A 55,140-nucleotide genomic window follows, 5' to 3' on the forward strand; every position below is an offset into this window, starting at 1 on the left:
CCACCCGCTTCGACAAACTCGCCGTCCGCTACGAAGCCACCGTTCACATCGCCGCGATCAACGAGTGGCTGTAACCGACTTCGACACAGGCCCTAAGGGTGGGCGCCCAAAGGGAGCTCACAGACGGTGCGCCACGGGCTGACGTCCGGCGTTCCGGCGATCAGAAGGACCCTGTCGACGGCCGCGTTGATCGGCAGGTACGCGGCGACGGTCTCCGCCGCGTGGGTCAGCACGGGCTTGTCGGCGTCATGACCGATGGTCAGGTGTGGCACCACATCGCTGTGCGCCCCGGCGTACGGGGGTGCCTCGGGAAACCGTTGCCACACCGCCGAAGTGAGCTCCCGGAACGGGCGAGCTGGCTGCGGAGCAAGCCAGACGACCGCGTCACCGAACCAGCCGACGTGCGTCAGTGCGACGTCGAACCGCGGTATCCCGGCAACGGTCTCGCGCAGCGCCGCCAGGACCTGCTCATCGATCTGCTGCGGGGGCAGGAACGGGTAGAGGACGGTCACGTGCGCTGGCACCCCCCACCCGGCGGCTCGGTCGAGCGATGCCCGGAACGGGCCCACCGCCCCCTCGGCCTCGGGTATCGGCACGATGAGCGCAGTCTGTGTCGGTTCCATGGCTTCCTAGCGGTAGTCGGCGAAGATGCGGCGTTCCACGCCATCGACGGTGACCTGACCGCCGTGCGGAAGAATCCATTGTGGTTTGGTGTGGCCGAATGGGACCCCGACGCAGACGACCGCCTCGGGGTTGTAGCGGGTCACCACGTCGACGACCGTGTCGCGCTGCTGCTCACGTAGCCGTGCCCGATCCGCGGCCGGGGGTCGGCGGGTGTGGTCGGAGACCGGCGGACGGGCGACCAGGACGGCGTCGACGGCGCTGAGGAGACCGCGTTCACCCAGTGACCGGACGATCCAGCCGACCTCGCGGGCGGGGAGAAGCTCCTCCGAGGTTTCGATGAGCAGCACCCCACCCTGCAAAACCTCCGGAGGAAACGGGAAGCGTCCCGCCGTCAGGATCCACTGGATGACCTCCAGGCAGCCACCCCAGGTGCGGCCGGTGACCGCTCGGGCCGGCCCGTACCAGCTCCAAGGCTCCGTCGGTTCGCGCTCTCCGAACGACTTCAACGCCTGCGGATCTGCCCAGTCGACGCCGATGTCCTCGGACTCACCCGGGTCGGTGATCTCCAGCCGTTCCCCGGTGAGCAACGCCGCTCGCAGCGACCGGACATGGACGTCGTCGACGGCAGGCCCGGGGCCAAGGTGCACCTGGGAGGACCCGCCGTAGAAGCTGGCGATGCCGAGGCCCCAGAGCCAGTGGTGCAGGTTGGTGTTGTCGCTGGTGCCGAGGAACGGCTTCGGGTCGGCACGGGCCAGGTCGGCGTCCAGGTGGGGGATGACAGTGATCTGGTCGTCGCCGCCGATGACGGCGAGAATGCCGCGTACCTGGGGGTCTGCGAAGGCGGCGTTGATGTCCGCCGCCCGCGCTGCCGCGCTCGCGCCCACCTGGCGGGTGGTGGGATATTCGACCGGAAGGAGGCCGGTCAGGTCGGCAAGCCGTCGCATGGCCTGCTCGTGGATCTCCGGGAAGGCACCGGCCGCGGCGAAGGACGGTGAGAGGACCGCGAGGTGGTCCCCGGGACGGGCCTTGCGGGGACGAACAAGCTCATGCTCCATGTCGAGATCCAACAGGTGCCCGAGCCGGTGCGCATCTCATTTAGGGATCGACAGCGGTGGTTCCGGATGGACGTTGGCACCGGCTAGTGTCCGGCGTGGAGGTGGTCCGTGTTCACCGAAGCTTTTCCGATCGTGACGACACCTGACCTGCCACGACTGATCGCGTTCTACCAGGACGTGGTCGGCTTCGAGCTGACCTACCGGTTCCCGGACGAGGGCGCCCCGGAGTTCGTCGCGCTGCGACTTGGCAGCAGCGAGCTCGGCCTGGCCGCCAACCCGGAGGCTGGCGAGCCGGCCGACTCGCACCGCTGGGAGTTGTGTGTCTACGCCGATGACTGCGACGCAGCCGTGGGCGCGCTGCGCACGGGTGGAGCGACAGTCACCGAGGAACCGGTCGACCAGCCCTGGGGTGAGCGGTCCGCCCGGGTCACGGACCCCGACGGCAACCGGCTGCTGGTGCTGACCCGCCTCTGAGAACGCGCAGATCTTGGACAGTTTCCGTTCAGGCGTAACGGAAACTGTCCAAGATCTCGGTGGCGGGGTCGTTCAGAGCGCGCGTCATCGTCTCCAGAACAGGAGATGGGTTATTCCGCTGGGGCTGGGCACCGACTCGAGGTGGAAGCGGTCGAGCAGTTCGTCAGGGCTGTCCCACAACCGCTCGCCCCGGTCGAGGTCGACGGGCGCCACGGCGATGTGCATCGTGTCGACCAGATCGGCCTCGAGGAACTCGCGGATGGTGGCGACCCCACCACCGAGGCGTACGTCCCGACCGTCGGCCGCCTGCTTCGCCTCGGTCAGTGCCTCGGCCGGGCTGACGTCGCGGAAGTGGAACGTGGTGTCGGACAGGCTGAACGACGGGCGCACATGGTGGGTGAGCACGAAGACCGGCGTGTGGAACGGGGGGTTGTCCCCCCACCAGCCCTGCCAGTCATGGTTCTCCCAGGGGCCACGCTGGGGGCCGAACTTGTTGCGACCCATGATCTCCGCGCCGATGTTGCACTCGGCGTCGCGGGTCAGGTAGTCGTCCAGGCCACGGGTGCCGCCCGGCTCGGTGCGATACACGAAGCTGGCGGTGGCGGCACGCCAGGAGAACAGTGGGGTGGGGTCCGCGTGACCGAAGGGCCGTTCCAGGCTCTGCCCCTCTCCGGTCCCGAACCCGTCGCGCGAAACGTTGAAGCACTGGACCCGCAGTAGTTGTGGCATGGCATCTCCTCTCAGGTCTACCGGGCGGATTCAGTTCGTGGTCACGGTCGGGCCACCGCCGCGGCCCCGGTCGTCGAGCACGAGCGGGGCGCGACCGCGCACCGCGTACCGGATGTGGGTCACCTGTGGGGTGGCAAGGACGCGGGTGGGCGTCAGCTCGATCCCCTCCCGGTCGCCCAGGTCGAGGTCCGCGTCGAAGAGCCGCAGGCCGGTGCCGAGCACGACCGGTACGACGTGCAGCTCCAACTCGTCGAGCAGGCCGGCCTTGAGCACCTGCCGGACCAGGCTGCCGCCTCCGGCCACTGCGACATCCTTGCCGCCGGCCACGGCGCGCGCCTGCTCTACGGCGCTGGCCACGCCGTCGGTGACGTAGGTGAAGCTGGTGCCCCCTCCCCGCAGCAGCCGCTGGCGGGGGCGGTGGGTGACGACGAAGACCGGCGCGCGAAACGGCGGCTCCTCACCCCAGGGAATCTCACCCCCGTCGGCCATCCGGCGCCCCATCACGTACGCGCCGGCAGCGCCGAACGACTCGGCGATCACCTCGGAGTTGGTGTCCTGTTCCCCGCCGGCGAAGCCCTGCCGTTCGCGCCAGGCCGCCGCTTCGGTCGCCCACCGGGTGACCCGGAAGAATTTCGCGCTCTCCTCCGAGTCCATCCAGTTGCCGCTTCCGTCGAACTGTGGGCCGGCGTAGAAGCCGTCCACCGACACCGACAGTTGTGCGGTCACCTTCGTCATCGCGCTCTGGTCCTCTCCTCGGGCGACACCCCGCCTGGGTGCCGCTCCCCGAGGGGTCGGAGCCGAACGGGATGTCCCTACGGGGAAGAAGTGTGACGCGTGCCACTTTGAGGCTCGGTCAGGTACCACGTCCCGGCGTGTTCCGGGTCGCGTGACCAGCGCATCCGGGCCTTTTCCTCCGGGCGGGGGCTCCAGTCCCGGTAGGGCGCGAGGGCCACCCGCCAGGCGATCACAGCGAAGATGTAGAGGCCCGGGCCGACCAGCCAGAGCAGGGCGTCGCGTCGCCGATAGGAGGCGTACGGCGCCAGCCACGCGGTCGCCGCCATCGGCACCGCGACCGCACTGAGGTCGGCCAGCGGCCCGCGGCCGAACCGGGACTCGATCAGCTCCCGAAGGATGAGGGACGGAACGACCACCCCGGCCAGCAACGCCCCTGTGCGGATCGTGCGGACCCGACGCGCCCGGCGATCCGGGGATACGCGGGCAGAAGCAGCTCCTTCGGTGGGCATCCCCGGAGAGTACGGGCTGGCCGCAACGGTGATCTAGGACTGCCGGTCGGCGATCGCCGCCTCGATCCGCAGACCGATACCGGTCAGGATGAGGAACGCCGCCAGGATGTGCGGCATGAACCCCTCGTAGCCGGCCGACATGCTGAGTAGCGAGATCACGAAACCCGTCACCAGTGCCATGGTGCCGAAGGTTCGTACCGTGTGGGTCCGCCGTGCCTGCATGTCCACAGCGAAACGGTAGCCAAGGTCGGCCGACGATGGCGCCCCGGACGATGGCCCTAACCGACTGCTCGCCTGGCCCACGAGGTGCCGGACGGTGCGTAGCCGTGGCGGCGGTAGAAGCGCACCGCACTCGCATTTCGGTGGTGGATGCCCGCCGACAGGTAGGAGAGCCCGTGCTCGACCGCCCACCGGTTCGCCGCGTTGAGCAGCGCGGAGCCGACGCCACGCCCCCGGGCCTCGCCGAGCACCACAGTGTGGATCTGCGCCGAAGGCTCGGGGCGAAGAATCTGGTGTGCGGGCGGTTCGGGCTGGCGCAGCACCTCGACCATCCCGACCACCTGTCCGCCCTGCTCCGCGACCAGAACCGCGTTCCGGGCGGTCGCGTCGCTGAGGACGGCGGTGAAGTGCTCGATGACCGCCGCGCGCTGTGGCAGGCGGTAGACGTCGGGATCGAGTGCTAGGTGCGCCTCGGCGTTCGCCATGCGCAACTCCACCAGCGCCGGCACGTCAGAAAGGCTCGCCGGTCGCACGGCTGGCCCGGTCCCCTGCATGGACGTGATGCTAGGGCGCGGATGTCCGGCCCGACTAGGGTGGCGATCATGCGGATTGGCATCGTGATCCTGCCGGACCAGCGGTGGGCGGAGTCGCAGCGTCGCTGGCGGCAGGTCGACGAGTGGGGTTTCGACCACGCCTGGACGTACGATCACCTGGGTTGGCGTGACCTGGTCGACGCCCCGTGGTTCGACTCGATGGCCACGCTGACCGCGGCCGCCACGGTGACGTCGCGGATTCGGCTGGGCACTCTCGTGGCGTCGCCGAACTTCCGGCACCCGGCCGCGTTCGCCCGGCAGATCACCACTGTGGACGACGTCTCCGCCGGCCGCCTGCTGCTCGGTCTGGGAGCGGGTGGCATCGGCTTCGACTCGGCGGTGCTGGGTGGTGAGACTCTGCCGCCGCGTCAGCGGGTCGACCGGTTCGCCGAGTTCACCGAGTTGTTGGACCTGATCCTGCGGGAGGACGGCACCACCTGGCGTGGCGAGTGGTTCGCCGCGGTGGATGCCCGCAACAACCCCGGCTGTGTGCAGCAGCCTCGGGTGCCGTTCGTGGTGGCCGCCAACGGGCCACGGTCGATGCGGTTGGTGGCCCGCTTCGGGCAGGGCTGGGTGACCACCGGTACCGGTGACGACAACGACCTGGCGGGCTGGTGGGCCAGTGTGGCGGCGCTGTCCGCGCGGATGGACCGGACCCTGGACGAGGCGGGCCGCGACCCGGCCAGCCTGGACCGCTACCTGTCACTGGACGCGGCACCGGTCTTCTCGCTCAGCAGCGCACAGTTCTTCGCCGATCAGGTCGGCCGGGCCGCCGAGCTGGGCTTCACCGACGTGGTGACGCACTGGCCGCGCGCCAGCAGTTGGTACGCCGGTGACGAGGCCATCCTGGTGGACGTGGCGACGCGGTTGCTGCCGCAACTACGCGGCTGAGGCCGCCACACCGAGCCGGCTGGGGCGGCCGGTCAGGTGCCGAGGTCGCCGCTGGCCACACCGCCCTCGCCGCCGGAAACCAGGCGGAAGCGCAGGCAGACGATCGGGGTGTCGCCGTCGACCGGCGTGCCGAGCCGTGCCCAGTAGGTCGAGTGCCCGGCCCGCCACTCCTCGATCGAGCGGTCACCCTCGCCCTCGGCGCGGGCGAAGTCCCAGGGCACGTCGGCGAAGCGGACCACCTCGACTCCGGTGATCTCCACGACGCCGGCCAGTGCGTTGTCGTCGTCGACCAGGGCCAGGCGTTCGCCGACGTGCTCCAACTCCTCGCCTTCTTCCGCGTACTCGGCGAGCCGGCCGGCCGTCGCGGTCTTCACACCGGCCAGCACCAGGGTGTTGAGGGTTGACCGCAAGTCGCCGGGGGTGCCGAGGGCGAGGGCGCGCAGTTCACCGATCCGAGGCCACATCCTGCCGAGGCTAGGCCAGGGCGGCCCGGGCCGCCGCCGCAATACCGTCGCCCCGCTCAGATCAGTTGGCCGGCGTAGCCGGGTGCGGTGAGGAGCCGCTCGTCGGCACTGGTCGCGTATGCGTCGAGGATCGCGTCGGCGAGCTTGACCACGTGCTCGTCGCCGTGGCGGGCCGCGCGGGCGAAGACCTCCGCCGGCGTCGCGGGGGTCACTGTCGGTGGCGCGATGCCTTTGGCCGGGGCGTACACGGAGGTCATGGCCGCCGTCGCGGCCCAGGCCGCGGCGAGGCTCGGCGCCCACAGGCCCCGGTCCAGTGCCGGCAGGGTACGCAGCACGGCGGTCGGCGCGGTCACCGCGTGCACCAGCATGACCGGCGCGGCGTGCCCGAAGCGCAGGTAGTCGAGGCCGGCCCGGTGCACCAGCGTGGTGAGCCCGCGCTCCGCCTCGGCCGGGCTCCGCACGGGGCGCAGCGTCGCGAGTGCCGGCTCCCACCGGGGTACGGCCGGCAACTGCTCCAGCCGATCCCGGACCCCTCCGGTCTGATCCTCGATCCGGGGCAGCCCGGCCAGCGCGACCTCCACGTCGATGTCGTCGGTGCCCGGCCGGTCCGTCTCGTCGGCGAGTAACTGGTCGGTGCCGGGGATCGACTGCCAGCGGGCCGCCCAGTAGCCGAGGGCCTGACCCAACTCGGCGAGCCGTCGTGGGTTTTCGTCGTCTGCTTCGAGCGCGCGTACGGCGTGCCCGACCCGGATCACACCGTGCGTGGCGCCGGCGGCGATGCCTGGCAGCAGCCGGGGCCACCAGGTGCCGAGCACCGCACGCCACGGGTGTTCGCGCAGTTGCCGGTCGAAGTAGGCCAGCCAGTCACCGGCGCGCTTCGGATCGCCAAGCGCCGACCGCCAGTCGTCGATCGGGTGCAGCCCTCGGGGCAACTCGTCGAGTCGGCCGAGGTAGTCGTCGAGCCAACGGTGCACCCGGTGCGGGTGCCCGTGTCGGACCAACGCCTCGACGGCCATCGGCCCGTGATTGGACAGCCAGCCCTGAAATTCGGGGCCGGTGCGGTGCAGTCGCTCGTACGCCTCGTCGAGAACTCCGTCGCTCATTCGCCGATCGTCGGTGTTGAACCTCGCTTCAGGTCAAGAGGGCAGATCCGCGGCGTCGATCAGGCCGGTGATCCGTAGGTCGGCCGCGACGTCGGGCGGGCAGTCCACGGCCACCACAGCGGTGCCCAGCACCTCGGCGCCCCGTGCTGCGCAGATGTCGTAGAGGGCGTGTAGCTGTGCGCCGGTACGCACCCAGTCGTCCACCACCAGCACTCGGTCGTCGGGGCCGAGGTGTCGGTCCCGTACGGCGAGGTCCACCCGTCGGCCCCGGTAGTCCGGTGGGCTCTGCGCCCAGGTGAGTGGCCCGGCCGGCAGTCGCCCGTCGCCGGGCTTGTGGGCGGCCACGAAGCCGACCCCGAGGGCGGTGGCGGCCAACGGCCCGAGCAGCAGCCCGGTGACGGCCGGCGCGAGCACCACAGTGGGCCGGGCGGCCCGGTACGGCGCCACCAGGGCTGGCCCCAGCTCGGCCAGCACCGCCGGGTCGCGCCACCAACCGGAGATGTCGCTGACCAGGTGGCTGGTGTCCGGGCCGGGGTCGATCCACTGGAACAGGGCGGCCAGGCGTTCGGTCAGATCGGCGGGCATCCGCTCATCCTGCGGCACGGGCGGCGGGCGTGGCGGCACCCGGGCCACCCGGCCCACCCCGGGTCGGATGATCGGCTACACGTATCTGGGTAAATACGGGCATACCACCATGATCACGTTGACTTCGGAAGTGCTTCTCTCGTTACGGTCCGACCCGGTTTGTTCAGACGACGAAAGGACCGAGCCGGTGGCAGGCAAGCACTCCCGTACCCGCATCTTCTCCTCCCCGGCGGGCATCGTGGCCACCGCGGCGGTCGGCGTCGCCCTCGCCGTCGGAGGCACGGTGGGCGCCGTGCAACTGGTCTCCGGCTCCGACCAGTCGGGGCAGGTGGCTCTCGACCTCACCCCGACCACCGCCGCGAGCAGCCTCACCCCCAGCTCCCCGGCCGTCACCCCGAGCGTCAGCGCCTCGCCCAGCGTGACCGCCAGCCCGTCGGCGACCCGGTCGCAGCAGGCCGCCTCCCGGGGTAAGGAGCGCACCTCGTCGCCGAAGCCGAAGCCGAAGCCGACCGTCAAGAAGACCACGGCCGCGGCGAAGGTGCTGGAGAGCGGTTCGTGCGGCGCCTCGTTCTACTCCGACGGGCAGCTCACCGCCAACGGCGAGTCGTTCAACCCCAGTGCGCTGACCGCCGCGCACAAGACACTGCCGTTCAACACCAAGGTCCGGGTGACCAACCCGGCCAACGGCAAGTCGGTGACGGTGCGGATCAACGACCGCGGCCCGTTCATCGATGGCCGCTGCCTGGACCTCTCCCGGGCCGCCTTCGCCAGCATCGCCTCGGTCGACGTGGGCGCGCTCACCGTCCGCTACGAGGTCCTCGGCTGAGCGGGCCCGGCGACGCCGATTCGGCCGGCCGACTGGGCCGGCCGGACAGAACCTCCTCGGACGACGGGTCAGGTTCATTCACCGGTTCACGTGGATCAGGCAAACTGTCCCTCGTACCCACGCGACTCCTCCAGTCGGGCCGTCGCCCGCTGAGCCCCGGATCCCGCGCCGGCCTCGGCGCGGCCCTCGTTCTGCTCGCGATCGTGTCGGCGGTTGAGGCGGCGGACGGCCGGAAGGTGCACTACGTCGCGCTCCTGGCCGCCGCGCCGGTTCTCGCCGCCGCCCTGGCGTCCTGGCTGGTGGTCCTGGGGGTGGGCGTCGCGGCGATACTGATCGGCACTGGCTTCGCGCTGGTCGCGCCGAAGGTCTCGTTGGTCACCTCGGTCGACGTTGTCGCGGTCGCGCTCACCACCGGGATGGCCGTGGCGGTGGCGTGGGTTCGCCAGCGGCAGGCCGAGCGGATCGTGGAGCTGACCAAGCTCGCCTCGGTGGCCCAGCAGGCGGTGTTGCGCCCGCTCGGGCCGCAGGTCGGCACGCTCTCGGTCGCGGGACGCTACATCTCCTCCACCGCGACGGCCGAGATCGGCGGTGACCTGTACGAGGCGATCGACACGCCCTACGGCGTCCGCATGATCATCGGAGACGTGCGAGGCAAGGGCCTGGACGCGGTCCGGCTGGCCAGCATCGTCCTCGGTTCCTACCGGCACGTGGCGTACGAGCGGGCCGACCTGCGGGCCGTCGTCGCCGACCTGGACCGCGCGGTGGCCCGCAACGTCGGCGACGAGGACTTCGTCACGGCGGCACTGGTCGAGGAGCGCGGCGGCACCCTCACGATCGTCAACTGCGGGCATCCGCCACCGCTGCTGCTACGCCGGGGTGCGGTGATCCCGCTGGAACCGCCGGCCCCGGCGCCTCCGCTCGGTTTCATGCCGGTGGTCCGTCCCCGGGTCGAACGCCTCGAGCCCGGGGACCGGCTGCTGCTGTTCACCGACGGTCTCGGCGAGGCGCGGCGGGACGGCGAGTTCTTCCCGACCGCCGACCGGGCCTGGCGACTGCTCGGCCATGGCACGGTCGCCGACGGGCTGGCATCGCTGGAGACCGCCCTGGTCGAGTGGGTGCACGGTCGGCTCGACGACGACATCGCGCTGGTCCTGATGGAGTACGTGGGTGCCCGTACCGGCGCGGCCGTCGCCGTCCCGAGCTGGGAGGTCGGCGCCGCCGAAGGCTGAGTCGCCCGGCCGCGCCCGCAGGTGTGTAATGGCCGTCACTTGGGTGATCCGCTTGTCGCTGCCTACCCGCGAGTAATACAGTCGGGGTTACTGATCGGTAACACCTGTCCGGAAGCGGGGCCAGCGAGCATGACCCACTACAAGAGCAACCTGCGGGACCTTGAGTTCAACCTGTTCGAGGTCTTCGGGGCGGACCAGGCGTTCGGCCAGGAACCGTACTCCGAACTCGACGCCGACACCGCCCGCAGTTTCCTCTCCGAGCTTGATCGCCTCGCTCGCGAGGACCTGGCCGCCAGCTACACGGACAGCGACCGCAACCCGCCGGTGTTCGACCCGGCCACGCACACCGCGCCGCTCCCGGAGTCGTTCAAGAAGTCCTACCAGGCATTCATGGACTCCGAGTTCTGGCGCCTGGACCTGCCGCCGCACCTGGGCGGCACCAACGCGCCCCGCGCCCTCTGGTGGGCCCTCGCCGAGTTGGTGCTCGGCTCGAACGCCCCGATCTGGATGTACGCCTCCGGCCCGTCCTTCGCGCACGTCCTGGAGGTCGAGGGCAACGAGCAGCAGAAGCGGTGGGCCAAGCTCTTCATCGACAAGCAGTGGGGCTCCACCATGGTGCTCACCGAGCCGGACGCCGGCTCGGATGTCGGCGCCGGCCGCGCCCGTGCCATCCAGCAGCCGGACGGCTCCTGGCACATCGAGGGCGTAAAGCGCTTCATCACCTCGGGTGAGCACGACCTCAGCGACAACATCGTGCACTACGTGCTGGCCCGCCCGGTGGGCGTGGAGGGCGTGGGTGGCCCCGGCACCAAGGGCCTGTCGCTCTTCGTCGTGCCGAAGTTCCACTTCGACGAGACCACCGGCGAGCTGGGCGAGCGCAACGGCGTCTACACCACCAACGTCGAGCACAAGATGGGCCTGAAGGTCTCCAACACCTGCGAGCTGACCTTCGGCGAGCACGGCGTACCGGCCAAGGGCTGGCTGCTGGGCGACAAGCACGACGGCATCCGGCAGATGTTCATGATCATCGAGTACGCCCGGATGCTGGTCGGCACCAAGGCCATCGCCACCCTCTCCACCGGCTACCTCAACGCCCTGGAGTACGCGAAGAATCGGGTGCAGGGCGCCGACCTGGTCCAGCAGGCGGACAAGACCGCGCCGCGGGTCACCATCACCCACCACCCGGACGTGCGCCGCTCGCTGCTGCTGCAGAAGTCGTACGCCGAGGGCCTGCGTGCCCTGGTTCTCTACACCGCCACCTGGCAGGACAAGGTCGCCATCGCCGAGGCGGCCGGCGACGAGAAGGCCACCAAGCTGGCCAAGCGGGTCAACGACCTGCTGCTGCCGCTGGTCAAGGGCGTCGGTTCGGAGCGGGCGTACGAGATGCTCGGGCACGAGGCCCTGCAGACCTTCGGCGGCTCCGGCTTCCTCCAGGACTACCCGCTGGAGCAGTACGTCCGGGACGCCAAGATCGACACCCTGTACGAGGGCACCACCGCCATCCAGAGCCTGGACCTGATCTTCCGCAAGATCGTTCGGGACAACGGCAAGGCCCTCATGGCGGTCGCCGGCGAGATCCAGGAGTTCATCTCCTCCGAGGCGGGCAACGGCCAGCTCAAGGAGGAGCGGCAGGCGCTCGGCAAGGCGCTCGGCGAGGTGCAGAACATCCTCGGTGTGATGACCGGCTGGCTGGGCGAGGCGCAGGGCGGCGACACCCGCGCCCTCTACAAGGTCGGGCTGAGCAGCCGGCGGTTCCTGCTGGCGATCGGTGACCTGGTGGTCGGCTGGCTGCTGCAGCGGCAGGCCGAGGTGGCGCTGAAGGCGCTGACCGGCGAGGTCTCCGCCAGCGACAAGGCGTTCTACACCGGCAAGGTGGCCGCCGCCCGTTTCTTCGCCCGTGAGGTGCTGCCCCGTATCGGTGCCGACCGGCGGATCATCGAGGATGCCGACCTCGACATCATGGACCTCCCGGAGGAGGCCTTCTAAGCAGGCCACGGCACATTTGACGGTTCCGGGTCGCACCACCCGGCACCGCAACGGCCGGTGGGGCTTCTGCCCCGCCGGCCGTCGCCGTCTCCGCCCGGCGGCGACACGTATTGGCCGCGCCCGGTCGGGTATGCCGCTGGCGTGGCGGGTAACCGTCGCGTGACCTCGAAAGGGAACGCCCAGAGCCACCGCACGGGGGAGTGCAGCGCACATGGGTGTAGGAAGCGGCATTTTTCTCATCGCGATCGGCGCGATCCTGACCTTCGCGCTGAGAGCCAACGTCTGGTGGATCGACGTACGCGCGGTCGGCTGGGTGTTCATCCTGGCCGGGCTGGCCGTACTACTGACCACGGTCTGGTTCTGGCAGGACCGGCGCAAGCGGGCTCGGACCCTCATCGTGGAGGAGAACCGGCTGTCTCATCCGACGGCGATGATGCCGCCACCGCCGGACCCGCCCCCGCCAACCGCGCCGCCGTCCTGATCCCCGTCCAACGCGTACCCCTGAGCCACCCGCCGGATCGGCGGGTGGCTCAGTCTCGTGCGGTGTGCCGAGCCGTGAGCGGCGCTCCCGCCCTGCTCAATTCCATCCAGCTGGGCGGGCAGCGGTGCACCGCCAGCTCGGCGGTGCGCAAACCCTCGTCCAATCCCTGGGGATCGAGGAGCGCGGAGAGCAGCGAGATGCCCGGATTGTGGGCAATGAGCAACGCAGTGCGGGCCGCCGGGTCCACCGTGCGGACCAGCGACAACAACTCCTCAGGGTGCGCGTCGTACGCACCCGGCTCATAACGGACGGTCGGGCGAGGACCGGTCGGGCCACCCTCCGGCGGTGAACCGGTCATCCCCATCGCCACCCCGTGCCAGGTCTGCCGGGTGCGTCGGGCCGTCGAGCAGATCACCACGTCGGGCAGCAGCCCCTGGTGCGCCAACCAGGCCCCAGCCGCAGCCGCGTCGGCGTTCCCGCGTGCGCTCAGCGGCCGCTCAGCGTCGTCCGCCGCGTCGCTGCCCTGCTCGGCCTTCGCGTGCCGCAGCAACACCAGTGTCCGTGTGTCGGGGTCGACGTCCGTCATGCCCTCAGCTTGCCCGATTGGCGATCTCCGTGCCTGGGTAAGTCGATGGATGCCGCACCCCTACCGACGGCCGCGGCGCGACGTACGCCAGGTTAGAGCCGAGGAGCGAGACATGGGCATTGGTGGCAGCATCTTCTTGATCGCATTAGGCGCGATCTTCGCGTTCGCAGTGGAGGCCGACCTGGGCTGGCTGGATCTGGCCGTGGTCGGCTGGGTGCTGATGCTCGCCGGCGTCGCCGGCCTGCTCGCCACCCTCTACTTCTGGAACAGCCGCCGCCGCCCTGCGGTGGCTGCGCCGGTACGCGAGGAGCGCGTGGTGGCTGACCGGGTCGTGCCGGTCCAGGACAACCAGGTCGTGCAGGAGTACCGCGAGGTTCGTCGGCCGGGCCGACCGGTCTGATCCTCGCCCACACACTCCGGGGTCCCGCAGCGTCGCGGGGCCCCGGCTCGCGTTTCGGCCCAACTCGTCTGTGTGTGCGCTCGGCTCGGTCTGTTGCGGTGATCGGCCGGAGATCGTGCTCGATCCAGGAAATAGGGCTTTCGAGGTGCGAGCGAGGCCACTACATCCTTGATCGAGCACGATCATGGCGGCTGCCGCCGTGGCGTTTCTCGCCGCTCGGCGCTGCGCTGACCAGGCCGTCGGGTCGGTTGGGTCAGGCGAACAGCGCGAAGTAGATCGCGATGTGGTGACAGAGCGCCGCCAGCAGCGTGCAGGCGTGGAAGAACTCGTGGTGGCCGAAGACGGTCGGCCACGGGTTGGGTCGGCGCAACGCGTAGAAGATCGCGCCGACGCTGTAGATCGCGCCGCCGACGATCAGCAGCACCAGCGCGGCGACGCCGCCCCCGTGCAGGATCTCCGGCAGCATGGCCACCGCCACCCAGCCCAGCGCCAGGTAGAGCGGCGCGGACACCCAGCGCGGCGCGTGCGGCCAGATCACCTTGACCGCTACGCCGGCCAGTGCGCCGCCCCAGACCAGGGCCAGCATCACGGTGGCCGGCCGGGGCGCGAGCAGCATCGCGCAGAGCGGTGTGTACGTGCCGGCGATGAACAGGAAGATCATCGAGTGGTCCATCCGGCGCATCACCTGGTAGCCGCGCTCTGACCACACCCGACGGTGGTACAGCGCGCTCGTGCCGAAGAGCCCGCAGACCGTCAGGCTGTAGATGAGGCAGCTCACCAGGGGTGCCCACCCCGGCCGGGTGGCGGCGATCGAGCAGAGCACGATGCCGCAGACCACGGCGACGAAGAAGGCGTACGTGTGTAGCCAGCCGCGCATCCGGGGCTTACCGATGTCGACCGGCTTCAGGCGAAGCGGGGCGGAGGTGGTCACCCACTCAGGTTACGGCACCGTAGGTTACTTGTAAGTAGTGGCGTTGGTGACACCCGGCACCGTCAGCGTGAACACCGGATCGACTCGGCATCGGCGAGGATGAGCGGATGCGGATCCGACCCGTCGGGGCGCACGCCCTGCTGCTCGACTGCACCGCCCCCGCCGACACCCCCGAAGCCGTGGCCGACATCCCGGAGGCCGCGTTTGTCGAAGCGTGGCGGGCCGAGCTGTGGCGGCGTCGGGAGCGGGGTGACCTGATCGCCGTGGAGATCGTGCCGGCGGCCCGGACCGTGCTGCTCGACGGCCTGCCCGACCCGACCGCCACGGCCGAGCAGCTGACCCGATGGACGTCCGCCGTCACCGCCGCGATCACCCGCCCCAACCAGGCCGACGCCAAAGCCCACGCCCCCGCCGAAGCCCACGCCCAAGACCACAACGCCACAGCCGAAGACGGGTCCGGCGACGCGGCGGACGTCGTCGTACCGGTCACCTTCGACGGGCCGGACCTGCCGGCGGTGGCGGAGCACTGGGGCGTGGACGTGCCGGCAGTGCGGCACCGGTTGACCAGCACCCGGTTCCGGGTCGCCTTCTGCGGCTTCGCCCCCGGATTCCCCTACCTGACCGGGCTGCCCGCCGAGTTGGCGCTGCCCCGGCTGGCCACGCCCCGTCCCCGGGTGCCGGCCGGCTCGGTCGCGTTGGCCGGCCCGTACGCCGGCATCTACCCGGGCGCTTCCCCGGGCGGCTGGTTGCTGGTCGGTCGGACCGACCTGCTGCTGTTCGACGTGGCCGCCGACCCGCCGGCCCGACTCGGTCCGGGCACCAGGGTCCGGATGGTGGTGGCGTGACCCACCCGGCCACCATCGAGGTGCTCCGCGCCGGTGCGCTCACCACAGTGCAGGACCTGGGCCGGCCCGGTTGGGCGCACCTGGGGGTACCCCGGTCCGGCGCCCTCGACCCGGGTGCCCTGCGGTTGGCCAACCGACTGGTCGGCAACCCGGAGCACGCGGCCGGCCTGGAGATCACCCTGACCGGCTGCACCCTGCGGTTGACCCGGGCCGCCACGGTGGCGGTCACCGGCGCCGAGGTCCCCGTCCAGGCGGGTGCCCGGCCCGGTGACACCGGACGCCCGCTCACCGTGCCGGCCGGGACGGTGCTGCGGATCGGTCCCGCCCGACGGGGCGTACGGAGTTGGCTGGCGGTGGCGGGCGGCATCGACGTGTCACCGGTGCTCGGTAGCCGGGCCACCGACACCCTCTCCGGGCTCGGCCCGCCCCGGCTGCGGGACGGTGACCTGTTGCCGCTCGGCGATCCGGTCGGCACCCCCGCACCGGTTGACCTGACCGTGTGCCCCACGCCGCCTGAAGAGCTGCACCTGACGCTGGGCCCCGGTCCTCGCGAGGACTGGTTCACGCCGACCGCGTTCGACCGGCTCTTCGGCAGCGCGTACACCATCAGCCCGGTGAGCAACCGGGTCGGCGCGCGGCTCGCCGGCGCGGCGCTGCCCCGCGCGGTGGCCGGCGAACTCCCCAGCGAGGGCATCGTGCTCGGCGCGGTGCAGGTGCCGGCGGACGGACAACCGCTGATCTTCCTCGCGGACCATCCGACCACCGGTGGATACCCCGTCATCGGGGTGGTCACCGACGTGACCCCGCTCGCGCAGGCCCGGCCAGGTACTACCGTCAGATTCCATGGACCTGAACGCTGACCTGGGCGAGGGATTCGGCATCTGGCGACTCGGCGATGACGAGGCGCTGCTGAGCCTCGTAACCTCCGCCAACGTCGCCTGCGGCTTCCACGGCGGCGACCCGTCCACCATGCGCCGGGTCTGCGAGGGCGCCGCGCGCCGCGGGGTCGCGGTGGGCGCGCAGGTCGGCTACCGGGACCTGGCCGGCTTCGGCCGGCGGCACATCGCGTACGACTTCGCCGAGCTACGCGACGAGGTGACCTACCAGTTGGGGGCGCTGGACGCGTTCTGCCGGTTGTTCCGCACCCGGGTCCGCTACCTCAAGCCGCACGGCGCGCTCTATCACGCGGCCAGCACCGACGAGTCCCAGGCGGCGGCGGTGGTCGCTGCCGTCAGCGGTTACGACCCGGAACTGCCCGTACTCTGCCTTCCCGGCTCGACGCTCGCCCAACTCGCAGTGGGTGCGGGCCTGCCGGTGGTTGCCGAGGCGTTCGCCGACCGCGCCTACCTGCCCAACGGGGCGCTGGTGCCGCGCGGCACCCCCGGTGCGGTGATCACCGACCCCGAACAGGTCGCCGAACGGGCCGCGCGGATGGCCACCGAACGCAGCGTGGTGGCGGTCGACGGCACCATCATCCCCTGCTCGGTCGACTCGATCTGCGTGCACGGCGACACCCCGGGCGCGGTCTCCGCCGCCGAACTCGTCCGCGCCACCCTGATCGACGCCGACATCACCCTGGCCCCCTTCGCCTGACCGGAGGGGCCCAGTGGGCCCCTCCGACCGCGTCAGGCGTCCAGGCCCCGAAGCACCAGCGGCAGCCGGGTCACGGCGCCGTCGACCACCCGGACCGGTACGCCCCAGTCCTGCCGGGTCAGGTGGCACGCCGCGTGCTCGACGTCCGCGTCACAGGTCGCCGCCTGCGCGGTCACCTGAAGCACTCCCGCGGTGACCTCGCCGTTGAGCACCAGCCGGCGGGACAGTTCGGTGCCCGTGCCGGCACCGTCCACCAGCAATTCCGGCGGGGACGCTGAGACCACCAGCCGGGTCGACGGCCCGTACGTCTCGTCCAGCTTCTGCCCCGGCGCCGGGGTGAAGACGATGTCCAGGGTGACCTCGCCGGCGGCGACGTCGGTCGGCTTACGTTCGGTGCGGTGCCGCGGCCCGTCCACCGTGCTGGCACCCGCCGCCGACAGGGCACCGGGGGCGAGCCGGGTCAACCGGTGCGCGGCGGACTCCACCACCAGCACCTCACCGGACGGGGTGAGCACCAGGTCGCTCGGCTCCGCCAACCCGTCGGCGACGGTGGAGACCTGGTTGCTGGCCGGGTCGAAGCGGCGCACCGCGCCGTTGTACGTGTCCGCGATCAGCACCGAGCCGTCCGGCAGCGCGCACACGCCCAGCGGGTGCTGGAGCAGCGCCGACTCCGCCGGACCGTCCACGTGCCCGAAGTCGAACAGGCCCTGCCCGACGGCGGTGCCCAGCACACCGTTCTCGACGTACCGGATCGAGCTGGTCTCGCTGTCGGCCACCCAGAGCCGGGTGCCGTCGGCGGAGGTGGAGAGCCCCGACGGCTGGGCCATCCACGCCTCGGCCAGCGGACCGTCGCGCAACGCCTCCACCGTGGTGCCGGCGTACATGCCGGCGGTCCGCTTGATCGGGTCGAACCACCAGAGCTGGTGGATGCCGGCCATCGCGATGATCAGCTTGTCGTCGTACCAGGCCAGGTCCCACGGGGAGGAGAGGTCGACGGCAAACGCGTCGTGGGCGTGGTCGTCGACCTCGGCGCGCCACTGCCGCCCACTGCCCGCCACGGTGACCACCTCGCCGGACTCCAGCCGTACGCCGCGCAGCAGGTGGTTGACCGTGTCGGCCACCACCAGGTCGTAACCGGCCACCTCGGCGACGTGCGTGGGCAGCAGACACACCCCCTGCGGCTCGGAGAACGTCGCCGCGGCGGCCGGCCCGTCCGCCCGGCCGCGCTCGCCCGAGCCGATCCGACGCACCGGCGTCTCACCGTCCGGGTCGATCTCGACCAGGGAGTGCCGGGCCGAATCCGAGACCAGCAGGTTGCCGTTCGGCAGCAGCGCCGCCTTACCCGGGAAGCGCAGCGCGGTCTCCGGTGCCGGCGGTGGGACGTACGGGCCGTTCCCCCGGTGCAGGGTGCCCTTGGCCTCGTGGGTGGCGATCAACTCGTCGATCAGCCGGGCCAGCCCCTCGGCGTGCCCCTCGCCGGCCATGGTGGCCACCACGTAACCCTCGGGGTCGATCACCGAAAGGGTCGGCCAGGCCCGGGCCGCGTACTGCTGCCACATGTCCAGCTCAGGATCGTCGAGTACGGGGTGGTGCACCCCGTACCGCTCCACCGCGGCGGCGAGCGCGTCGGCGTCCTTCTCGTGCTCGAACTTCGGCGAGTGCACGCCGATCACGACGAGCACGTCGCCGTACTTCTCCTCCAGCGGGCGCAGCTCATCGAGCACGTGCAGGCAGTTGATACAGCAGAACGTCCAAAAATCCGCAATCACGATCTTGCCGCGAAGGTCGGCGAGCTTGAGGTCGCGTCCACCGGTGTTCAGCCAGCCCCGACCGCGCAGTTCGGGAGCCCGTACTCGTGCGCTCATGCACCCATCGTGCCTGACCATCGGCCCGCGTCCGGCCGGAGGGGGCGAGATTCGGTACCACCTGCGGGTACGACGACGGCGGGGTCACGGTTGCCCGTGACCCCGCCGTCGGTGCAGCTACTTCGCGGCCGGCTTCAGGCAGAGCACCCGGTTGGCGCCCTCACCCGGCAGCACCACGTGGGGCTGCGTCGTGTCGGTGCACTTCTCCTTGGCGTCCACCTTCGAGACGATCGTGAACGCGCCCGCCTCGCCGCAGTCCGCCGCAGAGGCGCCGCCCTGCCCGGACTGCTTCACGCAGGTGCCGACCGCCGGGTCGAAGGTTGGCGCGTCGTTCCCGCCGACCTTGCCGAGCAGCAGCAGCAGGCCGAGCGGCACCGCCAGGATGAGCATCGCGGCGATCAGCACCGCGGCCAGCACCCGGCCGTTGCGTACCTTCGGCGTCGGTGGCTCCACCTTCGGCTCGTCGGCGGCGTCCGGCTTGAACGCGTCGAACCGGCCGTGGTCCGACTGGCCGGTCTCCTGGCCCCAGGACGGCGCGGGCTGCGGCGGTGGCGGGAACGACGGCGGGAAGCCGCCGCCCGGCACCGGTTCGGTCGCCGGGCCACCGAAGCCCGGCGCACCGGAGCCCGGGCCACCGAAGTTCGGCGCACCGAAGGTCGCCGCTCCGTTCGCGGTGCCGGCGGCAGGCGACCCGGGGCCGCCGAACTGGTCCGCCGGCGGTTCGCCACCGGAGTGCGGGCGGGTGCCGTTCACCGGCCTGTTGTTGCCCGGAGTGTCGACGAAGGACGGCACACCGGGCGGGAACGCCGGCGGCGCCGACGGGGCCTCGTTGAACGCGTTCGGTGCGGGCTGCCGGTCGTCGAAGCGCGGATCGGCCGGGGACTCGTCGCCCCAGCCGGGCCCAGCCTGCCGCTGCCCCTCGTGCTGCCAGTCGGGCGCGGACTGCTGCCGCTGCGCCTCGTTCTGCCAGTCGGGAGCGATCTGCCGCTGCCCCTCGTGCTGCCAGTCGGGCGTGGCCTGCCGTGGCGCGTCGTTCTGCCACTCCGGAGCACCCTGGCGGTCGGCGCCCGGGTCGCCCTGGAACGCCTCCGGCTCCGGCTCGGCCTCCGGCTCCGATCGTGCCGGACGGCCGTACACCCGGGGTTGCGGGGTGGCCGTGCCGGTCGGTCGGATGGCCTGGTCGGTAGGGGGCATCACCCGGCTGGCCAGCGGCACCGAAGCGCTCGCCGTGGCCCGGGCCGCTGCGCCGGCTGCCGACTCGGCGTCCGACACCGGTACGACCGCGCGGCCCGCTCCGGACTCCGGAGAGGTACGCGGGGCGGGCACCACAGCGCCGCTCGCGGAGACGTCCTCGGGGCGGCCACCGTACTGCGCGGCGGCGTCCGGGGTCTCCCGCTCGGCGTAGGCGGGCTGCTCGGGGATCGGAGCGAACTGGGCCTGGGGCGCGTAGTCGGACGGCGGGACGGCAGCCAGGCTGGCACCCGGGACGCGCTGCTCCTGCGGGGGCAGCGGCACCGCGTTCGCCGGCGAGATGCCCGGCGCGGGCCCGGGCTGGTAGGCCGGTGCCTCGTCGCCTCGGTCCGCCTCCCAACCGCCGCGGGACTGGGCGGAAGCTTCGGCCTCCGCGCGACCCCACACCTCCCCGGGGGCCCACGGCTCGACCTCGGGCACGCCGCCGGAGTTGCTCTGGGCGGCGTTGTCCGGGCCGGCGGCCCAGTTGGGCGCGCCGCCGCTGGTGGGCACGCTGGCGCTGGCCCGGGCGGGGAGGTTGCTCGGCTCCGCCGGGGTCCACCCAGCCTGCTCCGGCCGCTCGGTCGGCTGCTCCGGTTGGGAGAGCACCCAGTCGGGCTGCTGCGGACGGCTCTCGGCCTCGCCCCAGGCGGCCGGCTGCGCGGGCTGGTCCTGCCGCGCGTCGCTGCCGTCGTTCCACGCTGCGGGCTGCGCCTGCTGCTGCGCGGCCCACCCGCCGGAGTTGGCCGGATCGTCCTGAGCGGGCCAGGTCGTCGTCGGGGCTGGGACCTGGGCGGCGCCACGGACCGGGTTCGGCTGGGCGGCCTGACCCCAGCCGGGGGCGGGCTGCTCGGTCGCTTCGGCGGGCTGGCCCCAGGTCGGTGGTGACTGCTCCGCCGGCGTCCACACCGGCTGGTCGTCACGGGCGGCGCCGGCGGCGGGCCAGCCGCCGTTGCCAGCGGCCTGGTCCTGCTGGGCACCGCCGGACCAGCCGGCGGCCTGCGGCGCATCGGATTGCGGAGATTCGGTCGCTCGCCAGTCAGCTGCGGGCGGGCTGGCCTGCGCCGCGCCGCCCCAGCCGCTGGCCGGGTCCTCCTGGGCGGGCCAGGCGGCGGTGGCCGGGGGAACCTGCGCGGCGCCCCGTGCGGCTGGCTGGGCCTGCACCCAGTCCGGCTGCTCTGCGGGGGCGTTCGGGGTCCAGGTCGGTGCAGGTGTGCTCTGCTCGGCGGGCGTCCAGCCCTGCTGCTGCGCGGCCCAGGGGTCGGGCTGTGCCGGAGCCGGTGCGCCGTCGTTGCCGGGCCACGTGCCGGGCTGCTGCTGCGGCGGCTCGCTCGCGCCACCGCCGGCGGCCCAGGCGGGCTGCGCCGGGTCGTTGGGCTGCGCAGCGGCGGCGGCACCCCAGGCGGGGGCCGGCGGCTGCTCGGGCTGGGTCGCCCATGCCGGCGCCGACGGGTTGGGCCGCGTCGGGGGCGGGGGTGCCCAGCCCAGGTCGGGGCCGGCGGCGTTCTGGCCGTTGTCCGGCTGCGCCGGGCGGTCGCCGTACGGCGCCGGTCCGCCGGCGCCCGGTGACACCTCGTCCGGCTCCTGGCCGGGTCGGTGCGGGCCCTCGGACGTCATGGGTGCGCCTCCTCCATCACATGTCGGCTCGCCGGTGCCGATCGGTCTCCTCGGCGTGGCTGCCGGCGTCACCGGCGTACCGCTGTGCCGGCTCCCCGCACGGTATCGGGTGGTTGCACGACACGTCCAAGGAGCACTGGTCGTCACTCACCGTGGCCGGTTGATGTCGAGCAGTTTCTGTCGGCTCGGCCTCTGCCGGGTCGGCGGGCGGCGACCGAAGCCCACCGTACCGGGCGCTGCGGCAGGGCGGAATCCCGGTGGTGGTGGTTGGGAAACGCCGATGGCCCACCCGGTGGGCCGGGTGGGCCATCGATCTGGAGGAGGGTGAGGAATGTCGTGGAGCGTCAGCTCATGTGACGCTGGGCGATGACGAGGATCTCCTCGCGAACCGCCGGCGAGTTCGCCGAGCGCAGCGCGTGCTCGATGGCACGGGCGCGGCGGGTCGCGTCGCGGTGGTTGCGGATTCGCTCGATCATGCTCATTGGTGGGTCCCCCTAGCTATTCGGTTGTCAGCCCCTGATGCATCTATTCAACAGCAGAAGCCGGCAAACTTCCATCGATTATTAGGTGAGCTGAGACACCTGCCTAACAATCAAAGGTCAACAAGCCATCTGGCCGACGGTTCCGTCGCCCAACGGACACGGCCGGTGTGCCGGGCGTTAACCCGTGGCACACCGGCCGTGGCTGGCGTTCGAGACGATCAGGTCCAGGCGAGCAGCGCCGCCTCCGGATCCGTGAGGAAGTCGCCGACGTCCCGCAGGAACTTCGAGCCCAGCTCACCGTCGACGATCCGGTGGTCGAAGCTCAGCCCCAGCGTGGTGACCTGGCGAACCTTGACCTTGCCCTTATGCACCCAGGGCATCTCCCGCACCGCGCCGAAGGCCAGGATCGCGGACTCACCCGGCGGCAGGATCGGTGTGCCGGTGTCCACCCCGAACACGCCCACGTTGGTGATGGTCAGGGTGCCGCCGGACATGGCCGCCGGCGAGGTGCGGCCGGACTTCGCCGTCTGCACCAGGTCGGTCAGCGCGTCCGCCAACTCCCGCAGCGAGAGTCGGCCGGCGTCCTTGACGTTGGGCACGATCAGACCGCGCTCGGTGGCCGCCGCGATGCCAAGGTTGACGTACTCCTTGACCACGATCTCGTCGCCCGCCCAGGTCGAGTTGACCATCGGGTGCCGTTGCACCGCCAGCAGCACCGCCTTCGCCACCAGCAGCAGCGGCGAGACCCGTACGTCGCGCCACTCCCGCCGGCCGCGCAGCCGGTCCAGGGCCTTCATCGCCCGGGTCACGTCCACGGTCAGGAACTCCGTCACGTGCGGGGCGGTGAACGCCGAGCGGGACATGTTCTCGGCGGTCAGCTTGCGGACGCCCTTGACCGGGATCCGCTGCTCCCGGTCCGCGCCGAAGCTGGGCGCGGTCGTCGCCGCGATCGGCTCGGCAACCACCACGCTCGCACCGCTCGCCGCCTGCTGCACGTCCTCCCGGGTGATCGAGCCAAGCGGCCCCGACCCGGTCAACGTGCCAAGGTCGACCCCGAGATCCTTGGCGAGCTTGCGCACCGGCGGCTTGGCCAGCACACCGCCGGTGGTCGTCGCGGCCCGCCCGTTCTGGGCCGGCGCCGCCACCGGCGTGGCCACCGGTGGTGGAGTCGGCGCGACCGGTGCGGGAGCCGCCACGGCCTGTGCCGGGACCGCGCCCTTGCGAGGGCGGCGCTTCGCGGCGGTGGTACGCGGGCCGTAGCCGACCAGCACCGCCGTCCGCCCGCCCGGGGCCGCACCGCCGATCAGGCCGGGCTCGATCATGCCCTCGGCCGGTGCCACCTCCACCGCCGCCAGCGAGGCCGCCGACGGGGTGGGCAGGTCACCGCTGGGCGTGGCAGTGGTCGACAGCGCCTCCAGCGGCCCGGCACCCGGGTCGGTGTCGATCGCGATGATCGGCGTACCGACCTCGACCGTGGTGCCCTCCGGGTGGTGGATCGCCTGGACCTGGCCGGCCCACTTCGCCGGGATCTCCACGGCCGCCTTAGCCGTCTCCACCTCGACGATCGGCTGGTTCAGCTCGATGGTGTCGCCGACCTTGACCAGCCAGGCCAGGATCTCGCCCTCGGTCAGCCCCTCGCCCAGGTCGGGCAGGTTGAACGTCTTGATCCGGGACATGTCGCTCACCAGCCGAAGGTGCGGTCGACGGCGTCGAGCACCCGGTCGAGATCGGGCAGGTACTCCTCCTCCACCCGGGCGGCCGGGTAGGGGGTGTCGAAGCCGGTCACCCGCAGCACTGGCGACTCCAGGGAGTAGAAGCACTCCTCGGTGATCCGGGCGGCCAACTCGGCGCCGAGGCCGATGTTGGACGGCGCCTCGTGCACCACGACCACACGGCCGGTGCGCTTCACCGACTCGTACGCCGCGGTCAGGTCCAGCGGCGAGAGCGAGCGCAGGTCGATGACCTCCAGCTCCCTGCCGTCCTCGGCGGCGGCGGTCGCCGCATCCAGGCAGGTCCGCACCATCGGGCCGTAGGCCAGCACGGTGACGTCGGTGCCGGGCCGCACGACCCGGGCCGAGTGCAGGGGGTACGCGTCGGACAGCGGCGCGTCCAGGTCGACCTGGCCCTTCTCCCAGTAGCGCCGCTTTGGCTCCAGGAAGACGATCGGGTCGTCCGAGGCGATGGCCTGCTGGATCATCACGTACGCGTCCTGCGGGTTGGAGCAGGTCACCACCTTCAGACCGGCGGTGTGCGCGAAGTACGCCTCCGGCGACTCGGAGTGGTGCTCGACAGCGCCGATGCCGCCGCCGAACGGGATCCGGATCACCATGGGGATGCTGAGCCTGCCGCCCGAGCGGTAGTGCATCTTCGCCACCTGCGACACGATCTGGTCGTACGCGGGGTAGACGAAGCCGTCGAACTGGATCTCACAGACCGGCCGGTAGCCGCGGATGGCCAGACCGACAGCGGTGCCGATGATGCCGGACTCGGCCAACGGGGTGTCGATCACCCGCTGGTCGCCGAAGTCCTTCTGGAGACCGTCGGTGATCCGGAAGACGCCGCCGAGCTTGCCGACGTCCTCGCCCATGATGACGACCTTGGGGTCGTTCTCCAGGGCGCGGCGCAGACCGGTGTTGAGGGCCTTGCCGATGGTGAGCGTCTCCGTGGCCATCAGTGGGCGCTCCCCTCGAACGATTCCATGTAGCGGCTGAACTTCGCGCGCTGCTCGTCGAGCAGCGGAGACCCGTTGGGGTAGACGTGGTCGAACATCGTCACCGGCTCCGGGTTCGGCATCTCGAGCACCCGCTCGCGCAGGTGCACCGACTCGCGGCGGGCCTGCTCGTCGACCTCGGCGAAGAAGCCCGCGTCGGCGATCTGCTGCTTCTCCAGGAAGGCCTTGACCCGGGTGATCGGGTCCTTGGCCTGCCACGCCTCGACCTCGCTGGCGATGCGGTAGCGGGTCGGGTCGTCGGAGGTGGTGTGCGCGCCCATCCGGTAGGTGTACGCCTCGATCAGGCTCGGGCCCTGCCCGAGGCGGGCGTTGTCCAGTGCGGTGCGGGTGACCGCGTACGTGGCGAGCACATCATTGCCGTCCACCCGTACGCCGGGGAAGCCGAAGCCGGCGGCCCGCTGGTAGAGCGGGACACGGGTCTGGCGCTCCAGCGGCTCGGAGATCGCGTACTGGTTGTTCTGGCAGAAGAAGACCAGCGGCGCGTTGAAGACGCTGGCCCAGACGAACGCCTCGTTCACGTCGCCCTGGCTGGTGGCGCCGTCGCCGAAGTAGGCGATCGCCGCCTCGCCGTCGTCGGTGCCGGTCTTGCCGTCGATGGTGATCCCCATCGCGTAGCCGGTCGCGTGCAGGGTCTGCGCCCCGATGACGATGGTGTACATGTTGAACTTGAACTCGTTCGGGTCCCAGCCGCCCTGGTCGACGCCGCGGAACAGGCCGAGCGGCATGATCGGGTCGATGCCCCGGCAGTAGAGGACGCCGTGCTCCCGGTAGGTCGGGAAGGCCATGTCCTGGGTACGCAGCGCCCGCCCGGAGCCGACCTGGGCGGCTTCCTGGCCGAGCAGGCTGGCCCACAGGCCCAGCTCGCCCTGACGCTGGAGAGCGGTCGCCTCGGCGTCCAGCTTCCGGACCAGCACCAGGTCGCGGTAGAGACCGCGGTATTCCTCGTCGGTGAAGTCGACGCGGTACTCGGTGCCGTCCGGCCCGGTGGCGCTGTCGATCCGCTCGCCTTCGGGGGTGAGCAGCTGCACCAGCGCGGGGTCGCCGGCCGCGCCCTTCTTGGAGCGGGATGCAGCCCGCCTGCTGCGGGTGGTGCCCCCGGGGTCGCCCTTTGCCATCGGTCTCTCCCTGTCGTGTCTGCGTCGGCACCGGGGGGTCACCCGGCCGCGCAACTCGTGCGCCTGCCCGGCTGCTGCCGGACCGGTTCCTGGCGGCCGCGCCTAGCCCCGGTGGGGGTTGCCGCACGGCGTGATCAGGGTTCTGGCCGAACCCGGATCGGGAGCGCCGGCGCTCAACCGCGCCTGCCGCGAGGGTGCGCGGAGGTCACGGCTGCGTTGCCGTCGTGCTCCATATTCGCAGAGCAGGTGAGCGCGCCCACAGTACGCCTGCCCCCGCAATCCGACCGCCCATGCTTTGACGCCGTTTGTCGCCATCATGCCGGCCCGCGTTGCCCATGCGATGCGGCACGATTCGTCACCGTTCGGGCAGCACAGCGTGTCGACACGCGGTGGAGGTTGGCGTACCCAGGGTGACTGCGCGAGGCTGATTCCCGCAGGAACGCCGCCTATCGGGTTGTTTGTCGGGTTTCGCCCCTTGGTGGCGTCCATTCATGTCCTCCAACGGCCGACGACTAGGGGTGTGCGGTGTACGAGCCAGGTGGCGGTCCCGGCACACCAGCGCTTGGTCGGCACCGGTCGGCTGGCGGCTACCCCCGGGTGGTCGGTGTCCACCGGGCCCCCGGCGCCGGTGGCCCCTCCCGCGGTTATCTACTCACGGTCGCGCTGCTGGCCGGCACGGCGTCGATGCCCATCCTCGCCGCGATCAGCGCGGGCTCGGCCACCCCGGGCAGCACCGCCCTGCCGGACAGCAGCACCCCGTTCATGCCGACCCCATCCGTCGGGCCGGTGGTGATCCCAATGCCGATGACCAGCCAACCACCGCTTCCCCCGCTCGGCACACCCAGCGTCGGCCCGACCAGCGGCTGGCTGCCGGCCGCCCCGTCGCGTCCACGGGAAGGGGCCGCCGCCGACCCCGGGCCCGCCCGGTGGACGATCGCCCCGCCGGTGGCACCGAAACCCACACGGAGCACCTCGCCGCCGGTACCCCCGCCCGTCGCTCCGCCACCGCCTACCGATCCCGACCCGACCGACCCGACCGATCCGCCGGACCCGACCGATCCGCCGGACCCGACCGATCCGCCGGACCCGGACCCGACCGACCCGGACCCGACCGACCCGGACCCGACCGGCTCGGCCGATCCCGATCCCGATCCGACCCTGACGGTGGACCCGACGCCCACACCGGACCCGACGCTGGGGCCGACACCCACTCCGACCGACGACGCGACCGCGACCGCCGTGCCGACCAGCACCCGGTCCGTCCCGGCCCCCACACCCACGCCGTCCCCTTCACCGACCCGTCGGCCCGGCCCGGCGATCCCGTCGCCGTCGGCCGTCGCCTCGACGCCTGGCGTCAGGCCCGCGCCGCTGGCCGGACCGACGTATCCTGCGGGTTGGCCGGCGGTACGGTGACGATCAGGCGCGGCCCATCCGGCGGCGTTCGGCGGTAGGCGCGTACCGGAGGGGGTGGCGTGGGCGGCGGTGCGGAACCCCGCCCGGTGACCACCCGGCCCGGCCCGGGGTTGCGGATCGCCCGGCTGGTCACCGAGGTGACCGCCCCGGCGGTGCTCGTCTCGTTGCTGATCATCACGGTGAGCTGGCACAGCGCCAGCCGTCCCGGTCAGGGCCTCGTCTGGGGTCTGCTCGCCACTCTCTTCGTCACCGGCATTCCGTTCGCCTACATCGTCGGCGGGGTACGCCGTGGCCGGCTCACCGACCACCACGTCGGCCGCCGGGAGCAGCGCCGGGCGCCGCTGCTGGTCGGCCTCGGTTCGGTGGCGGCGGGGCTCGCCCTGCTCGCCGTGCTCGGCGCGCCCCGTCCGGTGCTGGCACTGGCGGTGTCCGGCCTCGTCGGCCTCGTCGTGGCCGTGTCGGTCAGCCACTGGTGGAAGATGTCGATCCACTCGGCGGTGGCCGCCGGCACGCTGGTCATCCTGATGCTGACCTTCGGGACGCGGCTGGTCGTCGCCGTACCGCTGCTGGCGGTGGTCGGCTGGTCCCGGGTACGGCTGCGGGACCACACGGTGGCGCAGGTACTGACCGGAGGTGCGCTCGGCGCCCTGATCGCCGCGGTGATCTTCGGCCCGCTGCGCTAGCCCGGCCCAGGGCGGGCGGTGTGCCGCTCGGCCCTCTGGCGGGCAATGCCAGCCCGGCCCAGGGCGGGCGGCGCGTGGCCGCCCACCCCTCGGACGCCGTCAGGCGCCGTCGTCGGCGAGGCGGTGGCGGTTCGCCTCGATCCACGCGTCCAACGCGGCGGGGTCGTCCGGGTCCACCCCGTCGGCCATCAACTGCGCCACCGCGGCGGTGGCCGCACTGCGCCGCTCACCGGTCGAGTAGAGGCGGGCGAACTCCGGCACCATCTCCTCGATCGCCTCGTCGGTGCGCGTCGCCGCCGCCTCGGGCAGCCCGCGCTGGCGCGACGCGTACCGCGCCCAGGCCCGCAGCACCCGGGGGAGCATCGCCGCGTCGTCCATGTCCAGCACGGCCCGGCGGTGCACCCAGTCGAGCAGAAAGAGCCCGGACACCGCGGGACTCCAGCGCATCGGATCGGCGTCCGGGAAGCTCGCCGAGTGGTCCAGCACTAGGCTCAGGCAGAAGTGCAGGGAGGCCAACTCCGGGCCGTCGACGGCGTCCAGCCCGAAGCGGGCGGCCTCCGGCGCGGCGAGGAACCGTCGGACCAGGTCGGTGCGCTCGGCCGCGGAGAGTGGCTCGACCTCCGCCGGACCGGTCGGGTCGGCCGCGGTGGGCAGCATCGCCAGCCGTGCCCCGACCAGTGCTCGGTCGGTGGCGAGTGACCCTTCGCCGGGCAACTCGCCCAGGTCGTCGGTGACCGCCAGATGGCGGGCCACCTCGCCCCGGAACCGGGCTGGATCTTCGGTACGGAACCAGGTCAGCTCGTCGTCGGCGCACATCTGCCGGACCTGGTCCAGGATCCGTTCGGCCGGCCCGCCCACGAAGATGTCCTTGGTGATCCCGATGTTGTGGTCCACCAGGGCCACCAGCGCGTGCTCCGAGCCGCCGGACTCGTCGTCGTAGGCGAAGGTGGCGAGGTAGGAGGTCTGGTCGCCGTACACGTCGCCATACGCCCAGGTGCCGGTGAGGTGCACCCGGCCGAGCTGGGCCGTCCAGGTGGGTGCCTGGCTGCCCGGGCGCACCCGATCGGTGCCCTCGGCGGTCGGGACGAGCGTGGCGAAGACCTGCCGGATGGTGGTCGCCGCCGCGATCCTGCGGCGGGCGGTGGCGGCGAGGAAGCCAGTGACGAACTCCCGTACGGCGGCGTCGCGGTCGGTCTCCGCGATCGCGTAGACACTGCCCAGCAGGGCGCTGCCGAGCATCTCGGCGTCGAGAGCGGACTCCAGCTTGGTCACGTCGCGTGCGGCGTGCAGCACCGCGTCGTAGGGGGTCTGAGGCGTGGCCATGCTCCGACCCTACGCCGACTGAGGCGTACGCAGAGCGGTAGCGAGCCGTGCGGAGCGTCAGCGGCGTGCGGCGTCCCGCAGCGCGTCGCGTGCCTGTGCGTACGAGCTGAGCACGATCCGTACCGGGGTCAGCACGTACTCGTCGCCCACCTGGGCGACCCGTGCCGTCAACCGCTGGTCGGCGCGGGCCCGGGCGCGCCGGGCGGCCCAGCGCACCACCGGCCGGGTCAGCGCCGCCACCAGCAGCCCGGCCAGCAGGCCGCCGAGCAGCAGTACGGTCGGCAGCGGCACCTGGCCGACCATCGGGTTGTCCAGCGCGGGCAGGCCGAGCGCCCGCAGCGCGTAGCCGAGCACCAGCCAGCCCAGCCCGACCACGGCGGCGAGGGTGACCAACCACTGCACACCGCCGACGAACCGCCACCACAGCGGGCGACGGTCGAGGCCGAGGTCGGTGCCGGCGATCGTGCGATCCAGGGCGTCCGGCAGGTCGCCGAGGCGGGACCGGGCGGCGGAGGTCACCGCGCCGGGCCAGGCGGCGGGCAGATCGGCGGCGGCCCGGTCGGCCACCGCGCGGATGGCGAGACCGAGCGCCGAGCGCTGGGCGGCCGTCGGGTCCGGTACCGAGGTGGCCGCCACCAGGCTCTCCGCCGGGTCGGCCTGGTCGCCGGTGGGGCCGGGCAGGTGCAGCCGACGCAGGGGGTCGGGCCGCAACCGCCGCCAGCCCCGCACCACGGGCCAGCCGGTGGCCGCGCCGGCCCGGTGCCGGTACGCGCGCTCCACGGCCTCGGTCACCGCCGGCACCCCGGCCGCCCCGGCCAGCGCCCGGTTCAGCCCGTTGACGGCGGTGTCGTCCGGCCCGCCCGCCGGCCGGGCCGAACCGACCAACTCGTCCAAGCCGGCGACGACCGTGTCGACGTCACCCGCGAGCCGCCGCAACGCGGCCTGTCGCTCGGCGACCGTGCGCTCCAGCGCGTTGCGCAGCCCGACCATCCCGGCCGGATCGATGGCGGTGGTGGCCAGCAGGGGCACCCCGGTCAGCCCGTCGGTGTCGAGCAGCCGACGCAGGTCGTCCAGGACCCGGGGCACCTCGGCCGGGGGCAGCCGGTCGGCCTGGTTGAGCACGACCAGGGTGACCTCGCGGTGCCTGTGGAACTCGCGCAGGTAGCTGTCGTGGATGACCCGGTCGGCGTACTTCTGCGGGTCGACCACCCAGACCACCTGGTCGACCAGGCCCAGGAGTCGGTCCACCTCGAGCCGGTGCGATCGCTGCACCGAGTCGAAGTCGGGCAGGTCGAGCAGGATCAGCCCGTGCAGGGCCGTCTCGTCGTCCGCGTCCAGGGCGCTCTCCCGAACGAAGCGGTGTCGGGGCAGTACGCCGATCCAGTCGAGCAGATGGTTGGCGCCCTCCAGCGGCCCCCACACGCAGGCGTGGGTGACGCCGGTGGTCGGCCGGCGGACACCGACCGGCGAGAGTTCCAGTTGGGCCAACGCGTTGAACAGGCTGGACTTGCCGCTGCCCGTGGCACCGGCCAGGGCGACCACGGTGTGGTCCCGGGACAGCGCGAGTCGGGTGCCGGCCCGTTCGACCAGGGTGTGCGCGGGCACCAGGTCGGCGTCCGGCAGCAGACCGTCCACGGCGGTCAGGAACCGGCGTACCGCATCCAGGCGGGCGATCAGCGCGTCGGCGTCGACCCGCTGGTCCCCGCGGAACACCTCGCGTACCCGGCCGGCGATGTTGCTCACCGGGAACCCTCCTCGTCGGCGGCGGACAGGCCGCTGCGGTGCCGGGCCAGCTCGACCCGGCCGGCGGCCCGGCGCAGCCCGTCGCCGGCGTCCTCGGCGGGGCGGGCGTCGGCGGTGCGGCTCAAGAAGCGGTCGGCCTCCGCGTCGAGCAGCGTCCGCACCCGGTCCAGCAGGTCGGTGCGGGCCTTGGCGGCGAGGGTACGCACCGCCTGGTCGCCGAAGATCGCCTGGAGGACGGCCTGCGCGGCGACCGTGGTGCCAGCCCCGGTGGCCAGCTCCAACCCGGTCGGGATGAACGCGGTGGAGGCGAAGACGGCGATCATCACGGCCAGCCCGCTGGCGTTCACCGCGTACGCGGCGGTGCGGGCCACGAACCGCTTGTCACCGCCCTCGACCCGGACCAGTTCCAGCACTCCGCGCTGCCAGTCCCGGACCATGCGCTCGGCGCGTTCGGGTAGGTCGTCGCTCGGGTGGGCGAGCGCCGGATCGAGCAGCCCGGCGCCGGCCGGGTGTGCCTTCCACCCGGTGTACGCGGACTCGGCGGCCTCCGAGGCCACCCCGCGCAGCAGCGTCACCAGTTGGGACTCGATGGCGTTGCGCAGCTCGGCTGCGGGCGCCGGCCGACCGGTGACGGCGGCCACGACCCGGTCCCGGAGGCGGCCGATCCGTGCCTCCAGCGTGCGGAACAGCTCGCCGGTGCCGACGAACTCCTGCCAGCGGGCGAGCACCTCACCCCGGAGTAGCCGGCCGTCCTGGAGCCCCTGCTCGACGGTTCGCTCGGCACCCCGGTACGCGGCCCGGACCCGTTCGTCCAGACCGTCGGCGGCGTCGAGCTGCTCGTCGGCGGCGTCGGCCAGATCCTCCACGGCGGGGTGGAGTGCGGCCAGCGCCCCGTCGAGAGTCTGGCGGACCACCGCCGCCCGCGCGTCCACGTCGGCGGCCAACCGGGCGAACCAGTCGGCCAGTGGGGCGGTGACCCCCTCGGGCAGCAGCCCCTGACCGTCGACCCAGGTCTCGGGCAACACGAACAGCGGCGCCCGGCCGAGGTCCTGCTCGGCGAGCATCTCGGTCAGGTGCGCGGCGATCTCGTCGGTGGCCTCGGCGGGCACCCGGTCCAGCACCATGGCGATCACCGCGCCGCGCGCCCGGGCACTGCGCAGCAGCTCCCAGGGCACCGCGTCGGCGTACCGGGCGGCGGTGGTGACGAAGAGCCACAGATCGGCGGCGGCCAGCAGCTGGGTGGCGAGCGCCCGGTTGGCGTCGACGACCGAGTCGATGTCGGGCGCGTCGAGGAAGGCCAGCCCGGCGGGCAGGGCCGGGGCGGTGACGAGGTGCAGGGCGCGCGGATCGTCGCTCGGCTCGGTTGTGCGGGTCAGCCCGGGCAGGAGGTCACCCTGCCGGAACCAGGCCGCGTCGGACGGGTTGCAGACCAGCACCGGGGAGCGGGTGGTCGGCCGGAGCACGCCGGCGGCGCTGACCCGGGCCTTGACCAGGCTGTTTACCAGGGTCGACTTGCCCGCGCCGGTGGAGCCGCCGACCACCACGAGCAGTGGGGCGTCCAGCCGGGCGAGCCGGGGCAGCAGGTAGTCGTCGAGTTGGTCGGTGAGTGCGGTGGCGGTGTGCCGGGCAGAGTTGGCAGAGGGCAGCGCGAGGGGATACCGGGTCGCGCCGATCGCCTCCCGGAGGCCCGTCAGTGCGCCGGGGAGGCTGTCGTCCCCGGTGGTGGCGGGCGGCTCCTCCGCGGCGTCCGGCGGGTCGGTACGGGCTGCGACGGCGGGCGCACCGGAACGGGTGGCGGGATCGCCGTGCGTCGTCACCGCTAAAGCGTGCCCGACCGATGCAAGGGAAGACAACCGGACGGTAATAACGGCTGGGTTGCGTCGGGTTGACTCAAGTCAACTTGACGATTGGCCAACGCGTGGCACTATTGAGTCAAGTTCACTCAACTTGTGGTGGGGCCCGCTGCGGGCGGTGCTCGCCAGCAGCCCACGGGCGACGCCCGTCACCTGCACAACCTTACGAAGCGAGGAAGCGAAGATGGCACGTGCGGTCGGTATCGACCTCGGCACGACGAACTCCTGCGTCAGCGTTCTCGAGGGCGGTGAGCCCACCGTCATCGCCAACGCTGAGGGGTCGCGGACGACTCCTTCGATCGTCGCGTTCGCCCGTAACGGCGAGGTGCTCGTCGGTGAGGTCGCCAAGCGCCAAGCTGTGACCAACCCGGACCGGACGATCCGGTCGGTCAAGCGGGAGGTCGGCACGAACTGGTCCGTCGACATCGACGGCAAGAAGTACACCCCGCAGGAGATCTCGGCCCGGACGCTGATGAAGCTCAAGCGGGACGCCGAGGCGTACCTGGGCGAGCAGATCACCGACGCGGTGATCACCGTTCCGGCCTACTTCAACGACAGCCAGCGCCAGGCCACCAAGGAGGCCGGTGAGATCGCCGGCTTCAACGTGCTGCGGATCGTCAACGAGCCGACGGCTGCCGCCCTGGCGTACGGGCTGGACAAGGGCTCCAAGGAGCAGACCGTCCTGGTCTTCGACCTCGGTGGCGGCACCTTCGACGTGTCGCTGCTGGAGCTGGCCGAGGGCGTCGTCGAGGTCAAGTCGACGAGCGGTGACAACCAGCTCGGTGGCGACGACTGGGACCAGCGGATCATCGACCACCTGGTCAAGACGTTCCGTGGTGAGCACGGCATCGACCTCTCTCAGGACAAGATGGCCCTCCAGCGGCTCCGCGAGGCCGCCGAGAAGGCGAAGATCGAGCTGTCCGCCGCCACCACCACCAACATCAACCTGCCGTACATCACCGCCGGCGCGGCCGGCCCGCTGCACCTCGACGTGACGCTCAGCCGCGCCGAGTTCCAGCGGATGACGCAGGACCTGCTGGACCGTTGCAAGGGCCCGTTCGAGCAGGCCGTGAAGGACGCCGGGATCAAGATCTCCGACGTCGAGCACGTCATCCTCGTCGGCGGTTCGACCCGGATGCCCGCCGTGACCGACCTGGTCAAGCAGCTCACCGGTCGCGACCCCAACAAGGGCGTCAACCCGGACGAGGTGGTCGCCGTCGGCGCCGCGCTCCAGGCCGGTGTGCTCAAGGGCGAGGTCAAGGACGTCCTGCTGCTCGACGTGACCCCGCTGAGCCTGGGCATCGAGACCAAGGGCGGCATCTTCACCAAGCTGATCGAGCGCAACACCACCATCCCGACCAAGCGTTCCGAGGTCTTCACCACGGCGGACGACAACCAGCCGTCGGTGCTGATCCAGGTGTTCCAGGGTGAGCGGGAGATCGCGGCGTACAACAAGAAGCTCGGCACCTTCGAGCTGACCGGCCTCCCGCCGGCGCCGCGCGGCGTGCCGCAGATCGAGGTCGCCTTCGACATCGACGCCAACGGCATCGTCAACGTGCACGCCAAGGACCTGGGCACCGGCAAGGAACAGAAGATGACGATCACCGGCGGCTCCTCGCTGCCGAAGGACGACATCGAGCGGATGCGCCGGGACGCCGAGGAGCACGCGGAGGAGGACAAGCGCCGCCGCGACGACGCCGAGACCCGCAACGTGGCCGAGGCGCTCCAGTGGCAGACCGAGAAGTTCCTCGCCGAGAGCGGCGACAAGCTGCCCAGCGAGAACCGCGAGCAGCTCAACGAGGCGCTCGGTGAGCTGCGTGGCGCCCTCGGCGGTCAGGACATCGAGAAGATCAAGTCGGCGCACGAGAAGCTGGCGCAGGTCTCCCAGCAGGCCGGTTCGCTGCTCTACTCGTCTCAGGCCGAGCAGGGTCAGCAGCCGGGTGCCGAGCCCGGCCCGGGTGCGACCGGCGCGACTGGCGCGACCAGTGCGACCGGCGCACAGGCCGGCGGCCCCGACGACGTGGTCGACGCGGAAATCGTGGACGAGGACGGCAAGAAGTGACTGTCGGCCTCCGACACGTTTCCACCGCGAAGGGGATGAGGTAGCCGCATGACGCAGAAGCCACGAGCCGCCGACCCGGGCGACACCGGGTCGACGCCGGGTGGCTCCGCGACCACGGAGCCGACCGGCGACGGGGAGCGGGTCGTCATCCGCAACAACCGCAAGCTCGTCGACACCGCCGAGCCGGAGGGGACCGCCGCCGACGCGGAGACCGGTGTGCCGGCCGAGGGTCTGGTCGAGGACGCCGAGGTCGTGGTCGACGAGATCGAGGTCGAGGTCAACTCCACCGACGGGCCGGAGCCGTCCGGTCCGCCGGTGGTGGACGCCCCGGCGCAGCCGGTGGACGGCGGCGGCGCGGGCATCTCGCTCGGCGCCGAGCTGGAAGCGCTCCGGGCCGAGCTCGACGAGCGGACCAGGGACCTGCAGCGGGTGTCGGCGGAGTACGCCAACTACCGCAAGCGGGTCGACCGCGACCGCAGCCTCGTACAGGAGCAGGCGACCGGCTCGGTGCTGGCCGCGCTGCTGCCGATCCTGGACGACCTGGACCGGGCCCGGGAACATGGCGACCTGGTCGGGCCGTTCGGCACGGTGGCGGAACAACTCACCACCGCGCTGGGCAAGTTCGGCCTGAACGCCTTCGGCGAGCAGGGCGACCCGTTCGATCCGACCCGGCACGAGGCGGTCGCGCACCAGACCTCGGCCGACGTCAGCGAGCCGACCTGTGTACAGGTCATGCGACGCGGCTACCAGCTCGGTGAGCGGCTGCTGCGCCCCGCGCTGGTCGCGGTCGCGGATCCGGAATAGTGCCAGACAGTGACCGGGCCGTCCCGCCCACCGCTCAGCGGTGGGCGGGACGGCCGGGCCACCAGGGTCGGAAGGAGGTGGACCGGTGAGTTCGAAGGACTGGATCGAGAAGGACTTCTACGCCGTGCTCGGCGTGGACAAGGCCGCCTCCGCGGATGACATCAAGAAGGCGTACCGCAAGGTGGCCCGGGAGTCGCACCCGGACCACAACCCGGGCGACCCGAAGGCCGAGGAGCGGTTCAAGGCCGCGTCCGAGGCGTACAACGTGCTCTCGGACAGTGGTCGCCGTCGCGAGTACGACGAGATGCGTTCGCTCTTCGGCTCGGGCGCGTTCCGGCGCAACGCCCGGGGCGGGGGTCAGCCGGGCGGCATGCCGTTCGACGTGTCCGACATGTTCGGCGGCGGCGGGGGCGGTGACCGTCGCTTCGGCGGCGCCGGCTTCCAGGACCTGTTCAGCTCGATCTTCAGTGGCGGTCAGGCCGGTGGGCAGGCCGCACCACGCGGTCCGGCCCGTGGTCGGGACGTGGAGACCGAGGTGGCGCTGGACTTCGGCGACGCGGTGCGTGGGGTGACGCTGCCCCTGACGCTGCGCGCGCCGGGGGTCTGCGACACCTGCCACGGTAACGGGGCCAAGCCCGGCACCCAGCCGCGTACCTGCCCGGTCTGTCATGGTGCCGGCGTGACCACCCGCAACCAGGGGTCGTTCAGCTTCTCCGAGCCGTGCCGCAACTGCCAGGGCGTCGGCACCGTGGTCGAGGAGAAGTGCCCGGAGTGCCACGGCAGCGGCGGTGTCACCAAGACCCGCACCATGAACGTGCGCTTCCCGGCCGGTGTGGCCGACGGTCAACGCATCCGGCTGGCCGGGCGTGGCGAGCCGGGCGAGCGCGGTGGCCCGGCTGGCGACCTCTTCGTGCACGTCAAGGTTCGGCCGGACGAGCTGTTTGGGCGTACCGGGGACGACCTGACGCTGACCGTGCCGGTCACCTTCGCGGAGGCCGTGCTCGGCACTGACCTGCGGGTGCCCACGCTCGACGGTGCGATGACCCTGCGGGTGCCGCCGGGAACGCCGAGCGGGCGGGTGCTGCGGGCCCGGGGCAAGGGTGTGGTCCGACGCGACGGGCAGGCCGGTGACCTGCTGGTCACGCTGGACGTGGTGGTGCCGGCCCGGTTGTCGGACGAGGCGCGCACGGCGCTGGAGTCGTTCGCCGAGCAGACCCCGCCGGCAGCCCGGGAACATCTCGACGCACGGGTGCGTCGAGTCAGTTAGTCCGGTGGAATGGACGCGGAGGTGAGCGGGATGTCGGGCGAGTTCCTCGGTTCGGGCGACCCTGCCTACGAGGCCAAGGTGCTGATGATCTCGGTAGCGGCACGGATGGCGGGGATGCACCCGCAGACCCTGCGCCAGTACGACCGACTGGGGCTGGTACAGCCCGGCCGGGCCGCTGGTGGCGGACGTCGCTACAGCGTCCGCGACGTGGTGCTGCTGCGCGAGGTGCAGCGGCTCAGCCAGGACGACGGGATCAACCTGGCCGGCGTCAAGCGGATCATCGGGCTGGAGCGGCTGCTGGAGCAGGCGCAGCAGCGGGTGGCCCGGCTGGAGGCGGAGCTGGACGCCGCGTACCGCCGCGTGGCGGAGCTGGAGTCGTTGGCCCGCTTCCCGGGCCGGGATCTGGTGCCGACCAACCGCACCTCGACCGCCCTGGTGGTGTGGCGCCCCCGCCGAACGCCCGATCGCTGACCTGCCACTCACCCGGATCTGTCTTTTCGGCCCGGACCGCGCTGGATTCCCGGCGCGGTCCGGGCCGCTTCGGTTAGCCTGTCGATAAGGGTCCAATCCGCTTAATCCGGACCTACCGACATGGCGAGGGGGAGCGATGGCGGAACCGGCGAAGAAGGTGGCCCAGCAGACCGAGGACCGGTTGGAGAACCTGGCCGAGACCGTCCGCGAGAAGTTCGACAAGGTGACCGAGGGGACCTACCGGGACCGGATCATCGGGGGCCGGTTCGCCGAGGACGGCGACCACGCCGGCGAACCTGGCCGAGCCGAGACGGAACGCAAGCAGGATTGACCGGTGACCGACGTGCGGGCCGGGACCCACGGGGGGTCCCGGCCCGTTCGCCGTAATCGGCGGTCCCAGCCCGCGGCCGTAATCGGGGGTCCCAGCCCGTTCGCCGTTATCGACCGCGGACCGGTGACGCCGCCTCCTGGGCGTCGGGCCGACGCGCAGGTCCTTTCGAGCTGAATCGTTTACGACATCACGTCACACCTCTGCTTTGACCGACCTCGACCGATCCTGGTCGGGCTGGGCGAAGCGATCCTGGCCGGGCCGCCCTCGACCGATCCTGGTCGGGCTGGGCGGAGCGATCCTGGCCGGGCCGGCCTCGACCGATCCTGGTCGGGCGATCCTGGCCGGGCTGGGCGTGAATCGTTTGCGACATCAGCTCCAAAGGGCCGCGAACAGCAACGCCACCCCGCAGCCGCTGGCGAGGGAGCCGCTGGCGAGGGAGCCGCCTGAGCGGTCTCAGCCGAGGCGGCGGTTCTCGCGGACCAGGCCGCCCTCGCACCAGTCCCGGTAGATGAAGAGGTCCGGTCGGGCCAACAGCACCCGGCCGTTGTGCGCCCAGACCTTCATCAGTTCGTCGCCGTCACGCTCGGCCTGTTCGACGAGCTTGCGGAAGCGGCGCTTGGGGTGGGCGCGGAAGTTCGTCCGGATGCCGTCGGCCGCGTAGATGTAGAGGCAGTGCAGCGCGAAACGTCGGGCCGGGCAGCTTGGATCCATCGCCAACTCGAAGAGCGTCAACACCAGCCGGTCGCCGGAGACCAGCAGGTCCCAGTCCGGTGGCATCGAGGCCAACGGCACCGAATCGGGCTTGTACGCCCAAGCTCGCAACTCCGCCGGAGTCGGATCGACGGGGTTGGCGAAGCCGTGGAACGTCGACTCCTGCACGCTCACCGGCCAACCTTCCGCTCTCGCCCGCGTTTGGCAACGCTGCCTGCGGACCCTGGCTGCTGGGGCGAAACGGTAACCCGCCGTCGGGTGCTGCGGTAGTACCCGTGAGGAGCAATTCCGCAACCGTTGGCATGGGCGGGTCCACTGCATCGACGGCCCAGCCGATGATGCTCCTATGACAATCCATGTTCGACGGTTACAGAGGGGCGCCCAAGCCCAGTTTGTCGAGGGGCTGGAGTGGCTTTTCGCCCCTCCCGGCAGCCGTCCCGTGGATTGGGACCGCGACCGCGCCGTCGAGCGGACCGCGCAATTGCTCGCCCACGAAGACGTCGCACTCTTCGAGGCGCGATCGGATGAGGATCAGTTGGTCGGCGTGGCCAGCGTCTACGTGGACATCATCTCGGTGCGCTTCGGCCGTCGGGCTTCGATCGAGGATCTCGCTGTGCATCCCGAGTGGCGTTCCCGGGGTGTCGGCTCCAACCTCCTGGCGGCGGCCAGGGCGTGGGCGCACGAACAGGGCGCCGACTACGTCTTCCTGGAGTCCGGCCTCGCCCGGACCGAGGCGCACCGGTTCTACCGTCGCGAAGGTGCGACCCACGCCGCCGCGGCGTTCAGGTGGAGCTCAGAGCGCTGAGTCGACGACCGGGATCGGTTCCCGCCGTTGGGCCGCCGCGCGGTTGCGCAGCCACCGCTTGAACCACGGGAAGTCCGGCAGCCGGGCCAGGATCGGCCCGGTCACCACGGTGATCAGGACGTACGTCGCGGCCAGCGCTGCCAACCGCGGCTCGACGCTCCCGGCAGCCACCGCGAGACCGGCGATGACGATGGAGAACTCACCTCGGGGTACGAGTGCCAGGCCGGTCCGCCATCGACCGGGTTCCGCGATGCCGACCCGGCGGGCGGCGAGGTAACCGGTGAGCGTCTTCGTCGCCATGGTGACCACTGCCAACGCGAGCGCCGGCAGTAGCACCGGCGGGATGTCCTGTGGGTTGGTGACCAGGCCGAAGAAGACGAAGAACACCGCCGCGAAGAGGTCCCGCAGCGGCGAGAGCAGCTCGGTCGCGTGGTGCGCCACCGGGCCGGAGAGCGCGATGCCGACCAGGAACGCGCCGACCGCCGCCGACACCTGAAGCTTTGCCGCGAGCCCGGCGATCAGCAGGGTCAGACCGAGTACGCCGAGTAGCAGCGCCTCCGGGTCCTTCGCCGACAGGGCCGAGGAGATCAGGTGGCCGTACCGGATGGCGACCACCAGCACGAGCAGCACCGTGCACACCGCGACGGTGAGTGCGATGCCGCCACCGAGCAGGCCGGTGCCGGCCAGCACCGCGGTGACCAGTGGCAGGTAGAGCGCCATCGCCAGGTCCTCGATCACGAGGACCGAGAGGATCACCGGGGTTTCCCGGTTACCGAGTCGTCCCAGGTCGGCGAGGACCTTGGCGATCACGCCGGAGGAGGAGACCCAGGTGATGCCGCCGAGCACCAGGGCGGCGACCCAGTCCCAGCCGAGCAGCAGGGCGAAGGCCGCGCCGGGCAGCGCGTTGAACACGCCGTCGATCAGCCCGGCCGGGGCTGCCGAGCGGAGGTTGCCGACCAGTTCGTTGGCCGAGTACTCCAGACCGAGCATCACCAGCAGCAGGATGACGCCGATCTCGGCGCCGACCGCGAAGAACTCCTCGCTGGCCGCGAGCGGGAGTAGCCCGCCGTGCCCGAACGCGAGCCCAGCGAGCAGGTAGAGGGGGATGGGCGAGAGGCCGAAACGCCGGCTCAGCCGGCCGAGGAGCCCAAGCAGCAGTAGCAGCGCGCCGACTTCGACGAGCAGAGTGGTGGAATCGTGCATCCGCCTCAGCCGTCCGGGTCACTGTCGGCGAGGATGGCGGACACGCCGTCGAGACCTCTACGGGTCCCGACAACGACCACCACATCGCCGGCCGCGAAGCGGAAGGAGGGGAGTGGCGAAACGATCACTTCGCCTTCGCGCAGCACCGCCACGATGGAGGCGCTGGTGCGGGTACGCGCCTTGGTGTCGCCGAGCTTCCGATTCACGTACGGCGAGCCGGCCGTGATCGCGATCTGCTCGGTGAGCAGACCGGCGGCCTGCTCGCGGAGCCCGGAGAGCTGGCCGAGCATCAGCGACGCGCCGAGGATGTCGGCCAGAGCCTCGGCCTCGTCATCGGTCAGCGGAATGTCCGACTGGCAGGCGTCGGGGTCGTCGGGATCGTAGAGAACGAGATCACGGCGGCCGTTGCGGTGGGAAACGACGCCCAGGCGGCGTCCGGACTCCGTCACCAGATCGTGACGTACCCCGATCCCGGGTAAGGCGGTCTGCTCGACACGTACTCGCACCCTCCAAGGCTACCGCTTCATGAACAAAGCGCAGATCTTGGAGGGACAGCCCTCCTCGGGCCTGCCCGGACGTAGCTCAAAGGCCATGATCGACTCGATTTCATTGAAGTCGGGGTATCCGGCGCGGCGGGACGCCCCGACTTCCTGAAAGCCGAGTGGATCAACCGCCCCGGGCGCCGAGGGCAGGGCGCGCCGGGGCCGGGGGCGGCCACGCCAGGCACCGGGGGCGGACGCGCCGGTGCCCGCGTCGGCAGTGCGGCGCGGGCACCCGGAGACGCCGTGGTCAGCGGAGGCTGGCGAAGAATTCGCGGATGTCGGCGACCAGCACCTCGGTGGCCTGGTGTGCCGCGTAGTGGCCGCCGACGTCGCCCCGGCCGTCGACGTCGGTCTCGTACGCCGTCCACCGGACGATGTTCGCGTGGTCCCGCTCGGCGAAGGGGCGGATGGACTGGAAGTCTCCGGGGAACATGGCCAGCGCGGTCGGAGTGGTGGTCGGCTCGGTCGGCGGCTCGCCGGCGTGTGCGTCCTCCCAGTAGAGGCGGATCGCCGAGGCGACCGTGCCGGTGAACCAGTAGAGCGCCACGTTGGCCAGGATGAAGTCGGCGTCAAGGCTCTCGTCGAAGAGTTGGGCGTTCCAGGCGAGCAGCCCCACCGGCGAGTCGGCCAGCGCGAACGCCAGGGTCTGCGGCTGCTGACTGTGCACCTGGTTGAAGGAGAACTTGTTCTCGTAGAACCACTGAAGGTGCCCGAGCGCGGCCTGGTCCACCTCGGAGAGCCCGGCGAACTCGGCCGGGTCGCCGGAGGGGAACGAGAAGAGTTGTGTGACGTGTACGCCGAGCACCCGCTCCGGATCGACCCGGCCCAGCTCCGGCGCGATCATCGAGCCGGCGTCGTTGCCGACCGCGCCGTAGCTGTCGTACCCCAGTCGGTTCATCAGCTCGGCCCAGGCGCGGGCGATGCGGAACCGGTTCCAGCCTGCGCCGCGGGTCGGGCCGGAGAAGCCGAAGCCGGGCAGTGACGGGACGACCACGTGGAAGGCCGGCGCGTCCGGGTCGGTCGGCTCGGTGAGCGGGGCGATCACGTCGAGGTATTCGAGCACCGAGCCGGGCCAGCCGTGGGTGAGCACCAGCGCGGTGGCGTCCGGCCGGGATGACCGGACGTGCAGGAAGTGGATCTGCTCGCCGTCGATCTCGGCGACGAACTGCGGGTGAGCGTTCAGGCGGGCCTCGACGGAACGCCAGTCGAACCCGCCTCGCCACCGGTCGACGAGCTCGCGCACCCGGTCGGTGCTCATCCCGTACGAGTCGCCGGCGCCGGGTAGGTCGGCGGGCCAGAGGGTGCGGTCCAGCCGGGCGGCCAGGTCGTCGAGGGCGGTCTGCGGGATCTGGACGCGGAAGGGGCGGATCGCGGTGTCGCTCATGCTGAACTCCTTCGGAACGGAATGTTTCGTTCTGCAGTCACCATAGCAGAGCGGAACGATCCATTCCACTGTTAGGCTGGGGGCATGTCAACGACTTCCGGCAAGACGCTGGGCGGTCGCCGCGCCCAGGCCGCCCGCAACGACGAGGTCATCCTCGAAGCCGCCCGCGCCGTCTTCCTCGACGACCCGAAGGCCCCGATCGCCGCCGTCGCGGAGCGCGCGGGTGTCGGCATCAGTGCCCTCTATCGGCGCTACGCGGGCAAGGAGGACCTGCTGCGCCAGCTCTGCCACGACGGGCTGCGCCGGTACGTCGCGGAGGCCGAGACCGCCCTCGACGAGCCGGACGACTGGGCCGCGTTCACCGGCTTCCTGGCCCGGGTGGTCGACGCCGACGTGCACTCACTCACCGTCCACCTGGCCGGCACCTTCACCCCGACCGAGGAGATGGGCCGGGACGCGATGCGCGCCGGCGAGTTGGCCACCGCCCTGGTCGACCGGGCCCACGCCAGCGGGCGGCTGCGCCCCGACGCTGTCGTACACGATCTGGGGTTGTTGTTGGAGTCGTGCGCCGCGGTCCGCGTACCCGATCCGGAGCGGACCCGCCAACTGCGCCGCCGGCAGCTCGCGGTCCTGCTGGCCGGCCTGTCGTCGGTGCCGGACGCGGACCCGCTGCCCGGCCCGCCCCCGGCGGCCGGCGAGTTCGACTGGCGGTGGCGGCTCCGGGAGTGATGGGCGTCACGCGCTAAGGTTGAGCGGAATACGCTCAACTCTGGTTGTGTCCAATCCAGTGGACAACGCCGATCCGGGGGAGCCCATGAACACCGAAAGACTCACCACCAAGAGCCGCGAAACCATCACGGGCGCTGTCGCGCTGGCCAACCAGCGTGGTCACGCCACCGTGGAGCCCTGGCACCTGCTCCTGTCACTCCTGGACACCGACGGCTCGACCGCCACCGGCCTGCTGCGCGCCGTCGGGGCCGACCCGACCGAGCTGCGCCAGGCCGCCCAGCGCGCGGTCGACAACCTGCCGGCCGCGCGCGGCTCCAGCATCGCCGAGCCGACGTTGGCTCGGGAGTTCGTCAACGCCATCGGCGCCGCCGAGCAGATCGCCCGGCCGTTGGGCGACGAGTACACCTCCACCGAGCACCTGCTCGCCGGTCTGGCCCGAGTGGGCGGAGCGGTGTCCGGCGCGTTGAAGACCGCCGGTGCCACCGAGGAGGCCCTGGTCGCCGCCTTCCCGACCGTGCGCGGTGGGGACCGTCGGGTCACCACCGCCGACCCCGAGCAGACCTACCAGGCCCTCACCAAGTACGGCGTCGACCTCACCGCCAGCGCCCGGGACGGCAAGATCGACCCGGTCATCGGCCGGGACTCCGAGATCCGTCGGGTCATCCAGGTGCTCTCCCGGCGTACCAAGAACAACCCGGTGCTGATCGGTGAACCCGGCGTCGGCAAGACCGCGATCGTCGAGGGCCTGGCTCAGCGGATCGTCACCGGCGACGTGCCCGAGTCCCTGCGCGACAAGAAGCTGATCTCGCTGGACCTCGGCGCGATGGTCGCCGGCGCGCAGTACCGGGGCCAGTTCGAGGAGCGGCTGAAGTCCGTCCTGGAGGAGATCAAGAACTCCAACGGGCAGGTCATCACGTTCCTCGACGAGTTGCACACCGTCGTCGGCGCCGGCAAGGGCGAGGGCTCGATGGACGCCGGCAACATGCTCAAGCCGATGCTGGCCCGTGGTGAGCTGCGGATGGTGGGCGCCACCACGCTGGACGAGTACCGCGAGCACATCGAGAAGGACCCGGCGCTGGAGCGCCGTTTCCAGCCGGTGCTGGTCGGTGAGCCGACCATCGAGGACACCATCGGCATCCTGCGCGGGCTCAAGGAGCGCTACGAGGTGCACCACGGCGTACGGATCACCGACGCCGCGCTGGTGGCCGCCGCGACACTGTCCGACCGTTACATCACCGACCGGTTCCTGCCGGACAAGGCGATCGACCTGGTCGACGAGTCCGCGTCCCGGCTCCGGATGGAGATCGACTCGCGTCCGGTCGAGGTGGACGAGATCGAGCGGGCGGTCCGCCGCTTGGAGATCGAGGAAATGGCCCTGGCCAAGGAGCCGGACGCCGCCTCGGCCGAGCGGTTGGAGCGGCTCCGCAAGGAGTTGGCCGACAAGCGTGAGCAGCTCACAGTGCTCTCCGAGCGTTGGCAGACCGAGAAGAGCCACATCACCAAGCTCTCCACCGCCAAGGAGGAGTTGGAACGCCTCGGCGGTGAGGCCGAGAGGGCCGAGCGGGACGGCGAGCTGGAACGCGCCGCCGAGCTGCGCTACGGCCGGATCCCCGCACTGAAGGTCGAGCTGAAGCAGGCCGAGGAGGAGCTGGCCCAGCTCCAGGCCGACGGCGCGATGCTCAAGGAGGAGGTCGGCGCGGACGACATCGCCGCGGTGGTCGCCTCCTGGACCGGCATCCCCGCCGGTCGCCTGTTGGAGGGTGAGACGGCCAAGCTGCTGCGGATGGAGGAGTCGCTGGGCGGCCGGGTGGTCGGCCAGACCGAGGCGGTCGGCGCGGTCTCCGACGCGGTACGCCGTGCCCGGGCCGGCATCGCCGACCCGGATCGCCCGACCGGCAGCTTCCTCTTCCTCGGCCCCACCGGTGTCGGCAAGACCGAGCTGGCCAAGGCCCTCGCCGAGTTCCTCTTCGACGACGAGCGGGCCATGGTCCGCATCGACATGAGCGAGTACGGCGAGAAGCACTCGGTCGCTCGCCTGGTCGGTGCCCCGCCCGGCTACGTCGGTTACAACGAGGGTGGTCAGCTCACCGAGGCGGTGCGCCGACGGCCGTACTCGGTGGTGCTGCTGGACGAGGTGGAGAAGGCCCACCCGGACGTCTTCGACGTGCTGCTCCAGGTGCTCGACGACGGCCGGCTCACCGACGGCCAGGGCCGCACTGTGGACTTCCGCAACGCGATCCTGATCCTCACGTCCAACCTCGGGTCGTCGGTGATCAGCGACCTGACGCTCGCCGATGAGCAGCGTCGGGAGGGCGTGCTGGCCGTGGTCCGGTCGCACTTCAAGCCGGAGTTCCTCAACCGGCTGGACGACATCGTGGTCTTCGCCTCGCTGCGCGGGGACGACCTGCGCTCCATCGTCGACATCCAGTTGAACCGGATGCGGCGACGGTTGGCCGATCGCCGGCTGGGTCTGGAGATCACCGATGCCGCCCGGGATTGGCTGGCCGAGCACGGCTACGACCCGATCTACGGTGCGCGCCCGCTCCGTCGTCTGGTCCAGACCGCAATCGGAGACCAACTGGCGAAGGCCCTCCTGTCCGGTCAGATCCGCGACGGCGAAACGGTGAAGGTGGATCGCGCGACCGAGACCAACACCCTCTCCGTAACCGCCGCCTGATCCGTCGCACCCGGGCCGATCCCGCCTCGCAGGCGGGGTCGGCCCGACCCGTTCTCCGCCCCACCGGCGCTCCATCGGCACGCTGCGTAGCTGCCGCATCACCAGAAAATGATGTGTTTCTCCAGGTGCGCGGGGTTGTTACCGTTCCCGCCGACGCACTTGGGGAGGTGGTCGGCATGAATGGTCCCGTGGCGTACCTGGTGACGACGCTGGGGTGTCTGATCGGAGTCGCCGGGGTCGTGGTGGCGGTGGTGGCGCTGCGCAAGGGCCGCAAGGCCGCCCGGCCGGCGGCACCCGCAGACCCGTTCCGGGACACCGACAGTGACGCGCTCCGCGGCGACCCGCGCAGGCTCAAGCCCGGCGACATCGTCGAGATCCGCCGGGTGTCGTACGCGGTCCGGGGCTCGGTGCATCTGAATGAGGGCGGCTGGAGCTGGGCCGAGCACCTGCTGGACACCGTCGAGGGCGACAAGCGCTGGCTCTCCGTGGAGGAGGACCCGGACCTGAAGCTGGTGCTCTGGACCGCCGAGCCGGCCGCCACGATCACCCCGGGTGCGTCCACCCTCGACTTTGCCGGCCGTCGCTACGCCTCGGAGGAGTCCGGTCAGGCCCGCTTCACGGCCACCGGCAGCACCGGCCTCGACCCCAGTGGCACCCTTCGATACCACGACTACCGGGCCCAGGGCGGCGAACGGCTTTCCTTCGAGGCGTACGGCCAGGCCGGCTGGGAGGTCGCCCGGGGCGAGCAGTTGCACCGCGCCGACGTGATGGTGTACCCGCAGGCCGGGCCGGAGGCCAGCTGACGTGTTGGTGAGCCTCCACACCCCGTACGTCGACACCTGCGCTGCCGACTTGAGCCTGGCACTCGGTGGCCCGGAGCGGCCCGCGTTGCACGTCCGCGACCTCACGCTGCCCGGGGACGTCCGGCTGCGGCTGCGCCTGCTCGGCGCGTCCCACCAGGTCGTGCTGGCCGAACCCGGCGGTGCGGCCGGACTCACCGAGACGGTCGCCTGCCTGCCTGGTCGGCCGCCGCACCTGCCCGGCGCCCTGCACGACGAGGCGGGCGGCTACCGCTTCACCGCCAGCGTGCTGCGCCCCGCCGACGGGGAGTTGCACACCCGGATCGCCGGGCTCCGCGCCGACCTGGCCGACGACCCGTACGCCCTGGTCGGAGTCTTTCCCGGTGACCCGGACGCGGTCACCGCACTGGCCGTGCGCACCGACCCGCCGCACGGGTCGGTCGGCTGGCGTACCTGGCACGCGTACCCCCAGACCAATGAGCTGGTCCTGACCGAGACGGTGGTGGCACTGCGATGACATACCGACGCTGGTTCGTGGTGGGCGCGGCGGTGGCCGTGGTCGGCGTGCTGGTCGCGGCCTTCGCGCTCGTCAACGGCACCTTCTCCCCGCGCGCCTACGTGCAGGACAGGTATTCACGAGCGGCCAGCCGGGACATCGGCCGGGAAGCGACCGCGTACACCTCGTCCAAGTCACCGACCACAGTTGCCGAGGAACTGACCGACGCGTGGAAGCCGTCCGACCGGTACACCGACGGCAGCGGCGTCTACCTGCGCTATGACGACGACTCGGTGGTGATCCTGCCGATCGCCGCCGGCTCGGTGATCCTGCTCGAGGACATGGACACCGCTCACCCCCGCTACCACTCGACCGTCGGGTCGTACTGGGGTTGGGGACGCGGCAGCAGCGTTCGGGGCGGCGGCCCCGGCACCGGCAAGTAGCCCGACGCCCGACCCCTTCACCTGGAGCCCCTCCGTGCAGAACCTCGTCACCGATCTGCTGGCCACCCTCGCCTTCGGCGCGGTCGGCGTCGTCCTCATGGGCGTCGGCTACGCGCTGGTCGACCTGACCACCCCCGGCAAGCTCCACGAACTGATCTGGAACGAGCGCAATCGCAACGCGGCGCTGCTGCTCGCGTCCAACCTGCTCGGCGTCGGCACCATCGTGGTCGCGGCGATCGTCGCCAGCGACGACGACTTCGCCCTGGGGCTGGTCGGCGCGGCGGCGTACGGGATCGTCGGCCTGGTCATCATGGCCGCCGCGTTCCTGCTGCTCGACGCGGTGACCCCGGGCCGGCTCGGCGAGCTGCTGGTCGACCCGGAGCCGCACCCCGCCGTGTGGGTGTCGGCAGTGGTGCACCTGGCCACCGGCGCGATCATCGCCGCCGCGATCCTCTGATGACCGGGGGTCCGCGACCGGGCGGTGCCGGCCGGCCGTACCCGGGGCGGCCATGAGCACCGGGGCGCCGCCGGTGGTCGACGGCGGCACCGAGGCCCGGCCGCACTGGCGGCTGGCCCGCGCGGCGGTGCTGGTCGCGGTCTTCGTCTGCGCCGCCTGCGGGCTGGTCTACGAGCTGGCCCTGGTCGCGCTCGGCAGCTACCTGATCGGCGACACCGTCGGGCAGGCGTCGATCGTGCTCGGCGTGATGGTCTTCGCGATGGGGGTCGGCGCGCTGGTCGCGAAGCCGTTGCAGCCCCGGGCCGCCGCTGCGTTCGCGGTGATCGAACTGACCCTGGCCCTGCTCGGTGGTCTGTCCGTGCTCGGCCTCTACGCCGCCTTCGCCTGGCTCGACCTGTACGGCCCGGCGCTGGTGGGCACCGCCTTCGTGCTGGGCCTGCTGATCGGCGCGGAGATTCCGCTGCTGATGGTGATGCTTCAGCGCATCCGCGAACAGGCCGCCGGCAGTGCGGTGGCCGACCTGTTCGCCGCCGACTACGTCGGCGCGCTGCTCGGCGGGCTCGCCTTCCCGTTCCTGCTGATCCCCGTCTTCGGCCAGCTCAAGGGTGCCCTGGTGGTCGGCGCGGTGAACGCGGTGGCCGGTCTCGCCCTGGTCTGCACGGTGTTCCGGAGGGAACTGAGCCGCAGGGCCCGGCTCGTCCTCGGCGCCGGCTCGGTCGTGGTCGCGCTCTGCCTGGGGTACGCCTGGGTGACCGCCTCCGACTTCGAGGTGACCGCCCGGCAGCAGCTCTACCGGGACCCCGTTGTGTACGCCGAACGCTCCCGTTACCAGGAGATCGTGCTGACCCGGTCGGTACGGGAGGTCGGCCACGCCGACACCGACCTGCGGTTGTTCCTCAACGGTGATCTCCAGTTCAGCTCGGTCGACGAGTACCGCTACCACGAGGCGCTGGTGCATCCGGCGATGCGCGGCCCGCGTGGCGACGTCCTGGTTCTCGGTGCCGGCGACGGCCTCGCCGTCCGGGAGATCCTGCGGTACCCGGACGTCCGCCGGGTGACAGTGGTCGACCTCGACCCGGCGGTGGTGGCGCTGGCCACCACCGTGCCGCAGCTGCGGGCGCTCAACGGCGGCTCGCTCGACGACCCCCGCGTACGGGTGCTGAACACTGACGCGTTCGGGTGGCTGCGTACCGCCGCCGAGCGCTTCGACGTGGTGGTCGCCGACCTGCCCGACCCGGACGAGACGGCCACCGCCAAGCTCTACACCGTCGAGTTCTACGCGCTGATCAGGTCGGTGCTCGCCGAGCAGGGACGGCTGGTGGTGCAGTCCGGCTCGCCGTACTTCGCGCCCCGCTCATACTGGTCGATCGATGCGTCGGTGCGGGAAGCCGGCTTCGCCACAGTGCCGTACCACGTCGACGTGCCGTCCTTCGGCGACTGGGGTTTCCTGCTCGCCACGGCGGGAACCGTCCCGCCGGTGCTGGAACTGCCGGCCGACGCGCCCCGGCTGCGTTTCCTCGACCCGGGCGTGCTGCGGGCGGCGGCGGCCTTTCCCCCCGACCGCGCCCGCCTGAACGTGCCCCCCAGCACCCTCCTCCAACCGAGGGTCCTCGACTACGCCCGCACGGAGTGGCGCGGCTACTGACCCCACCATCTGGCGCCTGAACACGGTGGCTGTGTCAGGAGAGAGTCCGCTCATGGCGCAAACCTCTTGATCAACGGGGTGGAGTGGGTGCGGACGGGGAAAGGGTGGAGGCATGTTTGGGATGCGGAAGGCTTGGGAGCGCGAATTGGGCGCCGCCGTCGACGAGTTGGTGGCGGCTGACACGCTCGCCTTTGGTGGGGTGGGGATCGCGGGCACGCTGTTGCCGGTGACCGAGGCGTACCACCGGGTCGAGGCGGCCCTCAGCGATCACCCCGAGGAGGTACGCCGCCAGCTCGACCGGGTGCTGGCAGACGGCACACCCGCCGGCCGGGCGTACGCGGCCACGCTGCTGGAGCGGGTCGACCCGGAGGCGGCCCGAGCGGCCTGGACGTCGCTGCGGGACGACCCGAGCGAGTTCACCACCTTCGTCGGCTGCGTGATGGACCGGGAGACCCTGGGCACCTACGCCAGTCGGCGGCTCGCCGCAGCATGATCCATTCGCCGTCAGCTGAGCTGTCGGCCACAGCGCGGGCCTTCCTGGTGCCGAGGGTTGTTACCGTCTGCGCCGACGTACCTGGGGAGGTGGTCGGGTGGACACGCTGGTGACGTGCCTGGTGGCGGCTGTTGCCGTACTCGCGGTGGTCGTGGTCGTCGTGTGGGCACGCCGACGGCCGACGGGCCGGCCGGACGGCCAGCCGGCGGAGCCACCGCGCGACGGCCCGCTCCGCCTGACCCCGGGCGACAGCGTGCGGATCCGCGAGCGGGAGTACGCGGTGAGAGCCACGATCCGTCTGGTCGAGGGCGACTGGAGTTGGGTGCAGCACCTCCTCGACGGCGACTCCGGCACCCGCCACCGGCTCTCCGTGGAGGCCGGCCTCGAACTCGAGCTGGTGTTCTGGACCGCCGAACCGGGCGCGACCGTCACCCCGGGCGCCCCGACCATCGAACTCGGCGGGCGGCGCTACACGTGGGCCGAGACCGGGCAGGCGCGTTACACCGCCACCGGAGAGACCGAGTTGCCGTCGACCGGGACGATGCGCTACCACGACTACCAGTCCGGTGCCGCCGCGCGGCTCTCCTTCGAGGCGTACGGCGAAGAGGGCTGGCAGGTCGCCCGCGGTGACCTGCTCGACCCCGCCGACCTGGCGATCCTCCCGCCCCGTTCCTGACGCCACCGAGCCGGACCGGGCGGACGCGCCGGGCTCGTCACGGCATGCCGAACTGGCCGGTTGTCGATACGGTGTGGGCGCGATCTTAGGGAAGGAGAATCGTGGTCGATTCCCAGAGCACGCCGGCCCGTCAGCGGCCATCCATTGTGTCGATTTCCAGTTACCTGCTCTTCCTGTTCCTGGCGCTCCAGGTGATCAGTCTGATCATCACGCTCAGCACCTTCGGCAAGACGCGGGACGCGCTCCGTGCGGCGTACGCGGACAGCGCCACCGATGGTGACCAGGTGGCCGACGTCTTCGCCGTCGTCGGCATCGGCGGGAGCATCGTCCTGCTGCTGCTCGCGGTCGTGCTGGGCGTGCTGGCCCTGTTCAACAACCAGGGCCGCAACGGCGCCCGGATCACCACCTGGATCGTCGGCGGCATCATGGTCTGCTGCGTGGGCGGTGGCCTGCTCAGCAACGCGGCCGGCGGCTTCAACACCGGTGGCGGGACCACCGGCGACGGGCCGAGCCCCGAGGAGATCCAGCGCCGCCTGGAGGAGGCCCTGCCCTCCTGGGTCACCCCGGTCAGCCTCCTGCTCGGCGTGCTCAGCCTGATCGCGCTGATCGCGGCGCTGGTCCTGCTGGCGCTGCCCAAGGCCAACCCGTTCTTCCGCAAGCCCACCGCGGGCTGGGAGCCGCCCACCCCGGGCGCCAGCTACCCGGGCCACCCGCAGGCGCCCGGTCAGCCGGGTTATCCGCAGGCATCGGCTGAGCCGGGTTATCCGTCGAGTGGGGAGCCGAGCTACCCGCCGCCACCGACCGCGAACCGGCCGGACGACACGCCGCCAACGGACCGGCCCGGGTCAAACCCGCCGCCGACCAGCTGACGGCTCGATAAGCACGACGCCGACGATCCCTCCGAGTAGGTTGCAACCCGACGCCTACCGGAGGGATTCGTCGTGTCGTACCCGGAATCGGCACCGGCCCGCCGGCCCGCCGCCGTCCTGTCGGCCGTGACCGTGCTGTCGGTGATGGCTGTCGCCGCGCTCGCGTACGCAGTGGTCGACCTGGTGGTGCTGGGCGGCACGGTCGACGCGTTCCGCTCCGCCGCCCGCGACACCTCGGCGAGCCCGGAGCAGATCGACGACGTGGTGACTCTGCTCCGCGCGTCCGCGGTGCTGTCGGCGGTGGTGGCGGTGCTCTCCGCGCCGTTGCTCGCCGGCCTGGCCCTGGGGCTGCTGACCGGTCGCAACGGTGTCCGGGTGGCGACCTGGGTGGTCAGCGGGCTCGGCCTGCTCGCCGGCTGCTGCAGCGTGGCGGTGGTCGTCGGCGAACGGTCCGCGCCACTGCAACTGGGCTCCGGCGAGCAGGCTCTCGCCGAGTTGCTCGGTCTGATCGGCGACGCGTACCCGTCCTGGTGGATCCCGCTCAACGCCGGGCTTTCCGTCGCACAGGCGCTCGGTTACCTTGTAGTAGCTATGCTGCTGGCGCTGCCGGCGGCGAACAGCTGGTTCGGCCGCCACCGCTCCACGGCACCAACCGCACCGCCCATGTTCACGCCCGCCCCGCACCAGCCCCCGTCGGCGCCGCACACGCCCCCGTACCCGCCCAGGTGAGGACCACTTCGTGACGCTCGACCCCACGACTGCCGAGCGCCGAGCCCTGATCACCGGGGCCACCGCCGGCATCGGCGCGGCGTTCACGCGACGACTGGCCGCCGACGGCTGGCACCTGGTGCTCGTTGCCCGCGACGCGGCGCGGCTGACCGAGTTGGCCACCGAGCTGGGTTCCACGTACGGGCGCGAGGTGGAGACGATCCCGGCGGATCTGTCCACCGACGACGGCTGCGCCACCGTGGAGCAGCGGCTCGCCGACGGCAGCCCGGTGCACCTGCTGGTCAACAATGCGGGGATCAGCCTGAACAAACCGTTCCTGCGCTCCACGGCGGAGGACGAGGCGCGACTGTTGCGACTCAACGTGCACGCGGTCATGCGTTTGACCCTGGCGGCGCTCCGATCGATGACTGAACGGCGAAATGGGGCAGTGATAAATGTCTCTTCGGTCGCCGGTTTCGGTACGGCCATGCCCGGATCGACGTACTCGGCCAGCAAGGCGTGGGTCACCAACTTCAGCGAGTCCGTCGGGCAGTCGGCGCGGCCGTTCGGCGTTCAGGTGATGGCCCTCTGCCCCGGTTACACCCGCACCGAATTCCATCAGCGGGCCGGCATCAACATGTCCAAGACGCCGGAGTGGCTGTGGCTGCGGGCCGAGGATGTGGTGGACGAAGCCCTGCGTGACCTGCGCAAAGGCAAGATGGTCAGCATCCCGGCGTGGAAGTACAAGGTGGTCGTCGCCGGCATGCGACACGCGCCGCGGCGGCTGCTCCAGGCGGTCGCGCGGGACACCCGCGGCCGGATCGGTCGCGACGAGCGCTGAGCTTCGACCGGCCCGTCGACCCCCAGGCGGTGGTGGGACGGCGTTGGCGCGCCGCTGTCGGGCCAGTTGCTGAGCGTAGTCGAGCATCGCCAGTCATCGGTTCCCCTCCGGGCTGATCAGGGTGGACCCCGCACGCGGCGTTCAGAGTTGCGCAGTAACCTCTATCGCCATGGGGGACCACGACGACCTGCGTAAATTCATTACCGACCTGGCTGTGGTCCACGGGCGGGTCGTGCTCTCGTCGGGGCGCGAGGCAGACTGGTACGTGGATCTGCGGCGCGTCACGCTCCATCACCGGGCCGCTCCTCTGGTCGGCCGGGTGATGCTCGACCTCACCGCCGACTGGGAGTTCGACGCCGTTGGGGGCCTCACCCTGGGCGCGGACCCTGTCGCGCTCTCGATGTTGCACGCCGCCGCTCCGACCGGCCGGGCCCTGGACGCCTTTGTGGTGCGCAAGGCGGGCAAGGCTCACGGTCTTCAGCGGCGGATCGAGGGACCGGAGGTGGCTGGCCGCCGAGTGTTGGCGGTGGAGGACACATCCACGACGGGCGGAAGTGTTTTGACCGCTGTCGAGGCGCTTCGCGAGGCCGGGGCGGAAGTCGTGGGCGTTGTGGTTATTGTTGATCGAGGCGCCGGCGACGCGGTGCGAGCCGCCGGATTGCCGTACCGGGCGGCCTATACGTTGGCTGACCTCGGCCTTGTGGCGTAAAAGTCTGCCGATTCGGATCTGCTGATATGCAGGCGGATCGATGCTGCTGGTGGAAGGATGGAATACGTGGGAACTGCGTTGGCCGAAATGACTATGCCTCAGATCTCGCCGCTAAACGGCGAGCCGATCGAACGTGCCGATGCCGAGCGTCTCGCCGGGGTCCTCAAGGCCCTTGCTGATCCTGCTCGGTTGCGGCTGCTCAGCCTGATCCAGTCGGCCCCCGAGGGCGAGGCGTGCGTCTGTGACCTGACGGCGCCGCTCGGCCTCTCTCAGCCGACGGTCAGTCATCACCTGCGCATCCTCACCGAGGCTGGCTTGTTGCAGCGGGAGAAGCGCGGTGTCTGGGCGTACTACAGCCTGGTCCCGAGTGCGATCGCGACGATCGCCGACCTGCTGACCCCGCCGCGTAAGCGGGCCACCAAGAAGGCCCGCTGACGTAGGCACTACACGCCGTCCCGAGCCGGGGCGGCGTCCGGTGGCGAGCCAGGGGTGGCGCCACCGGTGGTTGACACCTGCTCGTCCCCGGTCGCACCACCGGAGGCCGGGTTCGACATGCCGACGGCCGACCCCCTTGCCAGGGGGCCGGCCGTCGTCGTACCGCTCAACGGTCCTGACCGTGCTCCGGGCGCTGATGGCCGTGCTGGTGCCCGTCGTGGTCGAACGCCTCGCGGGCCGCCTCCACGGCACCAGCGGCACTGGCCGCCGCGACCACAGCGACCGCCTCGCCGCGCTTACGAGCCCGCCTGTCGCGCAGGAACTCGAAGAAGATCGGCAGCACCGAGATCAAAATGATCAGGGCCACCACCGGCAGGATGTAGCGGTCGATCTTGTCGCCGATGGCCTGGTAGATCTGCTCAGCCAGCAGGTAGCCGATCAGCAGGATGCCGTCCACCCAGAGCACCGCGCCGACGATGTTCCAGAGCAGGAACTTCCTGGCCGGCATGCCGAGCGCGCCCGCGACCGGGTTGAGGAACGTCCGGACGATCGGAATGAAGCGCGCCAGCACGACGGCCTTCGCCGGGCCGAACTTCTGGAAGTAGTACTCGGCCTTCTCCACGTACTCCTTCTTGAAGAGTCGCGAGTTCGGCCGCTCGAACATCGGCC

At 71.5% G+C, this 55,140-nt stretch carries 58 protein-coding genes (1 of these 58 only partly in view); 31 read left to right on the forward strand and 27 right to left on the reverse strand.

Annotated elements, in window-relative coordinates:
- Positions 1-92: 92 nt before the first annotated feature.
- Together ACFYP0_RS30340 and ACFYP0_RS30345 are read right to left on the reverse strand one after the other, a co-directional pair.
- Positions 93-596 carry a 2'-5' RNA ligase family protein gene (locus tag ACFYP0_RS30340; RefSeq protein ID WP_355502561.1) on the reverse strand — a complete coding sequence of 168 codons (504 nt, stop codon included), beginning with the start codon at positions 594-596 and terminating at the stop codon, positions 93-95.
- A gap of 33 nt (positions 597-629) precedes the next feature.
- On the reverse strand, positions 630-1,568 hold the full coding sequence (locus ACFYP0_RS30345) for an LD-carboxypeptidase (RefSeq protein ID WP_355502626.1): 939 nt from the start codon (positions 1,566-1,568) through the stop codon (positions 630-632).
- A 243-nt stretch (positions 1,569-1,811) separates the two neighbouring features.
- Here ACFYP0_RS30345 and ACFYP0_RS30350 point away from each other — a divergent pair, with 243 nt between their 5' ends.
- Positions 1,812-2,153 carry a VOC family protein gene (locus ACFYP0_RS30350; RefSeq protein ID WP_355502563.1) on the forward strand — a complete coding sequence of 114 codons (342 nt, stop codon included), beginning with the start codon at positions 1,812-1,814 and terminating at the stop codon, positions 2,151-2,153.
- An 84-nt stretch (positions 2,154-2,237) separates the two neighbouring features.
- Here the strand turns inward: ACFYP0_RS30350 and ACFYP0_RS30355 are convergent, their stop codons facing one another.
- The 5 genes from ACFYP0_RS30355 to ACFYP0_RS30375 form a co-directional block, all read right to left on the reverse strand.
- Entirely contained in the window at positions 2,238-2,882 is a 645-nt protein-coding gene (locus ACFYP0_RS30355; protein ID WP_355502566.1) for a dihydrofolate reductase family protein, read from the reverse strand.
- 30 nt (positions 2,883-2,912) lie between these two features.
- Positions 2,913-3,617 (reverse strand): dihydrofolate reductase family protein, encoded by a 705-nt coding sequence (locus ACFYP0_RS30360; protein ID WP_355502569.1) that lies wholly within the window; start codon positions 3,615-3,617, stop codon positions 2,913-2,915.
- A gap of 77 nt (positions 3,618-3,694) precedes the next feature.
- Positions 3,695-4,126: a hypothetical protein gene (locus tag ACFYP0_RS30365; protein ID WP_355502572.1), complete on the reverse strand. Its 432-nt coding sequence runs from the start codon at positions 4,124-4,126 to the stop codon at positions 3,695-3,697.
- 33 nt (positions 4,127-4,159) lie between these two features.
- A complete protein-coding gene (locus ACFYP0_RS30370; protein ID WP_386998403.1) occupies positions 4,160-4,348 on the reverse strand; it encodes a hypothetical protein in 189 nt (62 codons plus the stop codon).
- 56 nt (positions 4,349-4,404) lie between these two features.
- Positions 4,405-4,899, reverse strand: a complete 495-nt coding sequence (locus tag ACFYP0_RS30375) for a GNAT family N-acetyltransferase (protein WP_355502577.1) — start codon at positions 4,897-4,899, stop codon at positions 4,405-4,407.
- A gap of 21 nt (positions 4,900-4,920) precedes the next feature.
- Here ACFYP0_RS30375 and ACFYP0_RS30380 point away from each other — a divergent pair, with 21 nt between their 5' ends.
- Entirely contained in the window at positions 4,921-5,829 is a 909-nt protein-coding gene (locus ACFYP0_RS30380; protein WP_355502580.1) for an LLM class flavin-dependent oxidoreductase, read from the forward strand.
- Between the two features lie 32 nt (positions 5,830-5,861).
- Here the strand turns inward: ACFYP0_RS30380 and ACFYP0_RS30385 are convergent, their stop codons facing one another.
- From ACFYP0_RS30385 to ACFYP0_RS30395, 3 genes are read right to left on the reverse strand one after another with little or no spacing between them, the layout of a single operon-like run.
- Complete coding sequence (locus ACFYP0_RS30385; RefSeq protein WP_355502582.1) at positions 5,862-6,293, reverse strand: ASCH domain-containing protein; 432 nt, start codon at positions 6,291-6,293, stop codon at positions 5,862-5,864.
- Positions 6,294-6,349: 56 nt separating this feature from the next.
- Entirely contained in the window at positions 6,350-7,396 is a 1,047-nt protein-coding gene (locus ACFYP0_RS30390; protein WP_355502583.1) for a questin oxidase family protein, read from the reverse strand.
- Positions 7,397-7,429: 33 nt separating this feature from the next.
- Positions 7,430-7,981, reverse strand: coding sequence for a phosphoribosyltransferase family protein (locus tag ACFYP0_RS30395; protein WP_124857423.1), 552 nt, complete (start codon positions 7,979-7,981; stop codon positions 7,430-7,432).
- A gap of 187 nt (positions 7,982-8,168) precedes the next feature.
- Here ACFYP0_RS30395 and ACFYP0_RS30400 point away from each other — a divergent pair, with 187 nt between their 5' ends.
- The 4 genes from ACFYP0_RS30400 (at position 8,169) to ACFYP0_RS30415 (ending at position 12,503) form a co-directional block, all read left to right on the forward strand.
- The gene (locus tag ACFYP0_RS30400; RefSeq protein WP_355502586.1) at positions 8,169-8,807 is read left to right on the forward strand and encodes a septal ring lytic transglycosylase RlpA family protein; all 639 of its coding nucleotides are present in this window, start codon (positions 8,169-8,171) and stop codon (positions 8,805-8,807) included.
- A 104-nt stretch (positions 8,808-8,911) separates the two neighbouring features.
- Positions 8,912-10,036: a PP2C family protein-serine/threonine phosphatase gene (locus ACFYP0_RS30405; protein ID WP_355502628.1), complete on the forward strand. Its 1,125-nt coding sequence runs from the start codon at positions 8,912-8,914 to the stop codon at positions 10,034-10,036.
- A 129-nt stretch (positions 10,037-10,165) separates the two neighbouring features.
- Positions 10,166-12,022 (forward strand): acyl-CoA dehydrogenase, encoded by a 1,857-nt coding sequence (locus ACFYP0_RS30410; RefSeq protein WP_355502589.1) that lies wholly within the window; start codon positions 10,166-10,168, stop codon positions 12,020-12,022.
- 211 nt (positions 12,023-12,233) lie between these two features.
- On the forward strand, positions 12,234-12,503 hold the full coding sequence (locus tag ACFYP0_RS30415; protein WP_030487564.1) for a DUF6458 family protein: 270 nt from the start codon (positions 12,234-12,236) through the stop codon (positions 12,501-12,503).
- 49 nt (positions 12,504-12,552) lie between these two features.
- Here ACFYP0_RS30415 and ACFYP0_RS30420 read toward each other — a convergent pair whose 3' ends face one another.
- Complete coding sequence (locus ACFYP0_RS30420) at positions 12,553-13,089, reverse strand: SixA phosphatase family protein (RefSeq protein WP_124857419.1); 537 nt, start codon at positions 13,087-13,089, stop codon at positions 12,553-12,555.
- A 112-nt stretch (positions 13,090-13,201) separates the two neighbouring features.
- Here ACFYP0_RS30420 and ACFYP0_RS30425 point away from each other — a divergent pair, with 112 nt between their 5' ends.
- Entirely contained in the window at positions 13,202-13,489 is a 288-nt protein-coding gene (locus ACFYP0_RS30425; protein WP_124857417.1) for a DUF6458 family protein, read from the forward strand.
- 253 nt (positions 13,490-13,742) lie between these two features.
- Here ACFYP0_RS30425 and trhA read toward each other — a convergent pair whose 3' ends face one another.
- A complete protein-coding gene (gene trhA, locus ACFYP0_RS30430) occupies positions 13,743-14,420 on the reverse strand; it encodes a PAQR family membrane homeostasis protein TrhA (protein ID WP_355502593.1) in 678 nt (225 codons plus the stop codon).
- Positions 14,421-14,527: 107 nt separating this feature from the next.
- Between trhA and ACFYP0_RS30435 the strand changes: the two genes are divergently transcribed.
- The 3 genes from ACFYP0_RS30435 to ACFYP0_RS30445 are packed head-to-tail and all read left to right on the forward strand — an operon-like array spanning position 14,528 to position 16,858.
- Entirely contained in the window at positions 14,528-15,265 is a 738-nt protein-coding gene (locus tag ACFYP0_RS30435) for a 5-oxoprolinase subunit B family protein (protein WP_355502596.1), read from the forward strand.
- Entirely contained in the window at positions 15,262-16,125 is an 864-nt protein-coding gene (locus ACFYP0_RS30440; protein ID WP_355502599.1) for a 5-oxoprolinase subunit C family protein, read from the forward strand. Before ACFYP0_RS30435 ends, ACFYP0_RS30440 begins: the two co-directional genes overlap by 4 nt.
- Entirely contained in the window at positions 16,109-16,858 is a 750-nt protein-coding gene (locus ACFYP0_RS30445; RefSeq protein WP_355502602.1) for a LamB/YcsF family protein, read from the forward strand. Before ACFYP0_RS30440 ends, ACFYP0_RS30445 begins: the two co-directional genes overlap by 17 nt.
- Before the next feature lie 32 nt (positions 16,859-16,890).
- Here the strand turns inward: ACFYP0_RS30445 and ACFYP0_RS30450 are convergent, their stop codons facing one another.
- The 7 genes from ACFYP0_RS30450 to ACFYP0_RS30480 all read right to left on the reverse strand — a co-directional run bounded on the left by ACFYP0_RS30450 (position 16,891) and on the right by ACFYP0_RS30480 (position 26,860).
- Positions 16,891-18,723, reverse strand: a complete 1,833-nt coding sequence (locus ACFYP0_RS30450) for an NHL domain-containing thioredoxin family protein (protein WP_355502605.1) — start codon at positions 18,721-18,723, stop codon at positions 16,891-16,893.
- 117 nt (positions 18,724-18,840) lie between these two features.
- Positions 18,841-21,570 carry a hypothetical protein gene (locus ACFYP0_RS30455; protein WP_355502608.1) on the reverse strand — a complete coding sequence of 910 codons (2,730 nt, stop codon included), beginning with the start codon at positions 21,568-21,570 and terminating at the stop codon, positions 18,841-18,843.
- Positions 21,571-21,914: 344 nt separating this feature from the next.
- Complete coding sequence (locus ACFYP0_RS30460; protein WP_165435866.1) at positions 21,915-22,052, reverse strand: hypothetical protein; 138 nt, start codon at positions 22,050-22,052, stop codon at positions 21,915-21,917.
- Between the two features lie 218 nt (positions 22,053-22,270).
- Positions 22,271-23,728, reverse strand: a complete 1,458-nt coding sequence (locus tag ACFYP0_RS30465; protein WP_124853365.1) for a dihydrolipoamide acetyltransferase family protein — start codon at positions 23,726-23,728, stop codon at positions 22,271-22,273.
- Between the two features lie 5 nt (positions 23,729-23,733).
- Positions 23,734-24,723 carry an alpha-ketoacid dehydrogenase subunit beta gene (locus ACFYP0_RS30470; RefSeq protein WP_091396229.1) on the reverse strand — a complete coding sequence of 330 codons (990 nt, stop codon included), beginning with the start codon at positions 24,721-24,723 and terminating at the stop codon, positions 23,734-23,736.
- Positions 24,723-25,898, reverse strand: a complete 1,176-nt coding sequence (gene pdhA / locus ACFYP0_RS30475; protein ID WP_355502611.1) for a pyruvate dehydrogenase (acetyl-transferring) E1 component subunit alpha — start codon at positions 25,896-25,898, stop codon at positions 24,723-24,725. The genes ACFYP0_RS30470 and pdhA overlap by 1 nt, the downstream gene beginning before the upstream one ends.
- Positions 25,899-26,542: 644 nt before the next feature.
- Positions 26,543-26,860, reverse strand: coding sequence for a hypothetical protein (locus ACFYP0_RS30480; protein WP_386998388.1), 318 nt, complete (start codon positions 26,858-26,860; stop codon positions 26,543-26,545).
- 510 nt (positions 26,861-27,370) lie between these two features.
- Between ACFYP0_RS30480 and ACFYP0_RS30485 the strand changes: the two genes are divergently transcribed.
- Positions 27,371-27,994 (forward strand): phosphatase PAP2 family protein, encoded by a 624-nt coding sequence (locus ACFYP0_RS30485; RefSeq protein WP_124853549.1) that lies wholly within the window; start codon positions 27,371-27,373, stop codon positions 27,992-27,994.
- 99 nt (positions 27,995-28,093) lie between these two features.
- On the opposite strand, the gene ACFYP0_RS30490 is transcribed toward ACFYP0_RS30485, so the two are convergent.
- Genes ACFYP0_RS30490 through ACFYP0_RS30500 form a run of 3 tightly spaced genes read right to left on the reverse strand, consistent with a single transcriptional unit; the run spans position 28,094 to position 32,877 of the window.
- Positions 28,094-29,317: a hypothetical protein gene (locus ACFYP0_RS30490; protein ID WP_355502615.1), complete on the reverse strand. Its 1,224-nt coding sequence runs from the start codon at positions 29,315-29,317 to the stop codon at positions 28,094-28,096.
- A gap of 57 nt (positions 29,318-29,374) precedes the next feature.
- Positions 29,375-31,060, reverse strand: coding sequence for a GTPase (locus tag ACFYP0_RS30495; protein WP_355502617.1), 1,686 nt, complete (start codon positions 31,058-31,060; stop codon positions 29,375-29,377).
- Entirely contained in the window at positions 31,057-32,877 is a 1,821-nt protein-coding gene (locus ACFYP0_RS30500) for an ABC transporter (RefSeq protein WP_355502620.1), read from the reverse strand. The genes ACFYP0_RS30495 and ACFYP0_RS30500 overlap by 4 nt, the downstream gene beginning before the upstream one ends.
- A gap of 220 nt (positions 32,878-33,097) precedes the next feature.
- On the opposite strand from ACFYP0_RS30500, the gene dnaK reads away from it, so the two are divergent.
- From dnaK to ACFYP0_RS30525, 5 genes are all read left to right on the forward strand, one after another.
- The gene (gene dnaK / locus ACFYP0_RS30505; RefSeq protein ID WP_355502623.1) at positions 33,098-34,975 is read left to right on the forward strand and encodes a molecular chaperone DnaK; all 1,878 of its coding nucleotides are present in this window, start codon (positions 33,098-33,100) and stop codon (positions 34,973-34,975) included.
- A gap of 48 nt (positions 34,976-35,023) precedes the next feature.
- The gene (grpE, locus tag ACFYP0_RS30510) at positions 35,024-35,779 is read left to right on the forward strand and encodes a nucleotide exchange factor GrpE (RefSeq protein WP_124853544.1); all 756 of its coding nucleotides are present in this window, start codon (positions 35,024-35,026) and stop codon (positions 35,777-35,779) included.
- Between the two features lie 85 nt (positions 35,780-35,864).
- Positions 35,865-37,046 (forward strand): molecular chaperone DnaJ, encoded by a 1,182-nt coding sequence (gene dnaJ / locus ACFYP0_RS30515; RefSeq protein WP_124853543.1) that lies wholly within the window; start codon positions 35,865-35,867, stop codon positions 37,044-37,046.
- 30 nt (positions 37,047-37,076) lie between these two features.
- Complete coding sequence (locus ACFYP0_RS30520) at positions 37,077-37,517, forward strand: heat shock protein transcriptional repressor HspR (RefSeq protein ID WP_030332087.1); 441 nt, start codon at positions 37,077-37,079, stop codon at positions 37,515-37,517.
- Positions 37,518-37,653: 136 nt separating this feature from the next.
- The gene (locus ACFYP0_RS30525; RefSeq protein WP_356975655.1) at positions 37,654-37,848 is read left to right on the forward strand and encodes a hypothetical protein; all 195 of its coding nucleotides are present in this window, start codon (positions 37,654-37,656) and stop codon (positions 37,846-37,848) included.
- Between the two features lie 453 nt (positions 37,849-38,301).
- Here the strand turns inward: ACFYP0_RS30525 and ACFYP0_RS30530 are convergent, their stop codons facing one another.
- Positions 38,302-38,733: a hypothetical protein gene (locus ACFYP0_RS30530; RefSeq protein WP_124853542.1), complete on the reverse strand. Its 432-nt coding sequence runs from the start codon at positions 38,731-38,733 to the stop codon at positions 38,302-38,304.
- A 265-nt stretch (positions 38,734-38,998) separates the two neighbouring features.
- Here ACFYP0_RS30530 and ACFYP0_RS30535 point away from each other — a divergent pair, with 265 nt between their 5' ends.
- Entirely contained in the window at positions 38,999-39,364 is a 366-nt protein-coding gene (locus ACFYP0_RS30535) for a GNAT family N-acetyltransferase (RefSeq protein WP_356975657.1), read from the forward strand.
- On the opposite strand, the gene ACFYP0_RS30540 is transcribed toward ACFYP0_RS30535, so the two are convergent.
- From ACFYP0_RS30540 to ACFYP0_RS30550, 3 genes are all read right to left on the reverse strand, one after another.
- Positions 39,353-40,567, reverse strand: a complete 1,215-nt coding sequence (locus ACFYP0_RS30540) for a cation:proton antiporter (RefSeq protein WP_124853540.1) — start codon at positions 40,565-40,567, stop codon at positions 39,353-39,355. The two genes, ACFYP0_RS30535 and ACFYP0_RS30540, sit on opposite strands and share 12 nt — an antisense overlap.
- A 5-nt stretch (positions 40,568-40,572) precedes the next feature.
- Positions 40,573-41,073 carry a cation:proton antiporter regulatory subunit gene (locus ACFYP0_RS30545; protein WP_030332098.1) on the reverse strand — a complete coding sequence of 167 codons (501 nt, stop codon included), beginning with the start codon at positions 41,071-41,073 and terminating at the stop codon, positions 40,573-40,575.
- Positions 41,074-41,356: 283 nt separating this feature from the next.
- Complete coding sequence (locus ACFYP0_RS30550) at positions 41,357-42,493, reverse strand: epoxide hydrolase family protein (RefSeq protein WP_356975660.1); 1,137 nt, start codon at positions 42,491-42,493, stop codon at positions 41,357-41,359.
- Between the two features lie 84 nt (positions 42,494-42,577).
- Between ACFYP0_RS30550 and ACFYP0_RS30555 the strand changes: the two genes are divergently transcribed.
- The 14 genes from ACFYP0_RS30555 (at position 42,578) to ACFYP0_RS30620 (ending at position 54,471) form a co-directional block, all read left to right on the forward strand.
- Positions 42,578-43,222, forward strand: coding sequence for a TetR/AcrR family transcriptional regulator (locus ACFYP0_RS30555; protein ID WP_355495725.1), 645 nt, complete (start codon positions 42,578-42,580; stop codon positions 43,220-43,222).
- A gap of 85 nt (positions 43,223-43,307) precedes the next feature.
- A complete protein-coding gene (gene clpB, locus ACFYP0_RS30560) occupies positions 43,308-45,899 on the forward strand; it encodes an ATP-dependent chaperone ClpB (RefSeq protein WP_355495728.1) in 2,592 nt (863 codons plus the stop codon).
- 176 nt (positions 45,900-46,075) lie between these two features.
- The gene (locus ACFYP0_RS30565) at positions 46,076-46,702 is read left to right on the forward strand and encodes a DUF4178 domain-containing protein (protein WP_356975663.1); all 627 of its coding nucleotides are present in this window, start codon (positions 46,076-46,078) and stop codon (positions 46,700-46,702) included.
- 1 nt (position 46,703) lies between these two features.
- A complete protein-coding gene (locus tag ACFYP0_RS30570) occupies positions 46,704-47,216 on the forward strand; it encodes a DUF2617 family protein (protein ID WP_386998389.1) in 513 nt (170 codons plus the stop codon).
- Positions 47,213-47,638: a DUF4247 domain-containing protein gene (locus ACFYP0_RS30575; protein WP_355495733.1), complete on the forward strand. Its 426-nt coding sequence runs from the start codon at positions 47,213-47,215 to the stop codon at positions 47,636-47,638. Before ACFYP0_RS30570 ends, ACFYP0_RS30575 begins: the two co-directional genes overlap by 4 nt.
- Before the next feature lie 34 nt (positions 47,639-47,672).
- Positions 47,673-48,095: a DUF350 domain-containing protein gene (locus ACFYP0_RS30580; RefSeq protein ID WP_124853533.1), complete on the forward strand. Its 423-nt coding sequence runs from the start codon at positions 47,673-47,675 to the stop codon at positions 48,093-48,095.
- A 52-nt stretch (positions 48,096-48,147) separates the two neighbouring features.
- A complete protein-coding gene (locus ACFYP0_RS30585; protein WP_355495736.1) occupies positions 48,148-49,740 on the forward strand; it encodes a polyamine aminopropyltransferase in 1,593 nt (530 codons plus the stop codon).
- Positions 49,741-49,852: 112 nt separating this feature from the next.
- A complete protein-coding gene (locus ACFYP0_RS30590) occupies positions 49,853-50,233 on the forward strand; it encodes a hypothetical protein (protein WP_112725824.1) in 381 nt (126 codons plus the stop codon).
- A 97-nt stretch (positions 50,234-50,330) separates the two neighbouring features.
- Positions 50,331-50,909, forward strand: coding sequence for a DUF4178 domain-containing protein (locus ACFYP0_RS30595; RefSeq protein ID WP_124853308.1), 579 nt, complete (start codon positions 50,331-50,333; stop codon positions 50,907-50,909).
- A gap of 101 nt (positions 50,910-51,010) precedes the next feature.
- The gene (locus tag ACFYP0_RS30600; RefSeq protein ID WP_124853309.1) at positions 51,011-51,778 is read left to right on the forward strand and encodes a hypothetical protein; all 768 of its coding nucleotides are present in this window, start codon (positions 51,011-51,013) and stop codon (positions 51,776-51,778) included.
- Between the two features lie 72 nt (positions 51,779-51,850).
- Positions 51,851-52,507 (forward strand): hypothetical protein, encoded by a 657-nt coding sequence (locus ACFYP0_RS30605; RefSeq protein ID WP_355495744.1) that lies wholly within the window; start codon positions 51,851-51,853, stop codon positions 52,505-52,507.
- A gap of 10 nt (positions 52,508-52,517) precedes the next feature.
- Positions 52,518-53,327 carry an SDR family NAD(P)-dependent oxidoreductase gene (locus ACFYP0_RS30610; RefSeq protein WP_355495747.1) on the forward strand — a complete coding sequence of 270 codons (810 nt, stop codon included), beginning with the start codon at positions 52,518-52,520 and terminating at the stop codon, positions 53,325-53,327.
- 169 nt (positions 53,328-53,496) lie between these two features.
- Positions 53,497-54,036 carry an orotate phosphoribosyltransferase gene (pyrE, locus tag ACFYP0_RS30615; protein WP_091396156.1) on the forward strand — a complete coding sequence of 180 codons (540 nt, stop codon included), beginning with the start codon at positions 53,497-53,499 and terminating at the stop codon, positions 54,034-54,036.
- A gap of 57 nt (positions 54,037-54,093) precedes the next feature.
- Positions 54,094-54,471: an ArsR/SmtB family transcription factor gene (locus tag ACFYP0_RS30620; protein ID WP_030332125.1), complete on the forward strand. Its 378-nt coding sequence runs from the start codon at positions 54,094-54,096 to the stop codon at positions 54,469-54,471.
- 166 nt (positions 54,472-54,637) lie between these two features.
- Here ACFYP0_RS30620 and ACFYP0_RS30625 read toward each other — a convergent pair whose 3' ends face one another.
- Positions 54,638-55,140, reverse strand: partial view of a DedA family protein gene (locus ACFYP0_RS30625; RefSeq protein WP_124853728.1) — the 3' portion only. Its footprint extends 319 nt past the window's final position; 503 of the gene's 822 nt are visible here — the last part of the coding sequence; its start codon lies off the right edge, out of view — the gene reads right to left on this strand; it ends in the stop codon at positions 54,638-54,640.

The sequence above is a fragment of the Micromonospora arida genome, assembly GCF_042873195.1.
GTDB lineage: Bacteria > Actinomycetota > Actinomycetes > Mycobacteriales > Micromonosporaceae > Micromonospora > Micromonospora arida.

Excerpts from the sequence above, each read along its gene's own strand:
- ACFYP0_RS30355 (WP_355502566.1), bottom strand. The coding sequence starts at position 2,882 with ATGCCACAACTACTGCGGGTCCAGTGCTTCAACGTTTCGCGCGACGGG.
- pyrE (WP_091396156.1), top strand. The coding sequence starts at position 53,497 with ATGGGGGACCACGACGACCTGCGTAAATTCATTACCGACCTGGCTGTG.
- ACFYP0_RS30420 (WP_124857419.1), bottom strand. The coding sequence starts at position 13,089 with ATGACGGACGTCGACCCCGACACACGGACACTGGTGTTGCTGCGGCAC.
- ACFYP0_RS30360 (WP_355502569.1), bottom strand. The coding sequence starts at position 3,617 with ATGACGAAGGTGACCGCACAACTGTCGGTGTCGGTGGACGGCTTCTAC.
- ACFYP0_RS30445 (WP_355502602.1), top strand. The coding sequence starts at position 16,109 with ATGGACCTGAACGCTGACCTGGGCGAGGGATTCGGCATCTGGCGACTC.
- ACFYP0_RS30365 (WP_355502572.1), bottom strand. The coding sequence starts at position 4,126 with ATGCCCACCGAAGGAGCTGCTTCTGCCCGCGTATCCCCGGATCGCCGG.
- ACFYP0_RS30455 (WP_355502608.1), bottom strand. The coding sequence starts at position 21,570 with ATGACGTCCGAGGGCCCGCACCGACCCGGCCAGGAGCCGGACGAGGTG.
- ACFYP0_RS30345 (WP_355502626.1), bottom strand. The coding sequence starts at position 1,568 with ATGCGACGGCTTGCCGACCTGACCGGCCTCCTTCCGGTCGAATATCCC.
- ACFYP0_RS30540 (WP_124853540.1), bottom strand. The coding sequence starts at position 40,567 with ATGCACGATTCCACCACTCTGCTCGTCGAAGTCGGCGCGCTGCTACTG.
- pdhA (WP_355502611.1), bottom strand. The coding sequence starts at position 25,898 with ATGGCAAAGGGCGACCCCGGGGGCACCACCCGCAGCAGGCGGGCTGCA.
- ACFYP0_RS30370 (WP_386998403.1), bottom strand. The coding sequence starts at position 4,348 with ATGCAGGCACGGCGGACCCACACGGTACGAACCTTCGGCACCATGGCA.
- ACFYP0_RS30590 (WP_112725824.1), top strand. The coding sequence starts at position 49,853 with ATGTTTGGGATGCGGAAGGCTTGGGAGCGCGAATTGGGCGCCGCCGTC.
- grpE (WP_124853544.1), top strand. The coding sequence starts at position 35,024 with ATGACGCAGAAGCCACGAGCCGCCGACCCGGGCGACACCGGGTCGACG.
- ACFYP0_RS30435 (WP_355502596.1), top strand. The coding sequence starts at position 14,528 with ATGCGGATCCGACCCGTCGGGGCGCACGCCCTGCTGCTCGACTGCACC.
- clpB (WP_355495728.1), top strand. The coding sequence starts at position 43,308 with ATGAACACCGAAAGACTCACCACCAAGAGCCGCGAAACCATCACGGGC.
- ACFYP0_RS30395 (WP_124857423.1), bottom strand. The coding sequence starts at position 7,981 with ATGCCCGCCGATCTGACCGAACGCCTGGCCGCCCTGTTCCAGTGGATC.
- ACFYP0_RS30565 (WP_356975663.1), top strand. The coding sequence starts at position 46,076 with ATGAATGGTCCCGTGGCGTACCTGGTGACGACGCTGGGGTGTCTGATC.
- ACFYP0_RS30520 (WP_030332087.1), top strand. The coding sequence starts at position 37,077 with ATGTCGGGCGAGTTCCTCGGTTCGGGCGACCCTGCCTACGAGGCCAAG.
- ACFYP0_RS30450 (WP_355502605.1), bottom strand. The coding sequence starts at position 18,723 with ATGAGCGCACGAGTACGGGCTCCCGAACTGCGCGGTCGGGGCTGGCTG.
- ACFYP0_RS30410 (WP_355502589.1), top strand. The coding sequence starts at position 10,166 with ATGACCCACTACAAGAGCAACCTGCGGGACCTTGAGTTCAACCTGTTC.
- ACFYP0_RS30385 (WP_355502582.1), bottom strand. The coding sequence starts at position 6,293 with ATGTGGCCTCGGATCGGTGAACTGCGCGCCCTCGCCCTCGGCACCCCC.
- ACFYP0_RS30550 (WP_356975660.1), bottom strand. The coding sequence starts at position 42,493 with ATGAGCGACACCGCGATCCGCCCCTTCCGCGTCCAGATCCCGCAGACC.
- ACFYP0_RS30390 (WP_355502583.1), bottom strand. The coding sequence starts at position 7,396 with ATGAGCGACGGAGTTCTCGACGAGGCGTACGAGCGACTGCACCGCACC.
- ACFYP0_RS30470 (WP_091396229.1), bottom strand. The coding sequence starts at position 24,723 with ATGGCCACGGAGACGCTCACCATCGGCAAGGCCCTCAACACCGGTCTG.
- ACFYP0_RS30620 (WP_030332125.1), top strand. The coding sequence starts at position 54,094 with ATGGAATACGTGGGAACTGCGTTGGCCGAAATGACTATGCCTCAGATC.
- ACFYP0_RS30425 (WP_124857417.1), top strand. The coding sequence starts at position 13,202 with ATGGGCATTGGTGGCAGCATCTTCTTGATCGCATTAGGCGCGATCTTC.
- ACFYP0_RS30460 (WP_165435866.1), bottom strand. The coding sequence starts at position 22,052 with ATGAGCATGATCGAGCGAATCCGCAACCACCGCGACGCGACCCGCCGC.
- ACFYP0_RS30490 (WP_355502615.1), bottom strand. The coding sequence starts at position 29,317 with ATGGCCACGCCTCAGACCCCCTACGACGCGGTGCTGCACGCCGCACGC.
- ACFYP0_RS30380 (WP_355502580.1), top strand. The coding sequence starts at position 4,921 with ATGTCCGGCCCGACTAGGGTGGCGATCATGCGGATTGGCATCGTGATC.
- ACFYP0_RS30575 (WP_355495733.1), top strand. The coding sequence starts at position 47,213 with ATGACATACCGACGCTGGTTCGTGGTGGGCGCGGCGGTGGCCGTGGTC.
- ACFYP0_RS30555 (WP_355495725.1), top strand. The coding sequence starts at position 42,578 with ATGTCAACGACTTCCGGCAAGACGCTGGGCGGTCGCCGCGCCCAGGCC.
- ACFYP0_RS30415 (WP_030487564.1), top strand. The coding sequence starts at position 12,234 with ATGGGTGTAGGAAGCGGCATTTTTCTCATCGCGATCGGCGCGATCCTG.
- ACFYP0_RS30525 (WP_356975655.1), top strand. The coding sequence starts at position 37,654 with ATGGCGGAACCGGCGAAGAAGGTGGCCCAGCAGACCGAGGACCGGTTG.
- ACFYP0_RS30585 (WP_355495736.1), top strand. The coding sequence starts at position 48,148 with ATGAGCACCGGGGCGCCGCCGGTGGTCGACGGCGGCACCGAGGCCCGG.
- dnaK (WP_355502623.1), top strand. The coding sequence starts at position 33,098 with ATGGCACGTGCGGTCGGTATCGACCTCGGCACGACGAACTCCTGCGTC.
- ACFYP0_RS30375 (WP_355502577.1), bottom strand. The coding sequence starts at position 4,899 with ATGCAGGGGACCGGGCCAGCCGTGCGACCGGCGAGCCTTTCTGACGTG.
- ACFYP0_RS30465 (WP_124853365.1), bottom strand. The coding sequence starts at position 23,728 with ATGTCCCGGATCAAGACGTTCAACCTGCCCGACCTGGGCGAGGGGCTG.